Source organism: Furfurilactobacillus milii (assembly GCF_021654115.1).
GTDB lineage: Bacteria > Bacillota > Bacilli > Lactobacillales > Lactobacillaceae > Furfurilactobacillus > Furfurilactobacillus milii.
The window spans coordinates 346,030-403,700 of the sequence record NZ_JAIWJF010000002.1 but is presented as its reverse complement, the minus strand read 5'-3'; the positions used below and the strand labels follow the sequence as shown (position 1 = coordinate 403,700).

Here is a 57,671-nt window from a genome sequence, read left to right as displayed (position 1 = left end):
GTGTCGTGTCATCATGAGCATAGCGCGCATCGAAAGCCGCAACTGAAGCGTCTGCCATGTCGTCCACATGATGCACCACAACAGGTGTCAATGTTTGTGTTGGTAAGGCATTTGGCAACGTTGTACCAACGTTACCATCATCCCTGGCTGTCGTTTCAGCATCTGTTTCTGAACCTGAATCCACAACTGGTGAAGATGATTCTACCGGTTGCGTTTGCCGTCCTGCTAACTGTTGTGGCCGCGCATAATGAACATTCACATCCGCATTCCTAGTGGTCGATGCTTCGCTTAGTCGCTGTGCTAAAGCATTTGAATCCAAACTTGGTTCACCACGTAAATTTTGATAAGCGTCAGGAATTAGGTTTTCCTGTGCAATCCGGTTATAAACGGCCTTGTCAATTAAATCTGCGAGTTCAGGCTCTTTGCTTAGCCTAACCTCCTGCTTAGTTGGATGAACGTTAACGTCAACTAAGAACGGATCCATCGTTAAATTAAGGACGGCGATAGGATACCGCCCTACCATCAGTTTGGAACCATACCCTTTAATGAGCGCTTTAGTCAGTTGGTAATTTTTAACGTAACGGCCATTAATCAGAATTGAAATGTAGTTACGTGAAGCACGCGTTAATTCAGGCAGCGATACGTAACCAGTCAGTTTAAAATCAGCATCCTCATTTTCGATTGCCACCATTTTGCGGGCCGTTTGAACACCGTAGATTCCTGCGACAACCTGCTGACTGTCCCCACGTCCTGCTGTTCGCAATAATTCACGTCCATTGTGACTTAAGCTAAAGGCGACATCTGGATGCCCCAGTGCAAGTCTGTCCACAATATCCACAATGTTGGCTAGTTCAGTTTGTGGCGATTTTAAATATTTCAAGCGTGCCGGCGTATTAAAAAATAAATCGCTGACAGTTACTTCAGTTCCTGGTCGTGACTGAGCGGCAGTGTGTGTCAGGATTTCGCCACCTTTGATGTGAACTTCACTTCCCGCACCCTTACCCGTCGCCGTTTTTAGCCAAACATCGGCAACCGATGCGATACTAGGTAACGCTTCACCACGAAATCCCAGCGAGTGAACACGAAACAAATCTTCGCGTGAGGTTATTTTGCTGGTCGCATGCCGTGAAAAGGCCATTTCGACATCTTCATCCGAAATGCCAACCCCGTCATCGACTACTTGAATCGATTTTAGTCCTGCGTCTTCCACCAGCACATCAATCGTTTGAGCATGCGCGTCAACGGCATTTTCAACAAGCTCTTTCACCACTGATGCCGGTCGTTCAACCACTTCCCCAGCAGCAATTTGATCTGCGAGGACAGTGGGTAATTCATGAATTTTTGCCATACTGTTTAATCCTCTTGTTAACCTTCACCGCTTCATTTTGAATAATGGTCAAATTATGACTGTAGTTTTTGTTGAATATCATAAAACTTGTTCATAACATCCATCGGTGTCATGCCCATTAAATTCATCTGTTTTAAATCCTTGATAATATCTGCAACCTTCGGATCCATCGTCGGCGTTTCAAATAACGCCAACTGTTTGCTCGTTGCCGTCTGCTTTCGTTTTGACGCAGGTTCCGGTGCTGGCTCTGATAAAGGTTCATCAACATTCACAGGCGTTGGTGTTTCACCCGCATTAGCCTCGAGCTCTTGCAAAATTGTGCTAGCCCTAGACAACAATCCATCCGGCATCCCCGCTAGCTTAGCCACGTGGATCCCGTAAGACTTGTCAGCTGGTCCCGGTTGAATCTGATGAAGAAATACCAGTTGACCGTTCTCTTCGACCGCGCCAACGTGAATGTTTTTCAACGCATGCAAAGATTCGTCTAGTGCTGTTAATTCATGGTAGTGCGTACTGAACAGGGTTTTAGCATGAACGTGATCATGAACATACTCGATAATTGCTTGGGCTAATGCCATTCCATCGTATGTCGCAGTGCCTCGACCGATTTCGTCAAATAAGATTAAACTATTAGCAGTCGCGTGCATCAACGCATCGTTAGCCTCCTGCATTTCAACCATGAACGTTGAATTACCGGAAATTAAATCATCGGCTGCACCAATTCTGGTGAAAATTTGGTCAAACACCGGCATACTAGCGGATTTAGCGGGCACAAAACAACCCATTTGGGCCATCACGACGGTTAATGCCAGTTGACGCATATAGGTACTTTTCCCAGACATGTTTGGTCCAGTGATAAGCAGCACCGTTGTATCGTCGGCCATTCGGACGTCATTAGGCACGTATTCCTGTTTTCCGAGTACCTTTTCAACAACGGGATGACGACCGTCTTCGATTTCTAAATCATGCCCGTTATTCAGTTCAGGGCGAACAAAGCGATAGTTTTCTGAAACGACGGCAAAACTCTGCAAGACATCTAAACTGGCCAATGCTTTAGCCAGTCGTTGCAAACGGCCAATGGCAGCCTTCACGACCTCCCGAACCTTAGTAAAGAGTTGATACTCCAAGGCGGTCGACTTTTCCTGAGCCTCCAGAATCAAGGTTTCCTTCTCCTTTAATTCTGGCGTTGAAAACCGTTCCGCGTTAGTCAGTGTTTGCTTACGCTCATAACGATCATCTGGCAACTTGCTAAGGTTTGCCTTGGTAACTTCAATATAGTACCCAAATACCCGGTTATAACCAATTTTAAGAGTACTGATTCCAGTAGCCTGCCGTTCCTTGGCTTCAAGCTCGGCAATCCACTGTTTACCATTTTTCATTGCATCCCGATACTCATCAAGCTGATCATCATAACCATCTTTGATGACCCCGCCGTCAGTGACTGATATTGGAGAATCATCATTGATAGCACGATCAATCAACTCAGCAACATCATCAACAGGATCTAATCCGGTCAGCATGTCACCAAACACGTTTTGATCCAACTCTTCTAAAACGTATTTGATTTTTGGCACCTGTTGCAATGAGGTCTTCAATTGAATCAAATCTCGACCATTTACACTACCAAACGCCACTCGACCAGCCAGCCGCTCTAAATCGTAAACTTTGACCAGTTCATCCTGTAGATTTGAGCGTTCAAAATAATGTTGAAGCAACTCATCCACTTTGTCTTGACGTTCTTGGATTTCATCCAGTGACAGCAGTGGTCGATCCAACCACTGCTTTAATAACCGGCCACCCATCGCTGTCTTAGTTTCATCTAACAACCATAAAAGTGTGCCAGATTTTTTGCCGGTACGAATATTAGTTGCCAATTCCAAATTCCGTTTGGCATAATGATCCATCTTAAGATAGTAGGATGGTTCATACGCAATTGCGCGCTGCAAATGAGACAGACTCCGCTTCTGGGTGCCTTCCATATAGCTCAACAGCATGGAAACTGCTGACGTTTCAACACCGTCATCCAGATCCTGTGTTACAAAGCTCAATTCTGCCCCAGTCGTGATTTCCGTTTGGTGAGAGACCAAAATACCAAGTGGCTTAAACTGATCAGTCAGCTCAGCAGGTACAGTGTCGTCAACAACCACCTCTTTGGCCTCGACAGACATGACTTCATTCATCACTGTATCAAATGTCGATAGATTAGCGGTTCGCAGTTCACCCGTAGAAACATCTGCATATGCAAAGCCAAAATGATCGTCTTGTTTGGTAAAACCTGCCAAATAATTATTTTCCTTCGCGCCACTAACACCGGTTTCCATGCGCGTTCCTGGTGTAATCAGCTGAATAACTTGTCGCTTTACCATGCCCTTTGCAAGGGCTGGGTCTTCCATTTGTTCACAAATGGCAACTTTATACCCGTGATCTACCAGAATATCAATATAATTTTGAACAGCGTGATGTGGAACGCCACACATTGGGATTGGATCGGCTGAATTATGGTTACGCGCGGTTAACGTCAATTCGAGCAATTGGGCACCCTTAACTGCGTCATCATTAAATAGTTCGTAAAAATCACCGATTCGATAAAACAAAAAGGCATCAGGATACTGATCCTTGATGGACTGATACTGCTTCATCATTGGTGTTTCCATACTCTCTTGTGCTGACTTTTTTGCCATGTAACGTAAACTCCTCACTACTTCAAAAAATTCGTCGTTCATCGTAAGTGGCCTCACCCACTTAGAACTAACAAACAATTTCATCTAAGTCCCAAAAAACGATGGTCTAAGTTTAACATTTTTTGCGGTCACTGTCTGGGTTGATTCGAACACGTGGTCCCTACTAAAAATAATGCTTAACAACAAAGAAAAACGACATCAGCCAAATCTCGGCTAAGTGTCGTTTTATGCTATTAAGTCACCTATTTGGCGTACTCGACAGCTCTCGTTTCCCGAATAACGGTCACTTTGATGTGACCAGGATATTCAAGATCATTTTCAATTTCATTCTTTATGTCACGGGCAATGACCGTTGCTTGAAGATCATCGATATCCTGAGGCTTAACGATAACCCGCACTTCACGGCCTGCCTGAATGGCATAACTTTGTGCCACACCATCGTGACGGTTAGCAATTTCTTCCAACTGTTTCAAACGCTGAATGTAATTTTCAAGCGATTCGGAACGTGCACCTGGTCTTGCTGAAGAAATAGCATCCGCAGCGCCAACCAAGACAGCGATGATAGATGTTGGTTCAACATCACCATGGTGAGAAGCAATTGTGTTAATAACAACTGGGTTTTCATGGTACTTAGTTGCCAATTCAACCCCTAATTCAACGTGAGATCCTTCGACTTCATGATCCACGGCCTTACCAATATCGTGTAATAATCCTGCGCGCTTAGCTAACGCAACATCCTCACCAAGTTCAGCCGCCATCACAGCGGTCAACTTAGCAACTTCAATAGAGTGGTTCAAAACATTTTGACCATAACTGGTTCTGTAGTTCATTCGACCAATTGTCTTAATTAAATCAGGATTCATAGCTCGAATGCCCAAATCAAAGACGGTTTGTTCACCAATTTCACGGATTTTATCATCCATTTCCTTGCGTGCTTTTTCAACCATTTCTTCAATTCTAGCCGGATGAATCCGACCATCAGCAATCAACTTTTCCAACGCCAACTTAGCAATTTCACGACGAACGGGATCAAACCCACTCAGCACAACTGCTTCCGGCGTATCGTCAATAATGAGGTCAATTCCAGTTAACGTTTCAAGTGTCCGGATGTTACGACCCTCACGACCAATGATTCGGCCCTTCATGTCATCATTCGGCAATGTAACGACCGTCACTGTATTATCAGAGACGGTGTCTGCAACACTCCGCTGAATGGCAGCAACAATCAGGTTCTTAGCTTCCTTATCAGCGGAGATTTTGGCCTCTTCTTCACTTTCTTTAATCAGCACAGCTCGTTCATGAGCCAACTGATCCTTTGTTTCCTGAATAACTAAATCACGTGCTTCGTCTTGAGACAAAGCCGCCACTCGTTCAACTTCTTGTTGTCGCTTATCGATGAGGTCTGCTGCTTCTTGCTGTTGCTGTTTCAGTGCATCCCGATCACTGGTTAACTTGTCTTCTTTACGTGTTAATTGAGCTTCACGCTTTTCAAACGTATTATCCTTGCGATCCAGAGCTTCTTCACGTTGCAATAACCGATCTTCTTGCTTTTGAACCTCTGCACGTCGATCCTTTAATTCATTTTCAACGTCCGTTCGGTACTTGTGGTTCTCTTCGCGAGCCTCAAGCAAAGCCTCTTTTTTAGCGGTTTTTGCATCCTGGTGAGCTTTCTTTAGGATGGCTGCGGCAGAATTGTTGGCATTGTCAATATCGCGTTCGTGACGCTTCTTGGCAATAGCAAGTCCGCCATACAGACCGGCAATAATAGCGATGAGCACGAGGATTATGGTTACAACGTAAACCATATTTAATTCCCGCCCTTCATCAAAAATGGCTGACCGTTAAGCCAGCCGCAAACTTGTAAGATGTTAAATTGATTATTTACACAATTTCAGTTTACTGATAAACGAGCAAGCTGTCAATAAACGATGGCTAACGTTTGTCTCCATTAAACTCGTCTTAGGCGTAGCAAACGGTTAAAGTAGTAACTAACAGCCAAGCAGATTGCACTTAAAATAAAGTTTGTGATAACTAAATTTAATGGGTGTTGATAGCGAATGTAGCCATCAAATCCGTACATCACCCGGAATAGACTTCCCAACCAAGTCGATGTGAATGAAATCGGTTGACCACCATTTGTACCGGCGTACAAAATAAATGTCAGCAGGCCAAGACCAATGATTGGCGCAACAACAAATGTAATAATCTTCCACCTAGTCGTCATTAGCCCCAATACAGAGCCAACTAGCATACCGAGTGCCAGCGCTAACGTCAACGTACTCAGTGCACGAATCCAAAACCAAAAAATATCAATATTGCCATGTTGAATGAAGTGACCAAATTCTGCGCGACCCGCGCTTTCAAACGTTCGCATCCCCAGCGGCTGTGCTACCAGTAGCCGATATAAAACATTAATAAAGGAAATGCCAACAGCAATTGTCATCAGGCTCAGTAATTTTCCTGTCCAATAAGTGCGCCGTGAAATACCATTTTGAACAAATAATTCAAATCCCTGATACACAAGTGCGCCGACTACAAAGAGAAACAAGACCATAATCGACTCTAACGCATTAGTTGCGAGATACGGTTTGAGTGGCAGCGCTGCTTTAAGACCACTGGTCATCCATCTGATCAAAAACGGAATGAACCACAAGCCAACGAACGAAGCTAAATAACCCCATCCCAGTAGTTTTGCATCACGCTGAAGACGAAATTGATAAACTGGTTTAATCTTCATGACTATCCTCCGTTAATGCCACAAACAGATCCTGCAAGCTCAAAGACTGTTTAGCAATTCCCTCTGGTAATGCCGGCGATCCAATCATTGTTACAATTGCCCTCGTTTCATGTCCAAATGAACTTTGCGACAGCACTTTAACATTAGGCAAGAACGTTGCCATTGCATCGCTTGGCCCAGCTAAACGATATGATCGGGCCATCAGTGCCTCGACAGGCTCAGCCAGTTTAATTTGACCCTGATTAATCACAATCACATTATTTAGAATCGTTTCTACTTCTTCAATCAAGTGGGTCGCAATAATAAAGGTTCGCGGACGGTCTGCATACGTGGTTATCAACTCGCGGTAAAATAGTTCACGATGTCCAGCATCAAGGCCAAGAACTGGTTCGTCTAACATGATGTAATCTGCCGGTACGCAAAGTGCAACAATGTCCTTAAAAATAGTTCGGTAACCCGTCGATAAGCGTCCAAAACTAGTGCGTGTATTTAACCCAAATGCTTTAGCTAAATAGTCAGCATAGTCAACATCAAAATCGCCATACAGTTGCTTCGTGATCTTAAATAAGCTACTTACCCTTTCACGCGCGGGATACAGGTTATCTTCGCTGGCCAAAAAAAGTCGTTGTAAAACATGATCATTTTCGTGAACTGATTGACCGTCAATTGTTATTTCACCACTTGATCGCGGAATTCGGTCGGCAACCATATTTAGTAAAGTACTTTTGCCAGCCCCGTTACGACCCAGTAGACCATAAATTGTTTCCGGTTCAAACGTTAGATTGGCACTGTGAAGGAGCATTTTGCGTCCTGCGTGCTTAGTCAATTTTGTGATTGTCAGTGCCATTATCTGCATACCCCCGTTTAATCATCTCTGCCAAAACAGCTTCCGAAAGACCGATTTGCCTTGCGGCATTAATCAGTGGCTGAATGTTGTCTTCATAAAATTGGGTACGCCGCTTGTCCGTAATCCGTTCACGTGCGCCTTCCAATACAAACATGCCAAGTCCACGACGCTTTTCAATAATCTCATCGTTAACCAAAATATTCATACCCTTTAACACGGTTGCAGGGTTAATGTGAAATTCCCTGGAAATCTCGGTCGTTGACGGCACTTGTTCCCCAGACTTAAAACCATTCGTTAAAATGGCTTCTTCAATTTGTTCTGCCACTTGTAAATAAAGTGGCGTATTGCCATCAAAGTCAAAGTGCATGTTTTTTCTCCAGCCTTAGCTTTCTTTATGTGTTAGCAAGATAAGGATACGCGATTGTCCGTTGCTTCGTCAATCAAGCAATTAACCTAAAATTGATTTTTTACTTTTGAATCGATTAGCCGTTCATCTGTTCTTTAGGAATTACAAGCCGTTCATAGATTAATGTCGTGATTCCATAATAAACACCGTATAAAACACAGAAAATCAAAATTGACCAACCCGTCATTGCATAGGGATGATACATCAGTGGCTTAAACATCTGTAATCCGAATAATACATCGACAATGCCCAAAACACCTGGCAGCGCAAACAGTGTCAAAATTTCACCACGCACCGCCTGCTTCATCAGCGCCCGTCTAGTTCCAATCCGGTTCAGCATATTGTAGCGAACAACATCCTTATTTGCACCAGACAAAATCTTGAACATCAGGCAACTAGCAAGCATCGCCAAAAAGGCAAAGCCGAGGAAAAATCCCATGAATTCTAAGCCACTGAAGAGTGCATTGAACATTTTGTAGGTTTGAAAGCCACCCACTGTCGCCATAGTCGGTACTGGAAAACGTTGCTGTTGAAGTTTCTCTAAACGGTCCAAAATTTTTCGTTGAGCTAGGACATTATTTAAACGAATGATCGTCACTGTGTGAGTAGTGGCCGTGTTTAAATTTTCAAAATCGCTTTGAGTCGCAAACTCACTTTTCTGTTGACCATTTTTCGGAACTAGTCCGGTGAAATCCATATCATCCAAGGCTACCTTCTTAAACTGAGCAATAGGTAGCGTCTTGAGTGAACCGTCGTTTAATGCCTGACGGCTATCCAGCATCGGCAGAGGATGATCAACAAATTCTTGTTCGTTATAGTACACCGTGTTGCCAACAATCTTTTGAGAATAGGTCAATGTGTGCGTGTCGTTCAACTGATTGACCAGGTTGTGTTCCTGTTTGTTCATATCGTTAATTGCCATTGTATAGGCACTAGTCGATTTTGCCATCTGCGGTGCTTGTCGTTGAAAACCTGCACCAACACTAATTGCCCCTAACGCTAAAGCAAATAGTAACGATACAATCGTCAGAATTCGCGTATAGCTACGAACTCTGAACATGATCTGAGCTAATGTAAAATTATGCAATTTTTTGTTAGCGAAATTTGTTTGCTTCAGTAATTCAACAGCACCGACAATAACTGCACTAAATAGCAAATAGCTACCAAGTGTTATTGTCACAAGTGCTAGTGGAACAGCCAGCAGCTGTAACGTCATGATTTTGGCCATAGCAATGTATCCAATTGCTAGTAGCAAAACGCCTGCTACAATTTCCGTTAATTGCACTAATGGCCGCCTTTTCGTTAGATAAACCTCATCATCTATGTGTAACAATTTGAGCACTGGTGTTCTGACCAATTTAGCTAAATTGAAAATGCCAGATAAGAGAAACAAACCGACATACAGACAAATTGTGGTCACAATTGCCGGCCAATAAAGAGCATTAAAATGATGCACAGTCAGCCCCAATTGATTAAATAAAATTTGGGATAGTCCCATACTCATGCCTATTCCTAAAACAATCCCGACGATGGTGGAAATCACACCAATCAGCAGCGTTTCAATAAAAACGAGTTCGCCAATGCGATTCTTTTTAGCACCCAACATCATAAATAAACCATAATCATGTTGTCGCATGCTTAACAAAAATGAATTCGCATAGGCAATGTACACGATTGTAATCAAAATCAGCAAAATCATGCCGAAGATAAAAACTTGTGAAGCCATGGAAATTTGAGTATTGGATTTAACAAATTCACGATTTGTCGCTAAATTGGCAAACATGTAAAAAACGGCTGCTGAGATAATAAGACCGGTAAGTAAAACTAAGTAATCTTTAAAACAATTTTTAATTCCTGCTAATGATAATTTAGTTAACATATCATTCCCCCGCTTACTGTTCAAAAGTACCCAATTGGTTCAGAATTTCTTGATAAAAAGTTTGGCGATTATTGTCAGCTTTTTTTAATTCCTGACCAATTTGACCGTCTTGAATGAACAAGATTCGGTCACAAAAACTGGCAGAAAAAGGATCATGTGTAACCAGTAGGACAGAAACGTGTTGGTTTTTATTAATATCTGTCATTAAATCTAGTAAATCACGCGCAGACTTTGAATCTAAGGCACCGGTTGGTTCATCCCCCATAATGATTGCGGGACGATGAACAATCGCTCTAGCGGCCGCTACGCGCTGCTTTTGACCTCCCGACAGTTCTGTAGGGTATTTAGATAACAAATTTTCAATCGACAATGTTGTGGCCACTTCTTTAACTGCCTTTGAAATTTCCGCTTTCTTTACCCCTTGAAGTGATAAGGGCAAAGCAATGTTTTCTTTAGCCGTCAAACTCTCTAGAAGATTGAAGTCCTGAAAGATAAAACCGATTTCTTCTGAACGGAAATCTGATAATGCTTTTCCCTTGAACCCGGTTATATCTTGCCCATTCACCTCAACACTGCCACTCGTTGGTGTATCAAGTGTAGATAGTAAGTTAAGGAGCGTTGTTTTACCCGACCCTGAAGCCCCCATAATGCCAACAAATTCGCCTTCATCAATCGTAAAGTCAATCCCTTTTAAAGCTTCATATTGTTGTTCATTCTTACGCCCATAGGTTTTGTGTAACCCACTTACTGAAACTACTGGTGTTTTTTGCATGATATCTCCTCCATCACTTATGCGGTTAATTACTTATGTAACTAACTATATAAGTGATGAAGACAAAAGTCAACTTTTTTCTGCAAAAAAAAGACGCTAGCATAATGTCAGCGTCTTTTGAAAATTGATTGGATTTTATTTTTTTAAACGTTTCAATCCTAAGCACAAAGCATCCAGTTAAACATCTAACGTTGTTTCACTGTCCTTTGCTGAAGACTTAGCCGCTTTAGTGGATGATGCTTTTGCTGTCTTAGCGTTTTTCGTATCGTTTTCAGTAGATTCCGAATCTTCATCGTCTGCGTTTCCGTCCATGTTATATGCCTTACGCACTTTATCATAGATTTCTTGACGCATTGCTTGATGCTCATCGGCCTCTAGATAAGCCTTAACATTTTCACGGCCTTGACCGATCCGCTCACCATCATACGAATACCAAGCACCAGACTTGTCGACAATATCCTTGTCAACCGCCATGTCCAGCAGTTCACCCGATTGAGAAATGCCGTGTCCGTACATAATGTCGACTTCTGCAACACGGAATGGTGAAGCTACCTTGTTCTTAACAACCTTAATCCTAGTACGGTTCCCCTTCACTTCAGTGCCATCTTTAATCTGCTCAGCACGACGTACTTCTAGGCGAATTGTGGCATAAAACTTAAGTGCCCGTCCACCCGGTGTCGTTTCTGGATTCCCAAACATCACACCAACTTTTTCACGAATCTGATTGATAAAGATTGCGATGGTCTTTGTTTTGTTAATGGTTCCAGAAAGTTTCCGCAAAGCCTGTGACATCAATCGTGCTTGAAGGCCGACATGAGCATCACCCATTTCACCTTCGATTTCAGCGCGAGGAACTAAAGCAGCTACTGAATCAATGACAACAATGTCAATCGCACCAGAGGAAACTAACGCATCCGTAATTTCCAATCCCTGCTCACCAGTGTCTGGTTGAGACAATAATAAATCATCGACTTTGACACCTAAGGCTTCAGCATATTGGGCATCTAACGCGTTTTCGGCATCGATGTACGCCGCCGTGCCACCCATCTTTTGAACTTCAGCAACAGCGTGTAACGCAATTGTTGTCTTACCTGATGATTCAGGGCCATAAACTTCAACGATCCGCCCACGCGGGTAACCACCTACGCCCAGTGCATCGTCCAGTTTCAGAGAGCCGGAAGGAATCGTGGAAATTTGAGTGTTTACATTTTCACCCAAACGCATAATGGATCCCTTACCAAAGTTTTTTTCAATTTTTTTTAGTGCAGCATCTAAGGCTGCCTGACGTGCATCTGCCAAGGGCAAATCCTCCTTCAATCACATAACCTAATGTCATTATGATACCGAGTAATAGAACAAAAAGCAAGGAAAATCGAACAAAAGTTCGCATCAGTTATGATCGTTGATAGCACGACGAATCAGATCCAATCCGTTTAGTACAGATCGCCAACGATTTAATTGGCGATCATCCGCAAAGTGATATTCATGTGCAACTACTGGTTCGTCACGATATGCTAAGCCAATCCAAACTGTGCCAGCCGGATGACCTTCTAACTCGTCTGGACCTGCAACCCCAGTAAATGAAACCGCGATATCTGTATGCAACAATTTCTTCGATTGCTGTGCCATCCAAATAGCTGTCTGCTCACTAACCACGCCGAATTGATCAATCACAGATTGTGGAACAGCAATCAGCTCATGTTTCGCAGAAGCCGCATACGTTACAAAACCGCCCGGAAAAACAGCTGAAACGCCAGGAACCGATCCAATCGTACTTTGAAATAAACCAGCAGTTAAACTTTCAGCTGCCGTAATACTTAAATGATGCGCAATGAGCTGATTAACAACTACAGTTGCCAAATCGTTATCGTCTCCGTAGCCGTAAAAGTACTGCCCAATGCGATCTTGAACGGTCTTCTCCATTTTATCTAACAAAGCATTAGCAACCTGGTCGTCTTTGGCGTTAGCAGTCAAACGCAACGTGACTTCACCGCTTTTAGCATAGGTGGCTAACGTCGGATTCGTCTGATTATCAATCAAATCATCTAATTGACGCGCCAAATCTGCTTCGCCAATCCCAAAATACCTTAAGACTCGGGACTTTAGCCGCTGTTCAATTTGATACGTATCCCTTAAGACCGGCACGACTGTTCGATCAAACATATCGATTAATTCACGTGGCGGTCCTGGCAGGACTAAAAAGTCTGTCCAGTTTGCCTGATGAATAAAGTCACCGACAGCCATACCATTTTCGTTAGGTAATGAACGGCCACCGTCCACATACAACGCCTGCAAACGATCGTTGTCACCTAGTGACCGTCCAGTCGTTTTATAATGCGTAACAATCTTATTGAGCGCCTGCTCATCAACCACTAATTTCCGGCCTAAATGTCTTGCAACAACTTGCTTGGTTAAATCATCTCGTGTAGGTCCGAGACCACCCATCACAACAACGAGATCACTTCGCTTCTCCGCCAATGCAATGGCATCATCCAAACGTTCCGGATTGTCACCAACTACCTGTTGATGGAATACATTAATACCCAGTCCGGCTAGCCCACGGGCAACATAACTCGCATTCGTGTTGTCGATCTGTCCTAATAAAATTTCCGTACCAACGGCGATAATTTCTGCTTGCAAACGATGTTCACTCCTAACATACGCATTTTAGTCACAAATGTTCGTGCAACTTTAATTATAAAACAGTTTGCACATGACCGTTGCCCTGAAAAATTGAAAACAGTATTAAAAAAGACACCTTCACAATTTGCAAAGGTGTCCTAAAAATCGTTATTTAAACCCATCGCTGAAAACACTCCGATTTTGGACGAAGTAATCAATTCCTGAATAGATCGTGAAGAATAAGCAGACATAAAGCAGAATGCCAGCCATCGGTACATGAATGTTATTAAAGAACACATTATTCAAGAATAACAGAATAATTGATAACATTTGCGTGGTTGTTTTGATTTTACCTGGATAAGCCGCAGCCATCACAGTGCCATCGTTTTCAACAATTAATAACCGCAAGCCGGTGATTGCAAGTTCGCGACACACGATAATTGCAACAACCCAAGCTGGTGCCTTGCCCATCTCAACTAAAATGACAAAAGCAGTCATTACCAGCATTTTATCAGCAAGTGGATCGGCAAACTTACCAAAGTTTGTGACCAAATGCTGTCCCCGCGCAATTCGACCATCCAAAAAATCAGTTAGTGACGCAACAATAAAAATAATCGTGCCAATCAAACTCGTGACCGGAATATTCGTGCCGGCCCACGTAACAACTCCCCAATTAAAGGGAATTGCCATAATGATCAAGAAAACTGGAATCAAAATGATTCGAAAAACCGTTAATTTATTAGGTAAATTCACAATGTGACCTCTGCTTATACGTTATTTCGCTTTACTGGTAGCTGCCTGCAGTTGAATTGTCAGGACACCAGTATTGCCAGTCCCCTTACTAATATCAACATCTTTACCGTTGATTTGAATCTTAGTCGCTGGTCGATTACCAAATGAAATTGCGACCGAAGTTGCGCCGTTAGGTAAGGAGACTGTTTGTGACTTACCGCTTTGCATTGTTCCGACATAAAGTGCAGAACTACCTGCGGGTGTAACTTGCATCCAAGATGCAGCATTGTCAGCAGCAATAGTAACTTTATTCGTAGCAGGAGCATTTTCCAAACGATAGGTGCTGTTACCGCCCGTCGTAGAAACAGAGACTAACTTTGCCTTGCTGTTTTTCTTCGACTTATCTGAACTAGAACTACTACTTGAACTGCTCGAACTTGAGCTACTGGATGAGCTGCTAGAACTACTTGAACTGGCGCTACTTGAGCTGCTGGATTCAGTATCTTTCGAAGAGCTTACCTTAACTGCACTGCTGGAAATCTGACTATTGTTGCTGGACTTATTCCCATTACGCACCGCAAACACCCAAATGGCACCAAGAATAACCACAACTAACAACGTTACTAGTGCAATTGGTAAGATGGAACGTAACCGTTCCAATGTTCCGTTACTTTCGCGCACTTGAGGTGTCTTTTCCCGTGTTGCCGGGGCCTCATCAGCTGGCATAACATGTGTTGCAGCCGCCTGTGGCAACTGATCGTTATAATCTTTTAATAGCTCATCGCCGTTCAAATCAACCGCTTGGGCGTATTGTTTAATAAATGCCCGCACGTAAAAATCGCCTGGCAACTCATCAAACTTGCCGTCTTCAATGGCTATGAGGTAGCGACGTTGAATTTTTGTACTTTGTTGAACGTCATCAATTGTTAAACCCTTTGCATTGCGGGCTTCTTGCAACTTTTGACCAATCGTTGGTGTTTCCTCACTCATAAGATAAAGACTCCATCTTTATAGAATACGTTAATGACACGTTGAATTTAAGTATAGCATAACAGCCTGTTCCTGTTATTGAATTACAAAAACGGTGAATTTTTTTAAGAATTTTCAAGATCTTCCGTATCTTCAGTTGGCAAAACATCAAACACACTAATTCCTTCAGATTGAATTAAGGCTTCTGCCAAAGACTGAACGTCCGCTAAAGTTAGTGACTCTAACAGCTGTGTCTCATCAAGTAAATTAGCATTATCAAACAGCTTGCCTTCATATGCGTTGGCAATTGCTTCCACTGAATTCAACATCATTATATGATGGCCGATTGCTTCACGCTTAACCAATTCAAAGTTTTCAATAGCCGGCTGACCGGATAGGTAATCACTAACATGCTCTAACACATTAATAATCGCCTCTGAAAAACCGTTTGGATCATCGGTATCACTGCTGACGGTCAAAAAGTGGAACCCACGTTCCAAGGAAAAATCATAGTCAAAACTATCATCAATAATGCCAGCATCGTAAAGCTTCAGATACGTCTCACTGGTGTCAGCAAACAGCATATCTAGCAACAAGGATGCAGCCAAACTATATTTTAATCCATCACGCCCACTGGGCACATCGTCTAAACCACGAAGCCCCACAATTGACTTCGGCATTGTGACGTCCAAGTGGCGACTTCGATAAGGAAGAATCTCCGTTTGATCATGATTTTCAATGATCGTTCGGTCAATTGCAGCCGGTTGTTCAAATGCCTTGCCGGCCTGATTTTCTTTAATCCAAGTCATTACTGAATCAGGCTCAAACGCCCCCACAATAAATAAATTCATATTACTTGGATGGTAAAACGTTTGGTACGTCGACATCAATTGCTCTGCCGTAATCTGACTAATTGAATCGACCGTTCCGGCAATATCAATATGAACGGGTTCTGTTGGATATAAGTTGCCCACAATACCCATAAGTAACTGCCAGCTTGGGTCATCATCATACATTTGAATTTCTTGCCCGATAATCCCTTTTTCCTTAGCTACAGTAGCCTCGGTAAAGTAAGGATCTTGAACAAAATCCAAAAGAATATCTAAATTTTCTTTGAGATGACGACTTGCAGCAAACAAATAACTGGTTCGTGTAAAACTCGTATATGCGTTTGCATCTGCACCATATTGTCCAAACAGATCGAATGCATCGTGATCTGCTTTTTCAAACATCTTGTGTTCCAAAAAATGGGCAACCCCATCTGGAATGGTCACTGCTTCATCAGCCCCACGTGGTGTAAACGTTCGATCCGTTGAACCGAAGTCAGTTGTCATTAAGGCATATGTCTTATGAAAACCTGCCTTTGGCAGCAACTGCACCAGTAAACCATTGGGCAGCGTTTCTTCATAAATAGTTTCGCCTAACTGCTGATAATCGTGTTTTTCCACAGTTGTCTCCTTATCAATCAGATACTTTGTAAATTGGCAATTTGAATTTTAGCTGGCTATTTACTAAGTAAATAACTCGTTGCCAAACTCGTTTGCTGTGCAATTACGGCAACATCCTGGGCTGTGACAGCATTGATTCCATCAATCCAATCACTTACAGTCATTGGTCTAGCCGTTAAGTCACCCAATAATTCAGAACCAACTACCAATCGTGGCGCATCCTGAGCCGCTTCACGTTGATTAATCAACGTTTCCTTTACCTGACTCATGCGGTCCACACTAAACTTCCCCACTGCCAGATCAGCCAGTTGCTCACCAATGATCTGCTGCACAGTCACCGCCTGCTCTCCATCGATACCGGCCTGTACCAATAACGTTTGATTAAAGAAATTAATGCCTGAATTAGCATAGTAGGCTAGGCTCTTCTTTTCACGAACGTTAGTAAACAACAATGATAGCGGCGTTCCGCCAAACAGTCCGTTAAAAACCTGCGCCGCGAAATACTGATTGTCACCATAATGAACCGGCAAATGATAAATCAGGTCAAGCTTAGCTTGTGTTATCGACTGATGTTCCACTTTGCTGGTGACACCCGAAGGAGCTTCCTGTGGTATCGTAATTTGTCGTGACATCGATGGGCGATCCGTTAAATCAAATGAATCAAGCAACGTTGCCACTTCATCAGCATCAACGTCACCCATAACATAAATAAACACTTCATCTTCAGTCAAAATACGTCGATATTCATTATAAACTGACTGTGCCGTTAGACTCTCGACGTCAGCTAGCCGACCTGCACTAGGATAAGCGGCCGCAGTGTCGCCAAAGTGCAAATGCTGTGCCTGTAAACGTGCGTACAGCATCTTATCGTCACTAACGGCGCGTAAGGCAATGGCCAAATTTTCTTTTTGTCGATCAAACGTTTGCTGATCAAAACCGGTAATACCGTTTTGCGTGCTAACCAATGGATTTAACATCACTTCGTTTAGGAAATGAAATCCGTCAGCCAATAAATTAGGTTGTCCTTCTAGATAGCGACCATTGGCTAGGGTCAGTGCAAACTGAAACTGAGCTAAGTTGCCCATTTTAGTGACATTCGTATTAAAATTTGCACCATACATATTGCTCAGCACTGCAGCCAATGCCGTTTGTGTCGGGTACATCGCCGAACTGGTCTCTAATAGATCAGCCAATAATGAACGCGTCGTTAACGTTGCTAATTGAACCGGTGAGCAAAATGATACCAGCACACTAACTGTTTTAAATTGTGTAGTTGGGAGAACGGTTAAATGAACACCGTTTGCTAAATCCTGTTTCAATTCCAACCGCCTCCGTTAAAATAAATTTGTGTAGTCATCATTGCTTTATACTAGCTGAAATGCCCCTTAAAAACAATCCTCTCGCCTAGAACCGCTATCGAAAAATCGTATGACACAAATTCTTATGGTCTCTAAATTTGTGTCATACGACTTTTTAATATTTATCATTATTAAAAATTTAACTGAACGTTGAAAACCGCGAATATTCCATAAAAGCTACTTCTGAATTAATGAATCTGAATCCTGACCGAACCATTTGTGGTTGATCTGACTAAGTTGCCCATTCTTAGCCAGTTTAACAAAGGCCTGGTTAATTTTTTTACGTAAGGTAACATCCCCCTTACGTAAGCCAACCGCGTAGTCTTCCCCGGCAAAATCGCCAACAATCGTTCGATAAGCAGACGGATTAGGTTCGTGTTTAACGTAATAGCCTGCATACACTTGATCGATCAATAATCCCTGAATACGGTTAACGTTAAGATCAATAAAGGCATCATTAAACGTGTCATATGTTATCGGTGATCCTTTGATATATTGTTTCAGTAGTTTAGGCTTTTGGTTAACTAGCGTTTGAGCTGACGATCCAGTTTGTAGTCCTAAGATTTTGCCCTTCATATCCGAAAACTGTCGGATGTTTTGCTTTCTCTTAGTTACCAACACCTGACGATTTCTGAGGTATGGTCGGGAAAACGCCACTTTGGCTGCCCGCTGAGGTGTTATGGTATAACCATTCCAAATCGCATCAATCGTTCCATTTCGCAATTCTGTTTCCTTCATTGACCAGTCAATCGTCTGAAAATCCACTTTGAGCCCATACTGGGCAAACGTGGCCTTCGCTAGATCCACATCGTAGCCAACCAATTTCCCATTTTTTTCGCGAAAACCCATCGGCACAAAGCTATCATCAACACCAATAACGACCGTTCCACGGCGTTTTATATGTTGCCAGGTATCTTGATGATCCGCACGGGTAGCAACGCTCTCACACCCACTCAAAACTAAAATGCCCATTAGCACGACGACAACTAATGCCGCTAATCGTCGATACCTGCTTATTGTTCGTTTTCGAATCATTATCTTCATCCTCCCCACTATCCCTGGTCAAACTAACATGACCTTAGGCATTCAGTGGTTTAACTGTCACAACCTGATCAGCAATTTTTTCCGCAAACTGCTGATCATGCGTGACAACAATCTGGGTAATCCCTCGTTTTTTGAGGTCTAAAATGAGTTGGCCGACCATATCGCGAAGCGTTGGGTCTAATGCTGACGTTGGCTCGTCATAACATAAAATAGCTGGTTCCATAGCCAAAGCTCGTGCAATTGCAACACGCTGTTTTTGACCACCTGATAACTGAAATGGATACTGTTTAACGACTCGAGTCAATCCAAGCGATTCAACCAACGGCTCAACTTGTTCACGGGCCTGTTTTGTCGTCTGGCCCGTCACCATTTTGGGCGCCAACATGATGTTGTCGAACACGCTTAGATTAGGAAACAAATTAAAGTCTTGAAATACAACACCGATTTTACGTTCACTGCCACGATCCTCAACTGGATCAAACGGTTGACCGTCTAAAAGAAAGCTGCCCGAGTCTGGCCGTTCTAATCCAGCAATGCACCGTAACAAGGTCGTTTTGCCGGCACCAGAGGGACCGACGATACTCACAATTTGTTGGTCAGGAACAACCATTGAAAAGTTATTTAAAATTTTGCGTTGTGCAAATGATTTGTTGATGTTTTTTAATTCCAGCATAGTTGGTCCCTCCTATCGGTAGTAACTGTAGTGTTTCTCTAATCCACGTAAGGCGTAAGTACAAACTAACGTCAACAAAAGATAAATAATCCCCACTAAGATCAACGGAACCAATGTAACATCTCTAGCAGATGCCACATTGCCGGCACGCAGCAGATCGCCTAACCCAATGACATAAACCAGCGATGAATCTTTGACCAAGTTAATCACTTCATTACCAACAGCGGGGATAACGCTTTTGACCACTTGTGGCAGTATGATCTTTCTCAATGTTTGGGTATAAGTCAATCCGAGCACTTGAGCACCTTCATACTGACCGTGGTCAATACCGGCAAAGCCACCGCGGAAAATTTCAGCAAAATAAGCCGCGTAGTTTAAGATAAAGGCGAACAGAGCTGCAGGATAACGGGCAAACACAATATTAACGTCTGGAAGTCCGTAAAAGACAAACATCAGTTGAAGCAATAGCGGCGTCCCCCGCATAAGCCAAACGTAAAAGTTTAACACCCAACGAATCGGTGAAAAGCGTGACCGTAGTCCCATACTAACTAATACACCTAGTGGTAAGGCACCAACCAACGTCCAAAAGAAAATACGAATGGTCATCCATGCCCCACTAAATAATGATGGCAAAATCTGATTGACGTACGTTAACGACATGTTAACCCCTCCTATGATGAACAACTTTTTTAAATAATGACAACGCGTAGCGCTTGGCACAAAAAAATCCCCTAACTAGCCTAATTGCTAGTTAGAGGACGCTGGTTAACGTGGTGCCACCTCATTTTTCTACCGCCTCACGACGATAAACTCACGGAGTTTATAAACAAAAACACGCCCTCTTTAGTCATCATAGTGACTAAAGAGGGCGTGTTCGCGCGGTTCCACCTCAAGCTTTCAATTACTTCACAGTAACTGACTCAACGAGTTTGTTTATAAACTCCTTGGGGTAACGGACCGACCGGTTTAACCTACTTCATAAATTCAGCCAAACGACTCACAGATGTGTTTCAACAACAGTCATGGTAATCATCACAGCAGCGATTACTTTCTGGACAAGCCTGTCATCTACTCTTCTGTTCATTGTCATTTCATTCATATTTTTAAGTTAGCAACACTATAGTGTTCTTTACACGCTCTGTCAACCCTATTAAATACGCCACGCAGTAAAAAAACTTACTGAACGCGTGCACCACGCAAATAAAGTTGTCGTAATGGCACATACAAGATCAACAGAATCACTTCATTTAGGGCCAACGTTGGCGCCAGGTCGATTACCATAAAATCAGCGAATGACGTACCAGTGCCACCAATCATTTGTAAGGCCGACCAACTCAGTAATGGTTGAATGGTAAAACCTAGAAAACCGACCAGCAATGTCGCAAATAAATTAACGGGAAGTACTTGTCGTAAAGTACGAGCCAACCACACGATAACTGGGAAAATAAACAGGTATACGCCCCAGTAACCGCTGTAAAAGAGGTCAAAAACCACACCAGCGAAAACTGCAAACCAATATGTCGGCATATGATATTGATCTTCAAAGAAAGACGCGCAAAGCAACCACAGCGTAGTAATCTCTGGCACAGCCGTCGCCGAACTGCGGAATAAATGACCAGCGAACTGCTGGCTGATCGTGCCATCTAAAAACACGCTCAACAGAAGGCCAATAATAAACGTCCAGCGTAAGCCTGATTCACGCATGTCATCATCCCCCTATTTATTGTTTTGCGGCAACTGTAACAACGTTAACCGTGCCAAGATTGCCCGCTGGCTTGATGTAAACTTTGTTCGCCAAGCCATAATCGTCAGAACTGGTTGAGACAATCGTGCCAACAAACAGTCCCTTAGGGGTTACGCCACCAAGTCCACTAGTTGTCACTTTATCGCCCTTTTTAATGGCAACCTTAGTCGTTATCTGACCCATTTCTAGCAGATTTTTATCTTTATCATAACCAGTCACAATGCCATTAACCGTCTCGCCACCAGCATTAGTGACCTGAATAGCAAACCGGTTAGCAGTGTCAGTATCATCAGAGATCAACTCGACCTTACTGTTAGTTTGGTTGACCTCAATCACGCGGCCAATCAATCCCTTACCAGCAAGAACAGGCATGTTTTTCTTGATGCCACTAGTTTTACCTTTGCCGATAACTAATTGATTCTGCCATGCCGATGGTGTTCTGGCAATAACGCCAGCCGTAATTGGCTGGTAATCAATCAAGCTATTGTTTAACTTGGCTTCGCTACGTAATTCTTTATTTTCATTTTCAGTTGTTTGCAAACGAACCTTGTCCTGGGCCATTTGATCAACTTGTTGTTTTAACTTCTGATTTTCATCATACGTGCTTAACAACTGCGAAATCGAATTGACTCCAGCACCGACGCCACCAACTGGTACACTTACCACTCGGTCAGCAAAACCAGCTACATCATTCCCAAATTGTTGAATGATTGGTGGTGTATTTCGACGATTACGAACCGTCACCGATAACGTCAATAGTCCCAGGCATGTAATGATTCCCACGGCGATGATTACGAGTCGTCGGTTTGAAAAGAATCTATGCATTGTTACCTCCAAGTCTAAAAACATCACAATCAAAAAGTGTGACACAAACGCGCTGGCGTCGCGGTTATCTAACCACTTTCAACGTCCGTTGACGCGGTCTGGACAAAAACAATGTCGTTTTCACACATTATTTTTGTCGACCAAGACCAATGCTTTGTGCCACACATTTTCGAATTATTAACGGTTGTTGCGCCGTTTCATGACGTCAATACTCTTCAACGATTCACCAGTACCAATAGCCACACAGTCGAGTGGTTCGTTGGCAATGAACACTGGCACCTTGGTTGCTTCAGAAATAACATCCTGAAGATTCTTCAGTAATGCACCACCACCGGTCAAGACAATTCCATGATCGATAACGTCCGCCGCAATTTCAGGTGAGGTTTCTTCCAGTGTTTCCTTAATGGCAGCAATCACTTCAACAATGGTGTCGTGAATTGCTTTGGCAACATCTTCAGCAGTGACGTCAATGGTCTTTGGCAAACCAGAAATCAAATCACGACCTCGAATCGACGCGCCATCCATGCTTTCGGAGGCTTCAACAGAAGCAGAACCAATTTGAATCTTTAAGTTTTCTGCTGTCGTTTCACCAATCAACAAGTTGTACTTTTGACGCACGAAAGCAACAATTGACTCATCGAGTTTGTCACCAGCCATACGAATGGACCGACTGGATACAATCCCACCAAGTGAGATTGTGGCAACATCGGTAGTACCACCACCAATGTCAACAACCATACTACCAGTTGGATCCATGACAGGAAGACCGGCACCAATTGCAGCTGCAAAAGGTTCCTCAATGACGTATGCGTCACGGGCACCAGCCACACGAGTAGCATCAATCACTGCACGCTTTTCAACTTCAGTAATCCCGCTTGGCACACAGACCATGATGTATGGCTTTTCAGAAGACCGACCGAGGGCCTTTTGAATGTAATACTTCATCATGGCTACCGTCGTGTCATAATCGGCAATAACCCCGTTTTTCATTGGTCGAATAGCTGAAATGCTACCGGGGGTACGACCCAGCATCTTACGTGCTTCTTGGCCAACTGCAACTACTTCACCTGTATTCGTGTTACGTGCGACGACAGAGGGCTCGCGTACAACGATGCCCTTTCCGTCAATATATACAAGTGTGTTGGCAGTTCCCAAGTCGATGCCGATGTTTTTTTGTCCTAATCCAAACACAGTATTTCTTCCCTTCAAAAGACCCTTGGGCCAAATCATATCGGAAAAAGTATACCATAGAAAAAACAGTGAAAACAGGTCGTTTCCACTGTTATCAAGATTTTTATTCTTCCTTAAACAAACCAAATTACGACGTAGCCGTATCTCTTTCAGCCAAAATTTCCGGTAATGTCACGGCATTAAAGAGATCATGCTCGCCGAAACTGAAATAACTATGACGACCAACGATAAAACAATCTAGTAACTCAATGCCAAGCAACTGACCAGCCAACCACAGACGCTGACCAAATTCCTGATCACTGGGAGAGGGTTTGGCCAGACCACTTGGATGATTGTGTGCAACAATCACTCTGGCTGCGTTAGCGATAATCGCCTGATAAAACACATCGCGAGGATGGGCAACGCACGCGTCCACTGTCCCACGAAAAACTTCGCAACGGGCAACAACCTGATTTTTAACATTCAGTGCTAGCAGCAATAACGTTTCCTGGCGTAAATCACTCATTTCATCGCTCAACGCAATCCCGACTGTACGGCTGGACCCTGCTTGAGTACCAATTGTTAATTTTGTCTGCCCTTCTGTTTTTGTATCAATTTGTTTCATGTTTGCCAACCTCCAAATTATGACGTTGACTTAACATACGCAAATTGAGGGTCAGTTGTTCGCCACTTCATCATTATCTGTAAATAAATGACGCACATCAGAAATAAAATACAACGACCCCGTAATAATCAGAACATCATCTGAGGACAAGCCGCCTGCTGTTTGTGCAATTGCCACCTGCCAGTTGTCAAACTCGGGTACAGGGTGTTTTAAGCTAGCCTCCAACGCATCCAAATCTGCCGCATTTCGTTTTGCATTAGGACCTGCGAAATGTGTTAGCACTAAATGCACGTTTGGCAACGCCGCTAGCGTTGGCAACATTTTTTCGTAAGCTTTATCCGCCAAAACCGCAAAGATAATGGTCACACTTTGTTGCCCAAAATGCGTTTTGATTAGCTCAGCAAGTTCATCCACGGCTGGCTCATTATGAGCACCATCGATCACTACCAAAGGCTGATCGTTCAACTTCTCAAAACGCCCTGCCCAGAAAGCGGTGTTGAGGCCATCACGAATACTTTTGACTGACACTGGCAGCTTTTGTAATTGATGCAATTTCAAGTAAGCCGCTAGTGCTGTGGCCGCGTTGTCACTTTGATAACGACCCAACATGCTAATTGTCAAATCCTTTAAATGTTGATCAAAACCATCAAAACTAAACCGTTCCTGCCATCCCTGAGCCGACTGATAGTGAATCTGATAATCACGGTTCATGGCAAACCAAGGCGTGTCCGTACGTGTAGTGACCTCACGAATAACGGACAACGCGCCGTCATTAGTGATGTTTCCTGTAATCATCGGGACATTGGGCTTCGCAATGCCAGCTTTCTGCCAAGCAATTTTACTAACCGTATCCCCCAACATTTTCATATGGTCCAAACCAATGGTTGTGATAACCGACAGTAGCGGTGTGATCACATTGGTAGAGTCAAAGCGACCGCCAAGACCGGCTTCTACCAGAACGATATCAGCGTGTCCTTCAGCAAAGTACAGCAACATCATGGCAGTCAACGTTTCAAACTCTGTTGGTCCACCCTCAGGCAGTTCTTCGTCTAACTTTGCTTCAACTGGTTGAATGATTTGAACCAGTCGTAGAATATCTGCATCACTGATAGGTTCACCATCCACACTGATTCGCTCATTGAAACGGACCAAATATGGTGACGTGAAACTGCCCACGGTCAACCCATCTGCCTGTAATAGATTGCGCAAAAAGGTTAGTGTAGAGCCCTTTCCGTTTGTTCCGACAATATGAACCATCTGGATATCCGTTTCAGGATGGTTTAACCGCTCCAGAAACAATCTCATCCGATCTAATGTTGGTGATTTTTTAAACTTTGATCGGCCGTGAATATAAGCCACAGCCTCTTCATACGTTTTAACCATGTCAGTGCCCCACTCATTCTCAATTTGTCTAATTGTTATCATACACCAACGACTATGTTAGCCATGCGAAAAGCATACAAAAACACCGCTCCGTTAACTTATTGCCTTGGTTCAAGTTAACAGAACGGCGCTTTTTCAATTGACCATTTTTCAAGCCAACGTTTGTAACAGAGCGTTCATTTAATTACGGCTCGCTTTAACCTCTGCCAAACGGCTAGTGGCTGCTGTCAGTTTTTGTTGCCAATCAGCTTGTTTACTTCGCTCTTCAGCGACAACTGCTTCTGGCGCATTAGCAACGAAGCGTTCATTACCCAACTTCTTTTCGGAACGGGTTACTTCATTCTGCAAGTTAGCGACTTCTTTCTCAAGACGCGCAATTTCATCATCTAAGTTAATCAGTTCAGCTAACGGAATGTAAACTTCCGCATCAGAAATGATGGCTGACATGGCCAGTTTTGGCGCCACAACATCTGGTCCAATCTGCAAGTCACTTGGGTGACAGAACCGATCCACAAAATCACGGTTCGTTTCAAACAGTGTCTTCAACTCTGGGTTATTGGTCTTAATCAGCAGTTCAACGGCACTACTCATCGGTGCATTGGCTTCACCACGAATATTACGAACCGCAGTGATCAACTCAATTAAGCGGCCCATGTCAGTTTCAGCTTTGGCATCATCAAAGTCATCATGAACAACTGGGTAGTCCGCCACCATGATGGATTCACCTTCATGCGGCATGTCTTGCCATAGTTCTTCCGTTACGAACGGCATCAACGGATGCATCAAACGCAACGTCTGGTCAAGAACATAACCCAAGACATTTTGCGTGTTCTTCTTAGCGGCTTCGTCATCCCCGTTAAGCACTTCCTTGGTCATTTCAATGTACCAGTCACACAGATCATTCCAAATGAAATTATAAAGTGCACGGCCAACTTCGCCAAATTCAAACTTATCGAACAGGCGGTGAACGTCAGCAACCGTTTGGTTCAACCGACTCAAAATCCACCGATCCGCCAAATTCCAGTTTGCTTTGTCTGGCAATACTGGTTTCTCCATGTCGCCCAAATTCATAATGACGTAACGGCTAGCATTCCAAATCTTGTTAATGAAATTCCACGCCGCATCAAGTTTGGTCGTATCATAACGAACATCTTGACCTGGCGTTGAACCGTTAGCCAAGAACCAGCGCATGGCATCGACACCGTACTTATCGATGACATCCATTGGATCAATCCCGTTGCCGAGTGACTTACTCATTTTACGGCCTTGATTGTCCCGCATCAAACCATGCATCAGCACATTCTTAAACGGCCGTTTGCCAGTAAATTCAACCGATTCAAACATCATTCTGGACACCCAGAAGAAAATAATATCGTAACCAGTAACCAAATCATCAGTTGGGAAATACCGTTTAAAATCTGGATTATCAATGTCTGGCCAGCCCATAGTCGTCATCGGCCACAAGCCTGAACTAAACCACGTATCCAAAACATCTGGGTCTTGAGTCCAGTTTTCTTCATCCTTCGGCGCTTCCATGCCAACATACGTTTCACCAGTTTGCTTATTGTACCAAGCCGGAATCCGGTGCCCCCACCATAGTTGACGGGAAATAACCCAGTCATGAACGTTATTCATCCATTGTTCATAGGTATCTTCAAACCGTGAAGGCCAGAATGTGACCTTGTCATCTGTCTTTTGGTGATCCAATGCTTGTTCTGCCAATGGTTTCATCTTAACAAACCACTGGGTTGAAAGGCGGGCCTCAACCTGCACACCGGTGCGTTCTGAGTGACCAACTGAGTGCACGATTGGGTCAATTTTTAGCATCCAACCGCCGTCCTGCAAATCTTGAACAATGGCCTTACGAGCGTCAAAACGATCCATCCCGTTATACTTACCAGCATTTTCGTTTAACGATGCGTCTTCATTCATGGTGTTGATCCGCTTGAGATTATGACGGTTACCAACCAAAAAGTCATTTGGATCATGAGCTGGCGTGATTTTAACCATCCCTGTTCCGAATTCAGGGTCAACGTATTCGTCTGCAATGATCGGAATCTCGCGATCAACCAATGGTACCTTGATGTGCTTGCCGACTAATTCCTTATACCGTTCATCACTCGGGTGGACAGCAACCGCAACGTCACCAAACATTGTTTCGGGACGAGTCGTGGCAATTTCAATATAATCCTTGCCTTCATACGTCGTGCCATCCGTGAATGGATACTTAACGTGGTAGAAAGCACCCTTATCGTCCTTGTGGATAACCTCAATATCAGACAATGCTGTGCGGGCTTGTGGATCCCAGTTAATAATGTATTCACCACGATAAATTAAGCCCTTGTTGTACAAGTCGACGAAAACCTTACGAACAGCCTTTGAAAGGCCTTCATCAAGGGTAAACCGTTCGCGGCTGTAATCCATGGACAGACCTAATTTAGCCCACTGCTTATGAATAGTAGCGGCATATTCATCCTTCCAGTCCCAAACTTGTTCCACGAACTTCTCGCGGCCAAGATCGTAACGAGAAATGCCTTGTTCACGTAAGCGGGCTTCAACCTTTGCTTGCGTGGCAATGCCAGCGTGATCCATACCAGGAACCCACAATGTGTCGTAGCCTTCCATTCGTTTGTAACGAACTAGCATATCTTGCAAAGCGGTATCCCAAGCATGTCCTAAATGAAGCTTCCCCGTAACGTTTGGTGGTGGCAAAACAATCGAATAAGGCTTGGCCTTTTTGTCGCCAGATGGTTTAAATAATCCTGCATCCAGCCATTTTTGATAACGACCATTTTCAACAGCACGTGGATCATATTTAGTCGGTAAATCTTTAGTTGCCATGTAATCATTCCTTTCAACTCATCATAATTTTTAAGCAATGTTATCAACGTATGTGGTGAAAGCAGCGTGTTGTGCCTTCAAACGACAAAAAATCGTCCTAATTTCCATACAGAAAATTAGGACGATTAATCGCGGTACCACCTAAATTGGGTATTACTACCCCACTCAAGCACGGTTTAACGGACGTGACCCGAATTCACCTACTAACGCTCAGCACTCAAGCGGATTCAGCAAACCTGCCAACAAGCTACTTTCGCTACACGTCGTTTACCGGCCTTCCATCAACACCAGCTTGCTATAAAACCACGATTCACTACTCTCTTGTTCAATGCATTATTCGTTTTCAAACATCTTTAATATTTTTTATCATAAACTGTCCAGCATTGACCGTCAAGATGGTTTTCCATCTCACAATTAAAGCGGATTATTTTTCAAACTGTTCTAATGCGTCTAAAGCGGCCAAATAATCAGGTTCCTGACCAATATTAGGGACCACTTGGCGATAAACGACTTTACCCTCTGCATCCATTACGTAAACGGCTCGCGCAAGTACGTCTAAATCAGGAACCAACAGATTTGTCGCGTAACCGAACGATTCTTCTTCATCCGACAACACGGATAAATTCGTCACACCTTCAGCCGCACACCAGTTTTTTTGTTCCAACGGTGTATTCTTCGAAACAGTCACAAAACGAACATTTTGATGATAATCAGCCTGCTGATTAAATTTCTTAGTTTGCACTGAACATACCGGCGTGTTCAAATCTGGTACCACGCTAATGACCAGTGGTTTGCCCAACAATTCAGCCATTTTGACCTTATTGCCATCTTCATCAAATAATTTAAAATGCGGTAACGCATCCCCAACGGCCAGCGGTTCACCGACCAGCTGTACTTTATTGTCATCTGCAACGATTTCCACAAGAACCACTCCTGTCTATTTAAATTCACTCACAAAGCACCACAAATTACGGTCATAAGGTGTTCGTTGAGCCTTATTCTAAACCATTTCCCCGTTAAGTAAAGGACTGGCACTTTAAATTTCAGCCTCGATTTATAAAGATTAATAAATAGTGCTGACCTGATTTTACCAATTGTCGTAAAAACCGCTGATTCATAAGCAATGAGTGCCGATGAATCAACGGTTTTAACACTAGATCAGATTTGTAACAGTTTAATTTGAAGTTTAAATGACAACTAATAGCAAGTGTCTCTGCTAACAAGCGTTAAAACTGACTACAAATTAACTTCCTTGTCATTAACTGAAACCGTAAGTGGATCACCCGAAATCAGTTTGACGTTTGTTCCGTTTGCATCCACATGAACTTCAATCAGACGACCACGGAACAGTTGACGGAATTGGTAACTGGTCCATTTCTTCGGTAGGAATGGTGCAAAGTGTAATTCATCATTGCGAACCCGCATGCCGGCGAATCCTTGAACAATCGCTAACCAACTACCAGTCATTGATGTAATATGCAAACCATCGACCGTATCGTTATTGTAATTATCCAAATCCAAGCGTGATGTGCGTTCGTACATTTCAACAGCCTTATCTTCATAATGCAGATCAGCTGCTAAAATCGAATGAATGGCTGCGGACAGGCTGGATTCATGAACCGTTAATGGCTCGTAGAAATCAAAGTTGGCCTTCTTTTGGGCAGGTGTAAAGTCATCAATAAAGTCCCAAACGCCCTGTAAGACATCCCCTTGCTTAATGTAAGGTGACCGTAAGATTTTGTCCCATGACCAGTGTTGGTTAATTGGCAATTGATCAGCAGGAATCGCACTGACTGGTTCGATATCCTTGTCAAGGAAGCCATCATGTTGAACAAAAATGCCAAGTTTGTCATCGTGTGGCAGATACATCTTGTCGACGATATCTTGCCATTGCTTCTTTTCTTCATCACTAACAGCTAAATCAGCCGCCTGCTTTGCATCAACCTCTTGTAATACCTGCAACGTGTACTTCAACGTCCATTGAGCCAAGTAGTTTGTGTACCAGTTGTTGTCAACGTTATTTTCGTATTCATCTGGACCTGTGACACCATGAATCATGTACTGTTGATTACGTTTGGAGAAGTGAACACGGTCAGCCCAAAAACGGGAAATTTCCGTCAATACCTTGCTACCTTCGTGTAAGACATAACTCTTGTCGCCCGTATAACGCGTGTAGTTGTATATCGCAAACGCGATGTCACCATTACGATGAATTTCTTCAAACGTAATTTCCCATTCGTTATGTGATTCAATGCCATCAAAGGTGACCATTGGGAACAAGGCACCTTTAAGTCCCTGCATCTTTGCATTGTGGTAAGCGCCATCCAATTGTTGATAACGATACATCAGCAGATTGCGGGTAACTTTTTGATCCGTTACGCCAAGATAAACGGGTACTGCAAAGGCTTCTGTGTCCCAGTAGGTAGCACCACCATACTTTTCACCAGTGAAGCCCTTTGGTCCGATATTCAACCGTGAATCTTCACCATAGTAGGTCGAGAACAGCTGGAACAGATTAAAACGAATCCCCTGTTGAGCACCAACGTCCCCTTCAATGGAAACATCACTCTTTGTCCAGCGGTCAGCCCAAACGGCCGTGTGTGCTTGGTAAAGGTCATCAAATGATTGCTTGTTAACGTCTGCCGTCAAGTCGTGCATTCCTGCTGTTAAGGCAATTTGGTCATCATAATCACGTGATGTTACCACAATCACACGTTTTTCCAACTGAGCGGTCTCGCCGGCGGCCAATTCACCACCAAATTCATTCGTGATTTCAGTTGCGGTTTGAACACCGTTTTCAACAGCTGGCAATGTGCTCCTATTGGTCATTTGCATCCCAACTGTAAATTGAGGCGTGCCAAAGTTATTTGGCTTGGTCTTGGTGACCACTTCACCTTGGTCACTGGTACCGTCAATATTCAACACATCCCAGAACCGTTCGTCGTAATTAGCGTCTTCGTTTTGAACATCAGCATCCAGCGATGAGTTTAATTCTAGCTTAACAGCCTGATCGCCCACGTTTTTAACACTAACTCGAATAACCGCTAACTCTTTTTGTGCAGCGCTGACAAACCGTTCAAACGTGAAAGCCAGCTTAGCTGCACCCTTCGTCACGGTGAATGTCCGGGTCAACAAAGCATGTTGCATGTCCAAATCAAGTTTAAAATCACTCACTTGATCTTTGGCCAAATCAAGCTTTTCGCCATTAATCACCGCATTGACCTTAATAAAGTTGACCGCGTTGATAACTTTACCAAAGTAAGCAGGATAACCATTCTTCCACCAGCCAACACGCGTCTTATCTGGGAACCACACGCCCCCAAGATAAATACCAGGTAAAGTATCGCCACTGTAATCTTCTTCAAAGAAGCCACGGAGCCCCATATTACCGTTACCAAGGCTAGTCATTGATTCCTGGAGGCGCTTGTCCTCTGGATCAAATTTGCGGGTAACCACGTTCCATGGTTCGATGTCAAACGTTTGTTTCATAGTTTTATTCGTCCCTTCTCACATATATTGTTCTCTGCTCAGTGCAAACTCACTCTTATTCCGCGTACGTTTCGTGAACGATACCAACGGAAAGCGCACCGACTAATAATAGAATACCGGAAAGTAAAATCATAACAGGCATAGATGAACCCAAAAGTGGGAACAAACCAAAACTAAGCACACTGGCAACAATCTGTGGCAAACAAATTGAACCGTTGAATAACCCAAGATAGGTTCCCATGTTGGCACCGGAAAGTGCGTTTGTCAGGATTGTGAATGGGAATGCCATCATTGAAGCCCAAGCAATACCGATTAAAATAAATGAAACAATTAGTAACCAGCGGTTGTGGATAAAGAATACTGAACCAAAGCCAACGGCTCCTAAGGCCAGTCCTAAAGAGTACGCCTGCTTGTGCAAGTTGTTTGGTACCCGTGCAATAACAAGTGACCACACAACAGCAGCAAGTGATTGAACGGCTGACATTAAACCAAACCAGTTACCAGCAGCCTGATACCCTGCACTTGCTGGGTTAACTGCTTGCCAAACATTTTTAGAAATCGCACCAGTACCGTATGTCCATAAATACTGGAACCCCATCCAACAGAAGAATTGGACGACCGTAACAGTCCAGAATACTTTAGGCGCGTGTGCTAACAACTTGAACATGTTTTCGCTCTTTTTGTTAGCATTTTCATCAATGTTATGATACCGCGCGTACGTAGCAGGATCGTATTCCTTCACACGGAAAACCGTGAATAAGCTACAAATGATCAGAATAACCGCACCAACATAGAATGAAATAACAACAGATTGTGGTACAACACCTTTTTTAGCTGTGTTGGCAACACCAAGTGCTGTCAGTAAAAACGGAAAGACAGAAGCTAAAACGGCACCTGTGTTAGAAAGAAAACTTTGAACACCGTATGCAAAACCTTTTTGGTCATCGTTGACCATGTCACCAACCATCATTTTGAATGGTTGCATCGCAACGTTACTGGATAAATCCATGAACAAAATGGTAATAGCACCAAACCAAAGGGCCGTCAGCGATGCATAACCAAATCCAAAACTACCAGCGTTTGGCAATAACATCATGACAATAACCGCCACAATGGCACCAATTAACAAGTAAGGAATCCGGCGACCAAGTTTAGGCATCCAAGTCCGGTCTGAATAATAACCAACTAATGGTTGAACAACCAACCCAGCTAACGGCGGTAAGATGAAGAACGCCCCTAACTTGGTTGGATCTGCCCCAATCGTTTGGAAAATCCGACCCATGTTTGAGCTCTGTAACGAAAAGGCCATTTGGACTCCAAGAAAACCAAAACTGATCATCCAAATAACACTAGCAGGTAATGTCGGTAATTTATGCTTTTTATCGACGCTCTGCGATGACGACTTATTCTCTGCCATGTTGCTTCCTCCATTTCAAAAATCAAACCAATAATTGCAAACGCGTTGTTATTGAGCAACGTTGATTAATCGATATTTATTATGCAACCGTTTACAATAAAATGCAACCGTTTGCACAAAAAGTTTTTAAACTTTTTTACTTACTTGTCTTAATTGGCCAAACTGTCTAGAAATTCCACTTTATCAGTCACAAATAAAAGCCATTGCTACCGTAACACCTGTTTTCGGTGTCATCATAGCGATGGCTTTCAATTTTTAAACGCATTAATTAGTTCAACTGCTCAAACGGCAGAATGATCCGATTCTCATGACCTGCTTCCGTTGAATGCTTGCGAAAAACGAGTTCAGCCGCAGCGGCACCTAAGCGTTCGGGATACAAATCAATTGAATGGAAATTGACGTTTGGCAACGGTAACGAAATCGATCGGTTGTAGCTGACCAGTGGCACCTGTGCGTCCGGATGAACATGCTGCCATCGTTGATAAAACGATAGCCCAATCAGATCATCTGTGGCTAAAATACCATCAATATTGGGATGACTTTCAAGCCATTCGGTTATCGACGCAATCGGTGCGTCAGCGCGTGGCAACTGCGTTTCGGCAGTCGGTACGCCACGCTTAGTAGCAACCTGTTTAAATCCTTGACGACGATTTTGCTCGTACGGCCAGTCTACTGCAGAGCTAACAAATACTGGGCGGTTAGCATGAAGCTTATCAATCAGATACGTTGCCCCCGCCTCACCAGCAGCCACATTGTCATTGTCAACATAATCATCATCGTGGCTAACACTTGGTTGACCAACAATGACAAACCGTAGTCCAGCTAACCGCAAATAATCGGCAACAGGATCATCTTCGTGGGAATACAGTAAAACAAAGCGTTTGACCTTGGCCTGATCAACCATCGCTGACACATTGGCCAATACGTCATCAGAAGTTTCACCAATCGCAACAGATAGCACATACTGCCGTTGTGTCAGTACCCTATTGATGCCACGCATCGCATCAATGAAGAATGGATTGCCCTGCGTGCTACTTTGACTAGGTGGAAACACGACACCGACCACGTTTGCTTCACCACGGGTTAAACTCTTCGCATTATAGTTGGGAACGTATCCCAAACGTGCTGCTAGCGACTGAATACGTCGTCTTGTAGCCGCCGAAATCCGCGGATTATCGTTCAAAGCTCGTGACGCCGTTGAAACCGACACCCCCGCTTGATTTGCAATATCCCTGATCGTTATCATGCCTGCACCTGACTTTTCAAAATAATCTTTTTATCATTATAGCAGTTCGGCGAATACATCTTCTTGTTGATTCAAGAAAGTTTCACCGGGATGAATTTCTGTCATTTTGACACCAGCCAGTGCTTCTTCAAGCAAACCTTCGACGTCAATTCGCTGTTCAAACTCGCGCGTCCGATCCAGGTTAGGCTTTGTCTTAGGTGCTGGCGGTGCAAAAATCGTACAACAATCCTCAAACGGTAACACCGACAGATCAAATGTATCGATCTTCTTGGCTACATCAATGATTTCATTCTTATCCATTGAAACCACTGGCCGTAAGATTGGCATAGTTGTCACATCATTAATAGCCAGCATGCTTTCCATCGTTTGAGATGCTACTTGGCCAAGAGATTCACCGTTAAAAATACCTAGTCCATGGCGCTTTTCTGCCAAAGCAACGGTCAAACGTAACATCATGCGACGCTGTACCGTCATCAGATAGCCTTCGGGAACCTTCTCTTTAATTTCTTCCTGAATCTTGGTAAATGGCACCTGAATAAACCGAATCTTGCCAGTATAGGCCGTTAACTTAGCCGTTAATTCCATGGCCTTATCCAGCGCCTGTTGACTCGTGTATGGCGGGCTAAAGAAATGCACCATTTCGACTTGCACGCCACGTTTCATCGCAAGGTAGGCCGCGACTGGTGAGTCAATACCCCCTGACAACATCATCATTCCTTTACCAGCGGTTCCCACAGGCATGCCCATGGCGCCAGTAAACGTTTGACTAGACAGAAAGATACCGTTATTACGTACTTCAACCCGCAGCGTTAAATCAGATTGCTTCATTTGGACATGAATATCCTCAAAAGCGTTTAAAATGACACCACCAAGGTGATCATTCATCTCATACGTGCTCAAACCAAAATGATGATTAGAGCGGCGCGTGTCGATTTTAAACGTCATGCCTGGCTTGTATTGCTCTTTAACCATGTCAATGGCCTGTTGGTCAACCAATGCTTGATCCAGATCCACCTTGACAGATGGTGAATAATTTTCGATTCCGAAAACGTTGCTCAACCGCTTCATCACTAGCGCTGAGTCCGCACCGTTAAGTGTTAAGTGCATTCTGTCATGATCAGGATGAACCTTTACGTCGGGAATATCATGAAGCACGCCACGAACGTTATTGCCTAAACGGTCAATAAACGACTTGCGGTTTTTCCCCTTTGTTGATAATTCGCCATAGCGAACCATAATTTCATCATATTGCATTAACGAGCCTCCCTTATTTGTCTTCAATTACTTTATTAGCAGTTGATTACCTGCCTATCGTTTGTCACAAATTCACTCAATCGCCTAGCTGTTAATTTTCTTAAACTGCTCATATAGCTGATCAAACACTTGATTAAATGCGTCTGCTTCAGCTAACGTATTATTTTCATCCAAGCTCACACGAACAGCACTGGTTGAAATTTGATCAGGCACCTTCATTGCTTTAAGCGTGCTTGAGGCCAAATGTTTCTTGGAAGAACAAGCGCTCGTTGTCGAAATGTAGATATCATGATCTTCAAAAGCATGCACAATCGTTTCACCACGAACGCCTTCAATAGCAAAGCATAAAATATGCGGTGCAAAATGGTCATTGTCCTGTGAAAACAACGTGACTTTCGGAAAATCTTTGATGTGATTCAATATTCGACCGCGAACTGCCCGTTCATTTGCAACGTTGGTCTCTTCATTTGTCAGTAACAAACGTAGAGCACGAGCCATACCCGCAATTGCAGGTAAATTCTCTGTCCCACTACGCAAATTGCGTTCTTGACCACCACCAGTCATTAACGGCGCGATTCGTTTGCCTGAACGAGCATAAATAAAGCCGATGCCATGGGGTGCATGGAACTTATGACCGGAAAAAGTAATAAAGTCAACGCGATCGTTAAAAATCAAATCAGAGATGCCTTTACCAATGCCCTGAACGGCGTCAATATGGAAGTGAATCGTAGGATAATCCTGTAAAACAGTCGCGATATCCTTTAATGGTTGAATACTGCCAACTTCGTTATTAACTGCCATCACAGAGACTAAAATCGTGTCCGGTCTAATTGCCGCCTTCACATCGGCAGCACTGACGCGTCCCTCTTCATCAACAGGTAAATACGTAATCTCATAACCAAGTTGTGCCAATTGTTCCATAGAGTTATGCACTGCAGGGTGTTCCACAGAAGAAGTAATAATGTGGCGACCAAACGCCCGTTTTTCCATCGCTGTACCTTTAACGACCCAGTTGTCGCCTTCAGTACCACCACTGGTAAACAAAATTTCACTCAACTTAACGCCTAATAAATCGGCAATCTGTTGACGAGATTGTTCCAGCAAGTTATAGGCTTGTTCACCAAAATTATGCAAAGACGATGGATTGCCCCAAATGGTTTGACTGACTTTGGAGTACGTCTCCAAAACAGATGGTGCCACCTTTGTCGTTGCGCTGTTATCAAAGTAAATCATGTTGTCCCTTCCTCGTTTTAAATTCGGTTCGACTCGAGTTAAAAACTTGAATCAGTATATCACGTTTGCCCGCCCTCATGCGAACATCTGTCCATTCACGACAACATTCATCACATAACGAGCGTGCCATTGTTAGCAACCATATGTGCCTATTGCGGTTGTAACGAAAAAACGATCATCCATGCATACTTCACACAGACAATCGGCATTTTCAATTAACGCTCACGAAACAAATTTATCTTATTTGAAGAGAAAACCTAGCTACGCTTGTGAAGTCGGTGTTTCTGGCTGATCACCATAGTAACTATCTTCAATTCGTTTGTATGCGCCCGGCTCAATTTTTTCCAGTGCATTAGCAATTGTCTCTAATGACTCGGAATACTTATAATCGCGATCGAACAGTTGTTGAGCGCGTTGGCTTGCCGCAACCATTTCTTCATCCGAATTACGATAACGATTAGCATATTGAAGCAATTGCTCAGCCAGCACGGCACTGTCACGAACGTCATTACTCTTTTCCGTTAAGGTAGCCAAATCGGCCTGAATCATCACTAACTGCTTGGTCACATCTTCCATATTAATCTGGGTTCGGCTCAAAGCGCCCCCAAGCTTCTCTACTTCATCACTAACAACGTAGAAATAATCCAGGTAATCCTTGGGGAGACCAGGCAGGTTCAAACTTTCTAACTGACGCTTGATGGTGTGCATCTGGTTATCAAACTGCTGGAAACGTTGTCGTGCTTTTTGTTCCTGTGCGCCCAATCCTTTGATGCCATCATTTATTTGACGCTGTTGCTGCTCAATCTGCGTCAAAGTTTGTAACTGATCTAACTGATGTTGTTGAATGTTGGAATAGCTATCGGTATGCGTCGCTAATGCATTGACATCCGTACGATAGTACTCTTCTATTTTTTCAATTTCTGTTGCCAGTGTTTGTGCATTGTCGAGCTCACCATGATTCAATACATAGCTTTGTCCAAGTCGATCCAATTCGACTTGAAGGGCGCGGTTTTGCTGTTTGGCGTGTGCCAAGAAAGCTTGCAACTCTTCGTTTTGATCATCAACTTCAGGCTTAGCTTTAACCTCTTTTTCAAGGACTGCATATAAATCATCAATTTGAACTTCAATATTATGATTATCAGCGGTCGTCGTAGCAACATCCAAATCGGATAAATGTTGATTGGCTGTCTGAATCTCACCCTTAATCCGGTTTACTTGACCGGGAATATCCACATTGCCAAACACAAAATTTTGCGAAGTCATCTGTTGGTAACCATCAACAATATCGTTCAGTTGATCGCTGAAGCCACTCTTCAAATCACGGTACAGTGGCGGAATGGTATCAATCAAATGATCCAAGTCATCTGTTCCCTCAGTCAACTGATCCAAGACCTTCTGGGCAGCAACATGATCGCCCTGTTGAGATAAGTTTGTAAACTCATCAAACTGATCTTCGAGTTCAGCAAGGTTGTGTTCTAACTTATCTATACTAGGACCGAAACTTAAATTCTGAGACAAGAGTACCTTTCGCAAATCTTGGTACTTCTTTTCCAATTGATTAACAGCAGCTCGGTGATCACTGTCGACCTTTTTTAGCGCCTCAAGGCCGCCCTGCACATGCGTCAACTTATCCGTTGCTTCGTCCAGTAAGTCAGTCGCCTGCTGCAACTCGTTACGGGTTTTAACAAAGTTAATTCCCCGTGCATCAACCATCAACTGATTAATCACCTGGTCAACTTGTGGTAACGTCTTTGTTTCCACACTCTGGTATTCATCGGTTAAGCCATTGAAAGCAGTCAACGATTGACCCGTCAAACTCAACTGATGACCAGTTTCAACTTGTTTATCCACATGAAGTTGACGCAGATCCTCGCGTCGATCCTTCAACGCTTGAATTCTCCGACCAGTTATTTTTTGGAACGCAAAGACCGCTCCAAACAAGATAATTGCTAGAATGATGATGCCAATTAAAACTTGAACCATTTTGCACGTCCATCCCCGTTTGCAAGCCATCGATTGCTTGCTTTTTTGAAATAAATCATTAAAATGTACGTCATCAAATTGAAATCTCACTAATTGAAACGTAACTAACTAATGAAAAGTATAGCATAGCCAGTTTTTCGCTTTAGATTACGTTTCTGTGACTTTATACTTTTTTAGGTCTTAGCCAAGGAGGCTCACATGTCTGAAACAACGAAATCCCTATTAAATCAACAATTAGACGCCCTCTTAACTGATGAGCATGATCTAATTGCAAATTTAGCAAATGCCTCTGCTTTATTAAAGCAAACAGTTTCCGATCTCAACTGGGCCGGTTTCTACCTATACCACCCCGCCGATGATGAACTTATTCTTGGCCCATTTCAGGGAAATGTCGCCTGCGTGCACATTAAACCAGGCCGTGGTGTCTGTGGTACAGCGTTAACCACCCAGCAAGTACAAGTTGTGCCGAACGTCCACGAATTTGCCGACCATATTGCATGTGATTCTGCTAGCAATGCAGAGCTCGTGATCCCGTTAACGAAAAACAGCGTTAAAATCGGTGTTATGGATTTAGACTCGCCAACATTAAATCGTTTTAGCGATGAAGACGCGGCTGAACTAACCGCATTCGCACAGGTTCTCGTCAGCCATCTTGACATTACCGCCTAAATCACGGTATACTATTTCAGTTGTAAAATTTGCAGCAGTAGGTGGTAAGCTCGTCAACAGATTGGTGCCGGCGATTGCCTAGTGCCATCGTTGGTTCAACTAGTACCCGGGGCTGCTCCGGTGAACATTGCAAAACAACCTGCACGAATACCGAGCCTACACTTCGCATATTTTACTCCAAACAAATTATTTGGAGGACATTTAAATGTCACGTTATACAGGTCCTTCCTGGAAATTGTCACGTCGTTTAGGCGTTTCACTTTCAGGAACAGGTAAAGAATTAGCTCGTCGTCCATACGCCCCTGGTGATCATGGTCAAGGCCGTCGTGGTAAGGTTTCAGAATATGGTACGCAATTACGTGAAAAGCAAAAGTTGCGTTTCACCTACGGCATGACTGAACGTCAATTTGCTAACTTGTTCATTAAAGCTGGTAAAATTCGTAAGGGCACGCATGGTACTAACTTCCTCGTTCTGTTGGAACGTCGTTTGGACAACATGGTTTACCGTTTAGGTTTGGCTACTACTCGTCGTCAAGCTCGTCAATTGGTTAACCATGGTCACATCACTGTTGATGGCAAACGTGTTGACATTCCTTCATACGAAGTTAAAGTTGGCCAAGAAATTGCCGTTCGTGACAAGTCAAAGAAATTAGTTATTATCCAAGCCGCTGTTGAAGCCGTTGTTGGTCGCCCAGCTTACGTTGAGTTCGATGCTGACAACTTAAAGGGTTCATTAGTTCGCTTGCCAGAACGTGAAGATCTGGATGCTGATATTGACGAATCATTAATCGTTGAATACTACAACAAGTTGTAATTTTCTTACTTCTTGTTCTCGAAACCGATGGGCTCGCCCATCGTTTTTTTTATGTTCTTTTTAATCAGTAACAAGTCCCAAATGCGCAGTCACATATAATGGTTATGTTATACTAGCCAGTGAGAAATCAACTGGGGAGGTATTGATATGGCTGATAATCATGGCACAGACGGTGATACGAACCAACGCCTTTCAAATGCAATTTATGGTACTCCAAAAATCAACCCAGACGAGCAGCGTCATTATCTGGGAACATTTCGTGAACGCGTTGCACTGACCATGACCGTTGCTCAACTTAAGAGTGGCGATTACCTCACTGCGTTCGGCAACGACCTCAGTCAACGAGACGAAGTTAATAATACCGTGTTGATGAACGGAAATTTAGGTCAGGACGTTTTAGGACCCTACATTCGAACCACAACCATGCATGCGGTCTCATTTACAATTAAAAATGATCCTGAGTATAAAATTGGTGATGATGACTTAGCACTAGTGGTCACTGCCAAAACGGCCATTGACGTTAATCCTGTTGACATCGCCAAGAAATATGCCGACCAAACTTCATCTAATAGTGATCAGCCAAAGCCAGTGAAAAAAACACGCTTTTGGCAGCGGTTATTCAATAAATGAAAACTATTACTGAATTCAATCTATAAACGCACTGGCTTCCCTCCCAGGGAACTCAGTGCGTTTATGTCACTAGATCACACACGTAACTGTAACTTACCATTTCTTTTAACCGGAGGAACACCTTGCAACCTTTAGCTTATCGCATGCGTCCTAAACGCATTGAAGATATCGTGGGCCAACAACATCTTGTTGGTCCTGGAAAAATCATTAACCGCATGGTTAAAGCGAAACTGCTTTCTTCCATGATTCTTTATGGTCCACCTGGTACCGGTAAAACAAGTATTGCAAGTGCTATTGCCGGATCAACTAAATATGCTTTCCGAATGCTTAACGCGGCGACTGACGGCAAAAAAGAACTTCAAATTGTCGCCGAAGAAGCTAAAATGAGTGGCACTGTCGTTTTATTACTAGACGAAATTCACCGTTTGGACAAAGTTAAACAGGATTTTTTGCTACCACTGTTAGAAAGCGGCGCCATTATTCTTATCGGAGCGACCACTGAAAATCCGTATATCAACATCAACCCTGCCATTCGTAGCCGTACCCAAATCTTCGAAGTTTATCCCCTCACTCCTGAAGATATTGAAACTGCCATCGACCGCGCACTCGCGGATGAGTCAAACGGTTTGGGTAAGATTAAGGTCAAACTAGATGAAAATGCTCGCCATCACCTGGCCAGTGCTACCAATGGTGATTTGCGTAGTGCGCTCAATGCACTAGAATTGGCCGTTCAATCTACTGATCCTGACAATGATAAAACTGTCCACATTACACTCCCGATCGTTGAAGAATGTTTACAGCGCAAGGCACTGTCTGCGGATAAAGATGGTGACGCCCACTACGATGTTATTTCTGCTTTTCAAAAATCCATCCGTGGTTCAGACACTAATGCCGCCCTACACTACATGAGCCGTTTAATTGCCGCTGGTGACCTAACTATCATCTGCCGTCGACTTCTTGTCATCGCCTATGAAGATATTGGGCTGGCAAATCCCCCTGCTACCGCCCACACCGTTTCAGCCGTCACGGCGGCTCAACAATTAGGCCTGCCGGAAGGACGAATTCCTCTAGCAGACGCAGTGATTGAGCTTTGTTTGTCTCCTAAATCAGACTCCGGCATCAGCGCAGTCGACAGTGCCTTGGCTGATGTCAATGCCGGTAAAAGCGGTGATATTCCTGCTCACTTAAAGGATGCCCATTATAAGGGCGCTGCTAAGCTGGGCCACGGCGTAAACTATCAATTTCCACATAACTTCCCTAATGACTGGGTAAAGCAGCAATATCTGCCAAATAATTTGGCAAATGCAACCTATTATCATCCTAAGGACAATGGCCGCTACGAAGCTGCGCTAGGTGAACAATACGCCCGACTAATGGCAGCTAGCGGACATCCGTTACCACCTAAGAACAAAAAATAATGTTTTTCAAACAACCAACGCTAATAATTGCGTCTTTAAAAAAATCATGCTATGCTCAATATGAATTCTAAGATGTACGCAAGGCTCAACTTACAGTGTTGCCTTACAGTCTTTTTACTTAGGGTGTGACTCTAGTATCGCCTATGATAGGCCTTTTCTCTTGGTAATCAGAAGCCTTAACAGCCACGCCCACCTGCCTTGTCGCGGGTCAACTCTGAAGAGCCGGTTGTCGGCATCACTAGTTTTCATCAAAGTGCATACTTTGGAACGTCAGTCTCCTAGAGGCTGGCGTTTTTCTTTTACTTGAATCGCCAAATTTTAACTACGATGAAAACAATTTGCCCTATCGTTTGAGGAAAGAGTCATTTATAATTAACTCTCACGAGGTAAGAATATGTTAATAAAAATTTTAATCTGCATTTTTGCAGTCATCTTCTTTTTCATCAGTGGTTATCTTTGGCTTCACCGCCAAACCGGCTTTTTATTGTTTACACCTGATCGTCACCCACAAATTAGCACACTGCTCACTTTTTGGGCCGTCGAATTGTTCATTGTCGGACTGCTAGCTATCGCAGGCCTATTTAGTCTTGTTGTGATGGTAATCGCTTTGATTATCGGTTGCCTATCAGGGATGTTACTCGGACTAACGCTCGTTCGTTTTATGAACTAGCAGCCATAGCAGTTAGTGGTCTTTCCTTAACATTCTTCCCAAATTTGTCTCCTTGTTTATTATAAATCGCACGCAAAAACGGATTTTTGAATGAAAATACAGCGCTTTCACTTTTGTTTTCAAGCGGTTTACAGTAGAATAAAGGTAGAAAAATAAAGGGGAGTGAATTTCATGGCACAACAATACAAACGGATTTTAGTTCCAATCGATGGTTCACGTGAAGCTGAATTGGCCTTTAAGAAGGCTGTCGCGGTTACACAACGAAATGGTGACGATGCCGAGTTGCACTTACTCCATGTTGTTGATACCCGTGCTTTCCAAAACATCTCAAGTTTTGACACAACCATGGTTGAACAAGTTACTGAAACGGCCAAGAAAACACTCGATAAGTATGCTGCCGAAGCTAAAGAGGCCGGCGTTAAGTGTGAATACTCAATCGAGTATGGCGCACCAAAGTCAATCATTGCACAAGAGGTTCCCAAGGAGCTCAATACTGATTTGATTATGATTGGTGCTACAGGACTGAATGCCGTTGAACGCTTATTAATCGGTTCTGTTACCGAATATGTCACTCGTGCCGCAGTTTGTGATGTCTTAGTTGTTCGGACTGATTTAGCTAACAAGCCTGTCTCAGCTAAGGAAGGTGCTCAAGCCACAAACAAGAAGTAATTTTTATTTAAATCAAAATAAAAAAAGATTCAATCCGCGTTCGCTTACTGTGGATTGAATCTTTTTTCGTTTTAATTTACTGCTATTAATTTTATAAAGCCAACGGCGGAATTTGATACTTTGCAACATTATTTGTGATACTCTCAGCCAACCGCTGATTCTTAGATACTAACGCTAATGCATAGGCAATATACATATTTTGTTGTGCGCTCTTACCATCATCCAACTTGAGTTGACTAAGTGCCATTGTTTGATAAATATCCTCAAGTAAAAACAAACTATTATTTTGCTCACTCAGTTTAATCGCCTTCTTGGCAAGTGATAAAGTACGACCATCTTTGCCAATTTCTTGAAAGAACTTAGCCGCTTGTAAATATGAAGATACCTGATCTTGAACAAGATCAGGACTATCTGAATCGAACTCATCTAAATCGCGAACAGCTTGATTAACAAATAGTTCTGCCTTATCAAACTCACCCTTTTTCGCATAGGCAAGCCCTAATCCCAAACGTGACATCAGTGAATAGATATCCTTACTGCGATTATTGAACTCATTTAACAACATGCCAAAATTGAAAATAGCCTCATCTGGATTGTCGTGATTCATCAGTTGCAATTGACCACGATAATAATAGTAAGCCTTAATTTCATCATTCTCTTTCAAACTTCGCAGCTTCACGCGATCCAAACGGCTTTCTGCGTTGCGGTACTGAGCAGTCCGCACTGCATAGCCGACCTCACGAAAGATTTGGACAGCCTGATCGTCTGTCTCAACGATCACATCATTTAGTTGAATCCCCAAGCGGCTGCACAGTTTTAATAAGATCTGCATGCTCGGAATTTTATTCCGTTTTTCAATCAAACTGATGGTTGCTTGGGTACAAATGTTTTTAGCCAAATCCTTCTGCGATAAACCTCGTGCTTTGCGGTATGCACGAACCCGAGCGCCTAAAATTCTCATCTTTTCTGCCTCATTCATTCTGCTGAATCAGGCGAGACGCAATGCGCTTATTTCAATACACACTCATAGGCCAAACGTTGTGCATTTCCGTCAATATAAATATGACCGCAGTACTCAAAACCGACCTTTTGGACCACGTGCTGCATGACTTGGTTTTGCTTATGCGTATCGACACGAACGGACACAACGCCTTGATCACGCTTCAACGTTGCCATCAACTTTGTAAACAGCGTCTCAGCGAGATGCTGTCCACGAAATTGACTTGAGACAGCAACTCGATGAATCGCCGCATACTTAGCAGACGGCATCAGCCAGCTACCCGTTTCAATTAACCGGTAGTTCGGATCAACACCAACTATCGCAGCAGCAACAGCAGCAATTTGAGTGTCATTGGCAAGCACATACAAACGACTCGCCTTAATATCTGCCAACATATCAGCCTGTGCCGGATAACCATCCTGCCACTGGTCAAACCCTTGCTTTGCAATAAACGTCTGGGCACCATGGATAATCACCATTATTTGATCCATGTCTGCCGTCGTTGCCAGTCGCAATTTAAAGTTGCCCAAACACAAACGCCTTCTTCCAAAATGATTGTCGCATCAAGATTAAATTACTTTTACCCCGGCGGTAAAAAAATTCACACTTTGTGAAATAATATACGTTTTACCATCATCGTCAGGCTCATGAAGCCGCGTGTCAGAACGGTTTCCATCTCCATGTCCGCGATAATTTTTGCCGTTATCATCATCGCATGTTTTCTTAAATTCGTCCAGTGGTATGGACCGATAAATATATTTCTTTTTGACGATAGCAATTATCTTCATGATCGTTGATAAAGCCCGCCGCCTGTAGGAAACTGGTGATTGTTTTGGGACCAACTCCCTTAATCCCCCATTCATAAAAAAGAGCGGTTGTTTGTTTAATGAATGTATATTTTGCGTTATCATTTCTCGACTTTTCCAATCCAAGCGGTTGTTGACGTTGCAAATCCCATAGCTGTTCCGCCGGCGACGCCTCCCCTAACTGCTGCTGTTGCCACTGGTGCGCATTGTGAATCACATTTTCAATCTTTCTTCGATTGCGGATCTTAGCTGGATTGGTCAACAGCAGTTGCGTATCTGCTATGGAAAAACCGGCCAGTTGATCAATATCAAAATTTGCTAATCCTTTCTTTAAAGCTGATCGTCGTGACAAAATTAGCGACCACGTCAAACCAGCTTGAAATACTTCTAAGCTTAACAGTTCAAATAATAATTGGTCTTCATACACGGGTACGCCCCATTCGCTATCATGATAATTCATAACCAGTTCATTCCGATCTGCCCATCCACATCGCTGTTGCATGTATAAACCTCCAATAGTGTCCTTTTAGTCAACACACTAAACATACGCAAAAGCGAACCGGTTTGTTTTTTGTAAATAAAAACGGAATCCGATTTTATTGGATTCCGTTTTTAAACTTATTTTTAAAAGACAGTCTTACAAAATACAACGACAATTTCTAGTTAAACTTCTTCTCACCAACGTGTTCGGTACCTAGCTTGGTGAAGGAGTAACTGATGGACTGATTACGTTTGTACTCTGCTAGTCCGTAATCAATGATCTCATCAATCAAGCTTGGATAATCAATTCCCGAAACACCCCACATTTGTGGATACAAACTGATGTTGGTAAAACCAGGCAGCGTGTTTGGTTCACTAAGATAAGGCACGCCATCTTTAGACACAAGAAAATCGATCCGTGCCATCCCCTTAAGTCCAAGAGCAACATAAGCGTCCAGTGCCATCTGAGTGATTTCCTGTGTTAAAGATTCCGGCAACACAACGGGCAATTCAAAGACGACACCACTTGCATCGACAAACTTATTATTGTAGTCATAGAACGTATCTGAATCTGGGACACGGACAGCACCTAATTTTGAAGCCCGTGGTTTTTCATTGCCTAAAATCGAAATTTCAATTTCTTGAGGGCCATCGATTGCCTCTTCAGCCAGCACTTTAAAGTCATACTGAAGCGCATCTGCCAATCCAGCATTATATTCATCAGCATTCGTTACACGATGAATCCCCACTGAAGAGCCTTGATCTGCTGGCTTCAAGAACATGACGCGACCAATTTTGGCAGCTACTGTTTCGTAGTCCATCTGATCCTTGTTCTCAGGCGTAATGACAACATACTCCGTGTTACGGACGTGTGCTTGTGTCAGAATCCGCTTGGTCATGTCTTTATCAAAGGCCAGTGCAGATGCTAGAACATTACTCCCAATGTAAGGTTTCTTCAATAATTTAAACAGACCTTGCACAGTCCCGTCTTCACCCAAATTTCCGTGAATAACAGGATAAAACAAATCAATATCAGACACCTCATTTAATGCCATGATTGGTGCCAATGGGTTACTTAAATCAATTTTAGGCATCTCTTCGCTAACAACCAAGTCCTCGTCTTCACCATCAAAAATACGGTGCGAAGCCTTATTACCTAGCAGAATGCCATCCTTGGTAAACATAAATAAGCTGACGTCATACTTGTCCTTGTCCATTGCGTCATAAATGTTATGCGCAGAACGTTTAGAAACATCATGTTCTGAAGAGTTACCACCAAACAATAACGCAATGTGCAGCTTTTTATTTTTCATAACGTTGATCATCCTATCTTTTCTTTTTTTCCGGTCAATAAGTGAACCTTAAGTATACCAGAATCGATCAGTGACACCAACTCACTTTACCCGTTTAGAAAAGATTTTTACTTGTTACAGTCTAGGCTACCCGACCGCTATGAAAGGAAGTCCACTTCCGCGTTAATTGCGTTGCTGACTTCTTCTGGGTAATCTTCGCGCAAAATCATGGCGGATAATAGCCGTGATCGGTTAAACAGTCGTGTCCACCCCGCTTCATCTTCTGGTTGAGGTGTATTACTTAAGCGTACACGCCATTGACGCCATTCCTGCAAAAAGGCCTGCTCATATAAGTCGTTTAAATTAACTACCGTCGCTAAATAAGCTGCTAACCGCCGACTTTCCCCAAAAATTAGTGGCGTTCCGAGTCGACGATACTTTTCTAAAATTTCAATCATTAGAAAGACTTTATCGGCCCGTGTAAGGACTTGGCTTTCCGCCAGTTCATCCAGTAAGTTACCGATGTGTGTATAGGCATGTGCCCAGCCAGAAGTCCCAACAAAACCACGTGTATCATTCTCTAGGGCAATGTAGGTAGCTAGCTGATCAACTAACCTCATCGTGGTCTCAGCGTCTAGAAAATGGGCGTCAACCCGATCCGCATACGCCAGTAACGATAGAATCATCACCGCAAATGACCGACCGAAAATAGCTGTATTTTCTGGCTCAGTTATATGATTGAACAAAACACGATCCTGCAAAAGTGTATTGACTGCCAACCGTAGCTGAGAATCCGACAACACATGCTGTTGCAATGCATCATTAAAGAAGAAATAAATTCCCCGATCACGTACATCAACATCTGGCGACCCCAAATGATTTAATAATTGCATCAACTGATCATCGGTAATTTTATCCAACGTTGTCGCCCGAATCTGCTGATTTAACAATTTTAGCAGGTCCTTAATACCATCACCGTCATCAGGCAAACTAACTGGCGTCTCATCATTACTTGGTAAGTTATCCAGTACGGCACCAATTTTTGTGTTTAACGACTGAAAAACGGCACCAGCCTGTACCTGTTGACGAAGATTCCTTAATTGTATTCGAACATCATCAACCTGTTTCAATTCATCTGCCATCATTATTCACCCATTTCTTTTTCTGGTTACAATCTTACTGACGTTTAAGTCGATAAGCAACTCATGTCGTCTGAACAATTAACATTTGAGCGTACCAGCATAAATCAACCACACAAACCACTAATTTGCGGTACACTAATCGCAGACAGTTTTTAGAAAGAGAGTTGATTATTTATGAAGCCAATTATTGGAATTGGAACCAACCACTTGGTTCGCCCCAGCCAGCACATGAGTACCAACTATGTTGACTATACACAAAAGAATTACGTTTCCTCCCTTGTTAATGCTGGCGCCCTGCCCCTACTGTTGCCAATTTCAGACCCAGATATGGCGGCGGCCTATGTTGAACGTGTGGACGCGATTCTGCTTACTGGCGGTCAAGATGTCAGTCCCCGTCTCTATGGTCAGGACCCGATTCCACAGAATGAATTAAATGATTGGGATCGTGATCAATTTGAACAAGGACTCATTCACGCCGCAATTGCTGCTCACAAACCAATTTTGGGCATTTGCCGTGGTATCCAGCTCATCAATGCGGTTCTGGGTGGAACCGATTATCAAGACATTCCAACGCAGGTACCTAACGCTATTGGTCATAATCAATTTCCAACAGACTGGGCATCACCGGTTCATCGTATTACAACCACAAACGGCAGTTTGCTTCAGCAAATCTATGGCAAACAAGCTTGGGTTAACTCTTTTCATCACCAATCCGTGAGGAAAGTAGCCCCAGGTTTGACTGTCACTGCCACAGCCGCTGATGGCGTTGTGGAGGCCGTCGAAGATTCTGACCGGCATATCTTAGCTGTTCAATTTCATCCTGAAATGATGGCAGCCACCAACCAACAAGCCGCCGCACTGTTTACCGCCTTCGTAAATGACGTTCGCGATACACTAGCTTAATCCTCATATCATTCTAGTTCTAAACAGAAACGTGCTCATGGAGTTTAATCATCCATGAGCACGTTTTATTTAATCCGATAATTTACTTTGATTCACTCAGTGTTAGTAACCAAGCTTCGTCCCAATCGCCGTTTAAGGCATCCGGACTTTCCTTTAATGCAGGGTTAACTTCCACAACAGTCCCACTTACTGGACTTGGCATGTCGGAAACAGCCTTTTCGGCCTCAATGCTAGCAAAGGTATCGCCGGCAACTAACTTGCTACCTGCCTTAGGCAAATCGATGTAAGTGACGTTGCCCAATTCGTCTTGCGCGTCCTTGCTTAAGCCTAAGCGAACATTGTCACCATCTTTTTTAGTCCAGAAATACTTGTTTTCGTTTTCCACAATCTATTCCTCACTTTATCAACTTATTTGAAGCTGGCTTCATTACTAAACATATAACTCGTGTAATGATAGCGCATCGACATAATTAACCCGACTCCAATCAGATTCCCAATCAGAGCGGATCCCCCCTGACTTACAAACGGCAGTGGAATCCCGGTTAATGGTAGCAATCCGATGTTCATCCCAATATTTTCAAAAACATGGAATAAAATCATCATGACAACACCGGTTGCAATGTACGCATAAAATTCATTCTTTGTATCAAACGTTACCCTGACCATTTGCCAAATCAAGTAGAAATACAGCATGATCAGTAACAGACCACCAACAAAACCAAAGTTTTCACCAATAACTGAGAAAATCATATCTGATTCACGAACTGGCACGTAAACGTGAGATACGTTAAATCCGGTACCGAACAGGCCACCTGATCCAATTGCTTTCATGCTCTGCCAGAGTTGATAACCTTGATTAGAGGTATCTGCAGCCGGATGCCGCCACGTGTCCACACGAGCAAACTGATAGGCCTGGAAACCCAAATGGCCTAACAGCGTCCGGCCCCAGTCACTAAGCACCAATGTCAGTGCAACACCACCGACAATGACAACGAGCGCAAAGGTCGGCACAATAATACGCCAAGTAACCCCTGAAACCAAAACCATACCAGCGAAAATAGCAGCAAACACCAGGTTTGTCCCAAAGTCATTCTGTAACTTCATCAAAACAAAAATGGGTAACGTCCACAGGAACATTTTACCGATTAACAACCAATCCGTCTTAACTGTGTGAGTCGGATGATCATTGTTATGCATTGTAATTACCCGCGCCATCATCAAGATATACGCCGGTTTCATCACTTCAGATGGCTGAAACGTCAGCGGTCCAATAGCAAACCAACTACGAGCACCGGTCTGAACGTAATAAGCACGACTGTAAAATACGAGCACCGCGACCAACAGGAAGATTCCTACGCCATAAGCCAACGGCGCCAGCTTCCACAACTGTTCGGAATCAAACTGCATTAAAATCACGACGGCGACAGTCCCAATGGCATACCATAAGACCTGTGTAATAACCTGTTTAACGACGCTAACTGACTTTGTATCATGACTGGCAGCGACATAAATCGATGCAATACCGATCAATGCCAGCATAAGTACACAAAAAATAATGCCCCAATCAATGCGTGAATCTAAATCTTTATCTTTGTTTTTGCGGCTAATTGAAGTTCGTCCCTGTTGCACGTGCAGCCTCCTTTAACCATGTAAATTAAACTCAGCCAAGATTGCTTGTAGTGCAGCTTCCTGACTATTTGCAACAATCTTTTGACCATTAGCGGTCGTTGCCAGAAACTTTTTATCATTTGGCCGAATATCACCAATGACCTGCTTGTTAACAGAAACTTGTTCAAGTGTTTCTCCGTCAACATCAATTTCATCAATCGATACCAGCACTGTTTTATCTTTTTTTGCCATGATGCTCCCCATGAAAGTATGCCGCAACAATTGGATCCATATCTTTAGGATCTGGATTACGGCGAATTGTAAAGAAATCTGGAACCGGATCATACCCGCCGCGAATAAAAGGATTACAGCGCAGGATCCGCGCAATTCCCATCACTAGGCCTAGAAAAGCACCATGCTTTTTTAAAGCCGTCAACATGTAGTTTGAACATGTTGGATAATAGCGACAACTTGGCGGAAATAACGGTGAAATAAACCGTTGGTAATCACGAACCAACTTCGTGAGTAACCATTTCATAACTGCCTCCGTTACAACTGTGGACCTTTTTTACCGTTCATTCGCTCTAACAGTTCACCGGCACCCTTGGCCACATTATCAAGTGGTTGTTCGGAAATCATGACAGGTACTTGAAGCTCGCGAGAAATGAGCTGATCGATACCTTCTAGCAAGGAACCACCACCTGTCAAAATAATGCCACGATCAATGATATCCGCAGCCAATTCTGGTTGAATTCGTTCCAGAACGCCATGTGCGGCGTCAATGATCTGTTGCAACGTGTCATGCAATGCAGCCTCAACTTCATTAGCATTGATTTCCACGGCATGAGGCATCCCATCAACGGCATCACGACCACGAACTTCCATACTCTCTGGATGTTCTAGATGAATAGCAGTCCCAATTTTAATCTTAATGTTTTCGGCTGAATGTTCACCAATCGTCAACCCATGTTCACGTTTGACATAAGCCGCAATATCAGCATTCATTCGGTCACCAGCCATGCGTAATGATGTGCTGGCAACAATATCGCCAAGAGATAAGACCGCGATATCAGAGGTTCCACCACCAATATCAATCACCATGTTACCAGTCGCTTGGTAAACATCTAAGCCAGCACCAATAGCAGCAACCTTAGGCTCATATTCCAAATAAACTTTGGCACCGCCAGATTTTTCAGCGGCTTGAATGATAGCCTTTCGTTCAATTTCAGTAATGTTGGTTGGGGCACAAATCATAATGTTAGGACGGGACATAAAGCCCTTCACGTTCAGCTTATTAATGAAGTATGACAGCATTTCCTCCGTAACATCAAAATCGGAAATAACCCCGTCCTTTAATGGGCGAATGGCCCGAATATTGCTGGGCGTGCGGCCAACCATTCGGTAAGCTTCTGAACCCACAGCTAAAACACGCTCAGTTTTGGTATCTACGGCAACGACGGACGGTTCATCAAGAACGATGCCCTTGCCAACAACATAAATCAACACATTGGCCGTGCCTAAATCGATTCCAATATCTTTGGCCATGTTGAACTCCTTTCAATTCGTACAATTTCAATGCACAATTATAGCATATTACCACTTTGTCCGTCAGCAGTTGATCGGTCAAAATCCGCGGAGAAATAGGAATTTGCAAACATTTTTAGGTTTTCGTTAATTTCCATCTCAGACGCAAAACTTGTTATACGCAAATAAGCCATCTCAAATTTTTTCTTCACGACGTCTATCAACATAGAATGTCCCCATTCACCAAAAATGTGAATGAGGACATTTTGCATTAAACAGTTTCTGTTGACTGTGAATCAATAAGTGTCGTGATTCAAGTTAAACCAATCTAATTAATTAAATTACCTTCAGACTCTTCTTTGAAATAACGGCCTTGAGATCCGTATCAATATCAACACGTTCGATCTCTGCCCCAAGGTTCGCCAATTTTTCATGGAAATCACAATAGCCACGGTCTAAGTACTTCAGGTTGGTGACCGTTGTATACCCATTTGCCACTAAGCCAGCCAGTACAAGTGCAGCTGCAGCCCGTAAGTCAGTTGCGGCCACTTCAGCACCGTTAAAGTTTGTTGGCCCCTGAAGTGCCACTGAGCGACCCTCAATGGTAAAGTGAGCATTCATTCGACGAAGTTCATTCAAGTGATTAAAACGATTTTCAAACACAGTTTCTGTTAACGTGCTGGTACCATCAGCCATCAATTGAAGAACTGATACTTGAGGCTGCATGTCCGTCGGGAAGCCTGGATGCGGAGCAGTTTTCACATTTGCTGCCATCAACTTGTCAGGTCCAATAATGCGGACGCCGTTCTGTTCTTCACGAACTTCAACGCCCATTTCCAATAACTTTGAAATTAATGGTTTATTGTGTTCAGGAATGGCATCAGCAATTAAAACGTCACCATGAGTGATTGCAGCAGCAACCATAAATGTTCCTGCTTCAATCCGGTCCTGAACCACACTATGTTCGCAACCATGCAAAGCGGGCACACCCTCGATGCGAATCGACTCAGTGCCTGCACCAAAGACCTTAGCGCCCATCTTGTTCAAAACGTTAGCTAAATCAACAATTTCTGGTTCACGCGCCACATTTTCAATTGTAGTAGTGCCCTCAGCTAAGGTTGCGGCCATCATAATGTTTTCGGTTGCACCGACACTAGGAAAGTCCAAGTAAATGTTAGCGCCAACCAACTTGTCCGCGCTAGCTTCGATATAGCCGTCATGCTGTTCAATTTTAGCACCAAGAGCTTCAAAACCCTTTAAATGCAGATCAATTGGACGACTGCCGATTGCGCAGCCACCTGGCATCGCCACACGGGCCCGACCGACTCTTGCTAACAACGGACCCATGACAACAATTGACGCACGCATTTTCGAAACGTACTCAAACGGTGTTTCAAAACCAACTTTCTTGCTGGCATTAAAGGTAACAGACTTAACCCGCCGGTCAAAATCGACACTGACATTGAGAAAACTTAGCACCTTATTCATCATAAACACGTCGGACAGGGCGGGAACGTTAGTTAAAATCAATTCACCCGTTGAAGCTAACAGCGATGCAGCCTGAATTGGCAACACAGCATTTTTAGCACCTTCGATATGTACGGTTCCCTTCAATGGCTGACCGCCATGAACAATGATTTTTTCCATAAAGATGTTCCTCCAAACTCAATTTCCTAGTGCAACAGTTTTAATTGTTAATAACAACAAGTTTCAATCATGGCTTAAATCCAATGATCGACTGAAATAAGTCAATAAAAAAGGAGCTACAAGTATATCCAATGACGATTGCCAGTAAAACTAAAATTGCCTGTGCCTGGCGTGGATATAATGGCATGATTTTGACAAGTGGTAACGGTTTGATTGCCCATAGTGCAAACCAAATAAAGGCCAATTGAAACACGATTTTAATTACCACAGAAAAACCATATATAGCCATCTTGCACCTCTTTGATTGATACAACCAATTCTATCATACTCGTTAAATGAGTTCCTTAAAAAAACACCGTAAAAAAAAGACTTACTAAAAACTTAGTAAGCCTCTTGAGTGACACATTTAATTGTCTTTATCGATTACGTTGATGTGATGCAACATTGATTCGATTGATTGCCCTACGCAATGCAACTTCTGCGCGGCGTAATTCATTCGCATCATGTTCTTGTTGAGCGTGTTCAATCGCTTCCTGTGCTCGTTTACGTGCATTTTCAGCACGTGTAACGTCGATCGCATCTTGTTGCTCAGCTGAGTCAGCAACGATGGTTGCAACGTTATTCGAGAACTCAACAAAACCACCATTTACGGCAATTTCATCTTCAGCATCTTGATCACCCTTCACCCTGATTTCGTCAATCTCCAAAGCGGCAATCAATGGTACGTGATTAGGTAAAATCCCAATTTCTCCGTTTGTTGTTTTAGCAACAAACATGGATGCATGGTCATTATCGTAAGACGTTCCATCAGGCGTCACAATCGTAACAGTTAAATGAGGTTCAGCCATTGGTCACGCCTCCTTTAATTATTACCCTGCAATTGCTTTGCCTTTGCCACAGCCTGATCCACAGTTCCGACAAGACGGAATGCTTCTTCAGGAAGATCGTCATACTTACCATCCAAGATTTCTTTAAAGTCTTCCACCGTATCTTCAACAGAAACGTATTGACCATCAATCCCAGTAAACTGAGACGCAACGGAGAATGGTTGACTTAAGAAGTTTTGAATCCGGCGAGCACGGGCAACAATTGTTTGTTCTTCGTCAGACAATTCATCCATCCCTAAAATAGAAATGATGTCTTGCAACTCATGGTAGCGTTGCAAGATTTGCTGAACACGGGTTGCAACATCATAGTGATCCTGACCAACAATTTCTGGTGTCAACGCTGAAGATGTTGATTCCAATGGGTCCACGGCTGGGTAGATCCCTTGTTGAGTCAGATAACGTTCCAAGTTAGTCGTCGCATCCAAGTGCGCAAAGGTCGTAGCAGGGGCCGGATCCGTGTAGTCATCGGCTGGCACATAAACGGCTTGGATCGACGTGATGGAACCCTTTTGGGTAGATGTAATCCGTTCTTGCAATTGTCCCATTTCAGTTGCTAACGTTGGCTGATAACCAACGGCTGAAGGAATCCGCCCAAGAAGAGCAGAAACTTCAGAACCAGCTTGGGTAAACCGGAAGATGTTGTCAATAAATAACAACACATCCTGACCTTTAACATCACGGAAGTATTCCGCAATCGTCAAACCAGTTAAAGCAACACGCATACGGGCACCAGGTGGCTCATTCATCTGACCATAAACCATGGCCGTCTGTTTAAGGACACCTGATCCCTTCATTTCAAAGTACATGTCGTTACCTTCACGGGTACGTTCACCAACACCAGTGAACACTGAAATCCCGTTGTGGCCTTGCGCAATGTTGTGAATTAATTCTTGAATCAGAACTGTTTTACCAACACCGGCACCACCGAAGAGCCCGACTTTACCACCACGAACATATGGGGCAAGTAAATCAATAACTTTGATCCCTGTTTCAAGGATCTCAGTACTAGTTGTCAATTGGTCATATGCTGGCGCTTCCCGATGAATCGGGTTACGTTGAGCATCAGGACCGAAGTCCTCGCCGCCGTCGATGGGTTCCCCAAGGACATTAAATACCCGGCCCAATGTGTCTTCACCAACAGGAACAGAAATAGAACCACCAGTGTCCTCAACTTCCATCCCACGTTGCAAGCCGTCTGTTCCATCCATCGCGATTGTCCGGACAACTCCGTCACCTAATTCCAAGGTAACTTCGACCGTCAAATCCTTTTGGTTGGGACGCTTAACTAAGAGCGCATTGTTAATGGCAGGTAATGTACCGTCCAGAGGGAATTCAACGTCAACGACTGGGCCGATAACTTGAACAATCTTACCAGAACTCATGTACGTTTCTTCCTTCCGCTTATTTTTCAACCATAAACTTTCCTTATGGATGCTTCCAATTACTCTAAGGCAGCCTGACCACCGGTAATTTCAGTGATTTCAGTCGTAATCGCACTCTGACGAGCACGGTTATACTGTAAGCTCAAGCTGTCAATGAGGTCATGGGCATTATCAGAAGCAGTCTGCATCGCAGTTGCACTGGATGCATGCTCTGACGTTTTACCATCGAGAATCGCACCGTAAACTAAGCTTTCAGCATACTGTGGCAATACAACTTGTAAAATCTCCTCAGCAGAAGGTTCCAATTCATATTCCGGCGTAATACTGATCGGCGCAGTCTTAGGTTGAACAACTTCATCACCATCAGGTTTCGTATCTTCAATCGTGTCACCAGTAATTGGTAACATGCGTGTCGAACGAAAACGTGATGTTAGTCGATTAACAAAATGACTGTAACAAACGTACAGTTCATCAAAAACTTCGTTATTGTACATAGCCGTCACAGTTTTAACGATTTCCCGAACTTCAACAAAAGTCGGCACATCGCTAACACCACGATATTCATAAGCAACATTCATGCCGCGTTTCTTAAAGAAATCGGCACCCATGCCACCGACGGCCATAATGACATAATCATCAGGCGTCTTACCATGTTCATTAATAAAGTCATTAGTCGACTTGATAATGTTGCTATTGTAACTTCCTACCAGTCCACGGTCAGAGGTAACGACTAACAATCCCGTTTTTTTAACAGGACGTTGTGTCATTAAGCCACTAACAGGTACATCATCGTTTTTACTGGTCGAGCTCATGTCAACGTTGCCCGAATCCAATAAATGTGATGCAGCAAGGTGAGTCACAACACTTTCAACCTTTGATGCATAAACTTGATAACCACTCGTATGACGTTGAATTTGACTCAGCTTCGACGTTGAGACCATTTGCATGGCCGTCGTAATCTGAGACGTCTTTTGCGTCGAACTAATGCGGCGTTTAACTTCGTTCAATGCTGCAGGCATTTGCTCACCTTCCTTTCAACCTACTTTGTACCGTCAGTGGCGGCAGCTTTCGTTGGTTGGAAAGAATCAGCAAATGCTGAAATTGCAGCCTTCATGTCGTCATCAGCGGGCAAGTTACCAGTCGTCTTAATGGTGTCCAACAGGTCTGCATGGTTAGCGTCAAAATTATCGAACAATTCACTCTGGAACCGTGCAATATCAGCCACATCAACCTTGTCCAAGTATCCATGAGTCAAGGCATACAGAATCACAACTTGTTTTTCAACAGGAAGTGGTTGATGCAGTGGTTGTTTCAACACTTCAATCGTCCGTTGACCACGGTTCAAGCGGTCTTGGGTCGCTTGATCCAAATCAGAACCAAATTGTGCGAATGATGCCAGCTCAG

53 protein-coding genes and 2 other annotated features (2 of these 55 only partly in view) are annotated in these 57,671 nt (G+C 43.4%); of the genes, 7 read left to right on the top strand and 46 right to left on the bottom strand.

Annotated features, from left to right (window positions below):
• The 30 genes from mutL to ezrA all read right to left on the bottom strand — a co-directional run.
• A protein-coding gene (gene mutL / locus LDK34_RS04325; RefSeq protein ID WP_236941511.1) for a DNA mismatch repair endonuclease MutL crosses the window boundary here: on the bottom strand, positions 1-1,348 show its 5' portion. Its footprint begins 716 nt before the window's first position; the window shows 1,348 of its 2,064 coding nt (coding positions 1-1,348); its start codon is at positions 1,346-1,348; its stop codon lies beyond the left edge, outside the window.
• Between the two features lie 53 nt (positions 1,349-1,401).
• Entirely contained in the window at positions 1,402-4,029 is a 2,628-nt protein-coding gene (gene mutS, locus LDK34_RS04320) for a DNA mismatch repair protein MutS (RefSeq protein WP_178942728.1), read from the bottom strand.
• A 242-nt stretch (positions 4,030-4,271) separates the two neighbouring features.
• Positions 4,272-5,834, bottom strand: coding sequence for a ribonuclease Y (rny, locus tag LDK34_RS04315; protein ID WP_017261194.1), 1,563 nt, complete (start codon positions 5,832-5,834; stop codon positions 4,272-4,274).
• 143 nt (positions 5,835-5,977) lie between these two features.
• A complete protein-coding gene (locus LDK34_RS04310) occupies positions 5,978-6,766 on the bottom strand; it encodes a hypothetical protein (RefSeq protein ID WP_178942729.1) in 789 nt (262 codons plus the stop codon).
• On the bottom strand, positions 6,756-7,613 hold the full coding sequence (locus LDK34_RS04305; protein WP_178942730.1) for an ATP-binding cassette domain-containing protein: 858 nt from the start codon (positions 7,611-7,613) through the stop codon (positions 6,756-6,758). Before LDK34_RS04305 ends, LDK34_RS04310 begins: the two co-directional genes overlap by 11 nt.
• The gene (locus LDK34_RS04300) at positions 7,585-7,980 is read right to left on the bottom strand and encodes a GntR family transcriptional regulator (RefSeq protein ID WP_178942731.1); all 396 of its coding nucleotides are present in this window, start codon (positions 7,978-7,980) and stop codon (positions 7,585-7,587) included. Before LDK34_RS04300 ends, LDK34_RS04305 begins: the two co-directional genes overlap by 29 nt.
• Positions 7,981-8,095: 115 nt before the next feature.
• Complete coding sequence (locus LDK34_RS04295; RefSeq protein WP_178942732.1) at positions 8,096-9,898, bottom strand: FtsX-like permease family protein; 1,803 nt, start codon at positions 9,896-9,898, stop codon at positions 8,096-8,098.
• 13 nt (positions 9,899-9,911) lie between these two features.
• Positions 9,912-10,670 (bottom strand): ABC transporter ATP-binding protein, encoded by a 759-nt coding sequence (locus LDK34_RS04290; RefSeq protein WP_161004280.1) that lies wholly within the window; start codon positions 10,668-10,670, stop codon positions 9,912-9,914.
• 177 nt (positions 10,671-10,847) lie between these two features.
• Positions 10,848-11,969, bottom strand: coding sequence for a recombinase RecA (recA, locus tag LDK34_RS04285; RefSeq protein ID WP_178942733.1), 1,122 nt, complete (start codon positions 11,967-11,969; stop codon positions 10,848-10,850).
• A gap of 90 nt (positions 11,970-12,059) precedes the next feature.
• Positions 12,060-13,310 carry a competence/damage-inducible protein A gene (locus LDK34_RS04280; protein WP_178942734.1) on the bottom strand — a complete coding sequence of 417 codons (1,251 nt, stop codon included), beginning with the start codon at positions 13,308-13,310 and terminating at the stop codon, positions 12,060-12,062.
• A gap of 150 nt (positions 13,311-13,460) precedes the next feature.
• Positions 13,461-14,045 (bottom strand): CDP-diacylglycerol--glycerol-3-phosphate 3-phosphatidyltransferase, encoded by a 585-nt coding sequence (gene pgsA, locus LDK34_RS04275; protein WP_178942735.1) that lies wholly within the window; start codon positions 14,043-14,045, stop codon positions 13,461-13,463.
• Between the two features lie 21 nt (positions 14,046-14,066).
• A complete protein-coding gene (locus LDK34_RS04270) occupies positions 14,067-15,014 on the bottom strand; it encodes a helix-turn-helix domain-containing protein (protein WP_178942736.1) in 948 nt (315 codons plus the stop codon).
• 104 nt (positions 15,015-15,118) lie between these two features.
• Positions 15,119-16,441 carry an EF-P 5-aminopentanol modification-associated protein YfmH gene (gene yfmH, locus LDK34_RS04265; RefSeq protein ID WP_236941510.1) on the bottom strand — a complete coding sequence of 441 codons (1,323 nt, stop codon included), beginning with the start codon at positions 16,439-16,441 and terminating at the stop codon, positions 15,119-15,121.
• Positions 16,442-16,497: 56 nt separating this feature from the next.
• On the bottom strand, positions 16,498-17,760 hold the full coding sequence (yfmF, locus tag LDK34_RS04260) for an EF-P 5-aminopentanol modification-associated protein YfmF (protein WP_178942738.1): 1,263 nt from the start codon (positions 17,758-17,760) through the stop codon (positions 16,498-16,500).
• 216 nt (positions 17,761-17,976) lie between these two features.
• Positions 17,977-18,834: an amino acid ABC transporter substrate-binding protein gene (locus tag LDK34_RS04255; protein WP_178942739.1), complete on the bottom strand. Its 858-nt coding sequence runs from the start codon at positions 18,832-18,834 to the stop codon at positions 17,977-17,979.
• Positions 18,835-18,877: 43 nt separating this feature from the next.
• The gene (locus tag LDK34_RS04250; protein ID WP_236941509.1) at positions 18,878-19,516 is read right to left on the bottom strand and encodes an amino acid ABC transporter ATP-binding protein; all 639 of its coding nucleotides are present in this window, start codon (positions 19,514-19,516) and stop codon (positions 18,878-18,880) included.
• Between the two features lie 12 nt (positions 19,517-19,528).
• Positions 19,529-20,176, bottom strand: coding sequence for an amino acid ABC transporter permease (locus LDK34_RS04245; RefSeq protein WP_161000848.1), 648 nt, complete (start codon positions 20,174-20,176; stop codon positions 19,529-19,531).
• A gap of 201 nt (positions 20,177-20,377) precedes the next feature.
• Positions 20,378-20,609, bottom strand: a binding site (T-box leader).
• 83 nt (positions 20,610-20,692) lie between these two features.
• Entirely contained in the window at positions 20,693-21,220 is a 528-nt protein-coding gene (gene mreD, locus LDK34_RS04240) for a rod shape-determining protein MreD (RefSeq protein WP_178942741.1), read from the bottom strand.
• A 16-nt stretch (positions 21,221-21,236) separates the two neighbouring features.
• On the bottom strand, positions 21,237-22,085 hold the full coding sequence (gene mreC / locus LDK34_RS04235) for a rod shape-determining protein MreC (protein ID WP_236941508.1): 849 nt from the start codon (positions 22,083-22,085) through the stop codon (positions 21,237-21,239).
• A 177-nt stretch (positions 22,086-22,262) separates the two neighbouring features.
• Positions 22,263-23,276 (bottom strand): rod shape-determining protein, encoded by a 1,014-nt coding sequence (locus tag LDK34_RS04230; RefSeq protein WP_161000846.1) that lies wholly within the window; start codon positions 23,274-23,276, stop codon positions 22,263-22,265.
• Positions 23,277-23,403: 127 nt separating this feature from the next.
• A complete protein-coding gene (locus LDK34_RS04225) occupies positions 23,404-23,880 on the bottom strand; it encodes a JAB domain-containing protein (protein ID WP_178942743.1) in 477 nt (158 codons plus the stop codon).
• A gap of 51 nt (positions 23,881-23,931) precedes the next feature.
• Positions 23,932-25,263 carry a bifunctional folylpolyglutamate synthase/dihydrofolate synthase gene (locus tag LDK34_RS04220; RefSeq protein WP_178942744.1) on the bottom strand — a complete coding sequence of 444 codons (1,332 nt, stop codon included), beginning with the start codon at positions 25,261-25,263 and terminating at the stop codon, positions 23,932-23,934.
• A 180-nt stretch (positions 25,264-25,443) separates the two neighbouring features.
• Positions 25,444-28,104, bottom strand: coding sequence for a valine--tRNA ligase (locus tag LDK34_RS04215; RefSeq protein ID WP_236941507.1), 2,661 nt, complete (start codon positions 28,102-28,104; stop codon positions 25,444-25,446).
• Between the two features lie 114 nt (positions 28,105-28,218).
• Positions 28,219-28,442: a binding site (T-box leader), on the bottom strand.
• A gap of 86 nt (positions 28,443-28,528) precedes the next feature.
• The gene (gene tpx / locus LDK34_RS04210; protein WP_017261215.1) at positions 28,529-29,026 is read right to left on the bottom strand and encodes a thiol peroxidase; all 498 of its coding nucleotides are present in this window, start codon (positions 29,024-29,026) and stop codon (positions 28,529-28,531) included.
• A 314-nt stretch (positions 29,027-29,340) separates the two neighbouring features.
• The gene (locus LDK34_RS04205; RefSeq protein ID WP_178942746.1) at positions 29,341-31,593 is read right to left on the bottom strand and encodes a glycoside hydrolase family 65 protein; all 2,253 of its coding nucleotides are present in this window, start codon (positions 31,591-31,593) and stop codon (positions 29,341-29,343) included.
• Positions 31,594-31,648: 55 nt separating this feature from the next.
• Positions 31,649-33,010, bottom strand: coding sequence for an SLC45 family MFS transporter (locus tag LDK34_RS04200; protein ID WP_161004266.1), 1,362 nt, complete (start codon positions 33,008-33,010; stop codon positions 31,649-31,651).
• 268 nt (positions 33,011-33,278) lie between these two features.
• Entirely contained in the window at positions 33,279-34,256 is a 978-nt protein-coding gene (locus tag LDK34_RS04195; protein WP_178942747.1) for a LacI family DNA-binding transcriptional regulator, read from the bottom strand.
• A 36-nt stretch (positions 34,257-34,292) separates the two neighbouring features.
• On the bottom strand, positions 34,293-35,510 hold the full coding sequence (gene thiI / locus LDK34_RS04190) for a tRNA uracil 4-sulfurtransferase ThiI (protein WP_178942748.1): 1,218 nt from the start codon (positions 35,508-35,510) through the stop codon (positions 34,293-34,295).
• Between the two features lie 84 nt (positions 35,511-35,594).
• Positions 35,595-36,743 carry a cysteine desulfurase family protein gene (locus LDK34_RS04185; RefSeq protein ID WP_236941506.1) on the bottom strand — a complete coding sequence of 383 codons (1,149 nt, stop codon included), beginning with the start codon at positions 36,741-36,743 and terminating at the stop codon, positions 35,595-35,597.
• Between the two features lie 261 nt (positions 36,744-37,004).
• Positions 37,005-38,726 carry a septation ring formation regulator EzrA gene (gene ezrA / locus LDK34_RS04180; protein WP_178942750.1) on the bottom strand — a complete coding sequence of 574 codons (1,722 nt, stop codon included), beginning with the start codon at positions 38,724-38,726 and terminating at the stop codon, positions 37,005-37,007.
• Positions 38,727-38,924: 198 nt separating this feature from the next.
• On the opposite strand from ezrA, the gene LDK34_RS04175 reads away from it, so the two are divergent.
• From LDK34_RS04175 to LDK34_RS04150, 6 genes are all read left to right on the top strand, one after another.
• Positions 38,925-39,395, top strand: a complete 471-nt coding sequence (locus tag LDK34_RS04175; RefSeq protein ID WP_178942751.1) for a GAF domain-containing protein — start codon at positions 38,925-38,927, stop codon at positions 39,393-39,395.
• A 205-nt stretch (positions 39,396-39,600) separates the two neighbouring features.
• On the top strand, positions 39,601-40,209 hold the full coding sequence (gene rpsD / locus LDK34_RS04170; protein WP_017261223.1) for a 30S ribosomal protein S4: 609 nt from the start codon (positions 39,601-39,603) through the stop codon (positions 40,207-40,209).
• Between the two features lie 147 nt (positions 40,210-40,356).
• A complete protein-coding gene (locus tag LDK34_RS04165; RefSeq protein WP_178942752.1) occupies positions 40,357-40,839 on the top strand; it encodes a YueI family protein in 483 nt (160 codons plus the stop codon).
• A 143-nt stretch (positions 40,840-40,982) separates the two neighbouring features.
• Complete coding sequence (locus LDK34_RS04160; RefSeq protein WP_178943479.1) at positions 40,983-42,257, top strand: replication-associated recombination protein A; 1,275 nt, start codon at positions 40,983-40,985, stop codon at positions 42,255-42,257.
• Positions 42,258-42,651: 394 nt separating this feature from the next.
• On the top strand, positions 42,652-42,927 hold the full coding sequence (locus tag LDK34_RS04155) for a hypothetical protein (RefSeq protein ID WP_178942753.1): 276 nt from the start codon (positions 42,652-42,654) through the stop codon (positions 42,925-42,927).
• Positions 42,928-43,098: 171 nt separating this feature from the next.
• Positions 43,099-43,596, top strand: coding sequence for a universal stress protein (locus tag LDK34_RS04150; RefSeq protein WP_017261227.1), 498 nt, complete (start codon positions 43,099-43,101; stop codon positions 43,594-43,596).
• Positions 43,597-43,687: 91 nt separating this feature from the next.
• On the opposite strand, the gene LDK34_RS04145 is transcribed toward LDK34_RS04150, so the two are convergent.
• From LDK34_RS04145 to LDK34_RS04125, 5 genes are all read right to left on the bottom strand, one after another.
• Complete coding sequence (locus tag LDK34_RS04145) at positions 43,688-44,557, bottom strand: helix-turn-helix domain-containing protein (protein ID WP_178942754.1); 870 nt, start codon at positions 44,555-44,557, stop codon at positions 43,688-43,690.
• A gap of 47 nt (positions 44,558-44,604) precedes the next feature.
• Positions 44,605-45,126, bottom strand: a complete 522-nt coding sequence (locus LDK34_RS04140) for a GNAT family N-acetyltransferase (protein ID WP_178942755.1) — start codon at positions 45,124-45,126, stop codon at positions 44,605-44,607.
• 193 nt (positions 45,127-45,319) lie between these two features.
• Positions 45,320-45,904: a DNA-3-methyladenine glycosylase I gene (locus tag LDK34_RS04135; RefSeq protein WP_178942756.1), complete on the bottom strand. Its 585-nt coding sequence runs from the start codon at positions 45,902-45,904 to the stop codon at positions 45,320-45,322.
• Between the two features lie 157 nt (positions 45,905-46,061).
• Positions 46,062-47,195, bottom strand: a complete 1,134-nt coding sequence (locus LDK34_RS04130; protein WP_161000831.1) for a D-alanine--D-alanine ligase family protein — start codon at positions 47,193-47,195, stop codon at positions 46,062-46,064.
• Positions 47,196-47,332: 137 nt separating this feature from the next.
• Positions 47,333-48,316 (bottom strand): DUF2785 domain-containing protein, encoded by a 984-nt coding sequence (locus LDK34_RS04125; RefSeq protein WP_236941505.1) that lies wholly within the window; start codon positions 48,314-48,316, stop codon positions 47,333-47,335.
• 174 nt (positions 48,317-48,490) lie between these two features.
• Here LDK34_RS04125 and LDK34_RS04120 point away from each other — a divergent pair, with 174 nt between their 5' ends.
• On the top strand, positions 48,491-49,219 hold the full coding sequence (locus tag LDK34_RS04120) for a gamma-glutamyl-gamma-aminobutyrate hydrolase family protein (protein ID WP_178942758.1): 729 nt from the start codon (positions 48,491-48,493) through the stop codon (positions 49,217-49,219).
• Between the two features lie 82 nt (positions 49,220-49,301).
• Here the strand turns inward: LDK34_RS04120 and LDK34_RS04115 are convergent, their stop codons facing one another.
• The 11 genes from LDK34_RS04115 to atpA form a co-directional block, all read right to left on the bottom strand.
• Positions 49,302-49,604: a glycine cleavage system H family protein gene (locus tag LDK34_RS04115; RefSeq protein WP_017261235.1), complete on the bottom strand. Its 303-nt coding sequence runs from the start codon at positions 49,602-49,604 to the stop codon at positions 49,302-49,304.
• Between the two features lie 23 nt (positions 49,605-49,627).
• Positions 49,628-50,848: an FtsW/RodA/SpoVE family cell cycle protein gene (locus LDK34_RS04110; RefSeq protein WP_236941504.1), complete on the bottom strand. Its 1,221-nt coding sequence runs from the start codon at positions 50,846-50,848 to the stop codon at positions 49,628-49,630.
• Positions 50,849-50,860: 12 nt separating this feature from the next.
• Entirely contained in the window at positions 50,861-51,079 is a 219-nt protein-coding gene (locus LDK34_RS04105) for a DUF2969 domain-containing protein (protein WP_178942759.1), read from the bottom strand.
• On the bottom strand, positions 51,063-51,365 hold the full coding sequence (gene yidD, locus LDK34_RS04100; protein WP_178942760.1) for a membrane protein insertion efficiency factor YidD: 303 nt from the start codon (positions 51,363-51,365) through the stop codon (positions 51,063-51,065). The genes LDK34_RS04105 and yidD overlap by 17 nt, the downstream gene beginning before the upstream one ends.
• A gap of 11 nt (positions 51,366-51,376) precedes the next feature.
• The gene (mreB, locus tag LDK34_RS04095) at positions 51,377-52,372 is read right to left on the bottom strand and encodes a rod shape-determining protein (RefSeq protein ID WP_017261239.1); all 996 of its coding nucleotides are present in this window, start codon (positions 52,370-52,372) and stop codon (positions 51,377-51,379) included.
• Between the two features lie 315 nt (positions 52,373-52,687).
• On the bottom strand, positions 52,688-53,998 hold the full coding sequence (gene murA / locus LDK34_RS04090; RefSeq protein WP_161000787.1) for a UDP-N-acetylglucosamine 1-carboxyvinyltransferase: 1,311 nt from the start codon (positions 53,996-53,998) through the stop codon (positions 52,688-52,690).
• Positions 53,999-54,065: 67 nt separating this feature from the next.
• Positions 54,066-54,287, bottom strand: coding sequence for a DUF1146 family protein (locus LDK34_RS04085; RefSeq protein WP_161000786.1), 222 nt, complete (start codon positions 54,285-54,287; stop codon positions 54,066-54,068).
• Between the two features lie 127 nt (positions 54,288-54,414).
• Positions 54,415-54,846, bottom strand: a complete 432-nt coding sequence (locus LDK34_RS04080) for a F0F1 ATP synthase subunit epsilon (protein WP_017261243.1) — start codon at positions 54,844-54,846, stop codon at positions 54,415-54,417.
• A 14-nt stretch (positions 54,847-54,860) separates the two neighbouring features.
• Entirely contained in the window at positions 54,861-56,267 is a 1,407-nt protein-coding gene (gene atpD / locus LDK34_RS04075; RefSeq protein ID WP_017261244.1) for a F0F1 ATP synthase subunit beta, read from the bottom strand.
• A 59-nt stretch (positions 56,268-56,326) separates the two neighbouring features.
• Positions 56,327-57,286, bottom strand: coding sequence for a F0F1 ATP synthase subunit gamma (locus tag LDK34_RS04070; protein WP_017261245.1), 960 nt, complete (start codon positions 57,284-57,286; stop codon positions 56,327-56,329).
• 20 nt (positions 57,287-57,306) lie between these two features.
• Positions 57,307-57,671 carry the 3' end of a F0F1 ATP synthase subunit alpha gene (gene atpA / locus LDK34_RS04065; RefSeq protein ID WP_017261246.1) on the bottom strand. The gene runs 1,168 nt beyond the window's last position, so the window shows 365 of its 1,533 coding nt (coding positions 1,169-1,533); its start codon lies beyond the right edge, outside the window — the gene reads right to left on this strand; it ends in the stop codon at positions 57,307-57,309.

What these genes read in the sequence shown, in the direction of transcription:
- LDK34_RS04310 (WP_178942729.1), bottom strand. Translation starts at nt 6,766, where the DNA reads ATGAAGATTAAACCAGTTTATCAATTTCGTCTTCAGCGTGATGCAAAA.
- LDK34_RS04290 (WP_161004280.1), bottom strand. Translation starts at nt 10,670, where the DNA reads ATGCAAAAAACACCAGTAGTTTCAGTAAGTGGGTTACACAAAACCTAT.
- mreC (WP_236941508.1), bottom strand. Translation starts at nt 22,085, where the DNA reads ATGCATAGATTCTTTTCAAACCGACGACTCGTAATCATCGCCGTGGGA.
- LDK34_RS04175 (WP_178942751.1), top strand. Translation starts at nt 38,925, where the DNA reads ATGTCTGAAACAACGAAATCCCTATTAAATCAACAATTAGACGCCCTC.
- LDK34_RS04200 (WP_161004266.1), bottom strand. Translation starts at nt 33,010, where the DNA reads ATGGCAGAGAATAAGTCGTCATCGCAGAGCGTCGATAAAAAGCATAAA.
- LDK34_RS04185 (WP_236941506.1), bottom strand. Translation starts at nt 36,743, where the DNA reads ATGATTTACTTTGATAACAGCGCAACGACAAAGGTGGCACCATCTGTT.
- LDK34_RS04130 (WP_161000831.1), bottom strand. Translation starts at nt 47,195, where the DNA reads ATGAAAAATAAAAAGCTGCACATTGCGTTATTGTTTGGTGGTAACTCT.
- LDK34_RS04215 (WP_236941507.1), bottom strand. Translation starts at nt 28,104, where the DNA reads ATGGCAACTAAAGATTTACCGACTAAATATGATCCACGTGCTGTTGAA.
- LDK34_RS04155 (WP_178942753.1), top strand. Translation starts at nt 42,652, where the DNA reads ATGTTAATAAAAATTTTAATCTGCATTTTTGCAGTCATCTTCTTTTTC.
- LDK34_RS04305 (WP_178942730.1), bottom strand. Translation starts at nt 7,613, where the DNA reads ATGGCACTGACAATCACAAAATTGACTAAGCACGCAGGACGCAAAATG.
- atpD (WP_017261244.1), bottom strand. Translation starts at nt 56,267, where the DNA reads ATGAGTTCTGGTAAGATTGTTCAAGTTATCGGCCCAGTCGTTGACGTT.
- LDK34_RS04195 (WP_178942747.1), bottom strand. Translation starts at nt 34,256, where the DNA reads ATGATAACGATCAGGGATATTGCAAATCAAGCGGGGGTGTCGGTTTCA.
- LDK34_RS04120 (WP_178942758.1), top strand. Translation starts at nt 48,491, where the DNA reads ATGAAGCCAATTATTGGAATTGGAACCAACCACTTGGTTCGCCCCAGC.
- murA (WP_161000787.1), bottom strand. Translation starts at nt 53,998, where the DNA reads ATGGAAAAAATCATTGTTCATGGCGGTCAGCCATTGAAGGGAACCGTA.
- LDK34_RS04085 (WP_161000786.1), bottom strand. Translation starts at nt 54,287, where the DNA reads ATGGCTATATATGGTTTTTCTGTGGTAATTAAAATCGTGTTTCAATTG.
- LDK34_RS04125 (WP_236941505.1), bottom strand. Translation starts at nt 48,316, where the DNA reads ATGGCAGATGAATTGAAACAGGTTGATGATGTTCGAATACAATTAAGG.
- LDK34_RS04105 (WP_178942759.1), bottom strand. Translation starts at nt 51,079, where the DNA reads ATGGCAAAAAAAGATAAAACAGTGCTGGTATCGATTGATGAAATTGAT.
- LDK34_RS04295 (WP_178942732.1), bottom strand. Translation starts at nt 9,898, where the DNA reads ATGTTAACTAAATTATCATTAGCAGGAATTAAAAATTGTTTTAAAGAT.
- LDK34_RS04145 (WP_178942754.1), bottom strand. Translation starts at nt 44,557, where the DNA reads ATGAGAATTTTAGGCGCTCGGGTTCGTGCATACCGCAAAGCACGAGGT.
- mreD (WP_178942741.1), bottom strand. Translation starts at nt 21,220, where the DNA reads ATGCGTGAATCAGGCTTACGCTGGACGTTTATTATTGGCCTTCTGTTG.
- LDK34_RS04245 (WP_161000848.1), bottom strand. Translation starts at nt 20,176, where the DNA reads ATGTCGTTAACGTACGTCAATCAGATTTTGCCATCATTATTTAGTGGG.
- LDK34_RS04135 (WP_178942756.1), bottom strand. Translation starts at nt 45,904, where the DNA reads ATGCAACAGCGATGTGGATGGGCAGATCGGAATGAACTGGTTATGAAT.
- rny (WP_017261194.1), bottom strand. Translation starts at nt 5,834, where the DNA reads ATGGTTTACGTTGTAACCATAATCCTCGTGCTCATCGCTATTATTGCC.
- yidD (WP_178942760.1), bottom strand. Translation starts at nt 51,365, where the DNA reads ATGAAATGGTTACTCACGAAGTTGGTTCGTGATTACCAACGGTTTATT.
- mutS (WP_178942728.1), bottom strand. Translation starts at nt 4,029, where the DNA reads ATGGCAAAAAAGTCAGCACAAGAGAGTATGGAAACACCAATGATGAAG.
- LDK34_RS04165 (WP_178942752.1), top strand. Translation starts at nt 40,357, where the DNA reads ATGGCTGATAATCATGGCACAGACGGTGATACGAACCAACGCCTTTCA.
- LDK34_RS04070 (WP_017261245.1), bottom strand. Translation starts at nt 57,286, where the DNA reads ATGCCTGCAGCATTGAACGAAGTTAAACGCCGCATTAGTTCGACGCAA.
- LDK34_RS04225 (WP_178942743.1), bottom strand. Translation starts at nt 23,880, where the DNA reads ATGAAACAAATTGATACAAAAACAGAAGGGCAGACAAAATTAACAATT.
- mreB (WP_017261239.1), bottom strand. Translation starts at nt 52,372, where the DNA reads ATGGCCAAAGATATTGGAATCGATTTAGGCACGGCCAATGTGTTGATT.
- LDK34_RS04220 (WP_178942744.1), bottom strand. Translation starts at nt 25,263, where the DNA reads ATGGTTAAAACGTATGAAGAGGCTGTGGCTTATATTCACGGCCGATCA.
- LDK34_RS04160 (WP_178943479.1), top strand. Translation starts at nt 40,983, where the DNA reads ATGCGTCCTAAACGCATTGAAGATATCGTGGGCCAACAACATCTTGTT.
- LDK34_RS04080 (WP_017261243.1), bottom strand. Translation starts at nt 54,846, where the DNA reads ATGGCTGAACCTCATTTAACTGTTACGATTGTGACGCCTGATGGAACG.
- thiI (WP_178942748.1), bottom strand. Translation starts at nt 35,510, where the DNA reads ATGCAATATGATGAAATTATGGTTCGCTATGGCGAATTATCAACAAAG.
- LDK34_RS04150 (WP_017261227.1), top strand. Translation starts at nt 43,099, where the DNA reads ATGGCACAACAATACAAACGGATTTTAGTTCCAATCGATGGTTCACGT.
- LDK34_RS04300 (WP_178942731.1), bottom strand. Translation starts at nt 7,980, where the DNA reads ATGCACTTTGACTTTGATGGCAATACGCCACTTTATTTACAAGTGGCA.
- rpsD (WP_017261223.1), top strand. Translation starts at nt 39,601, where the DNA reads ATGTCACGTTATACAGGTCCTTCCTGGAAATTGTCACGTCGTTTAGGC.
- LDK34_RS04250 (WP_236941509.1), bottom strand. Translation starts at nt 19,516, where the DNA reads ATGCTGGAATTAAAAAACATCAACAAATCATTTGCACAACGCAAAATT.
- LDK34_RS04255 (WP_178942739.1), bottom strand. Translation starts at nt 18,834, where the DNA reads ATGATTCGAAAACGAACAATAAGCAGGTATCGACGATTAGCGGCATTA.
- LDK34_RS04270 (WP_178942736.1), bottom strand. Translation starts at nt 15,014, where the DNA reads ATGAGTGAGGAAACACCAACGATTGGTCAAAAGTTGCAAGAAGCCCGC.
- ezrA (WP_178942750.1), bottom strand. Translation starts at nt 38,726, where the DNA reads ATGGTTCAAGTTTTAATTGGCATCATCATTCTAGCAATTATCTTGTTT.
- LDK34_RS04205 (WP_178942746.1), bottom strand. Translation starts at nt 31,593, where the DNA reads ATGAAACAAACGTTTGACATCGAACCATGGAACGTGGTTACCCGCAAA.